General features: G+C 67.0%; 33 protein-coding genes and 8 pseudogenes. 20 read left to right on the top strand and 21 right to left on the bottom strand.

Translation table 11 applies throughout. The annotated features are described in order from the left end of the window. Positions 1 to 69 precede the first annotated feature (69 nt). Positions 70 to 528 (bottom strand): hypothetical protein, encoded by a 459-nt coding sequence (locus M1203_RS36650; protein ID WP_249954186.1) that lies wholly within the window; start codon positions 526 to 528, stop codon positions 70 to 72. A 579-nt stretch (positions 529 to 1,107) separates the two neighbouring features. Here M1203_RS36650 and M1203_RS36645 point away from each other — a divergent pair. Next, a complete protein-coding gene (locus tag M1203_RS36645) occupies positions 1,108 to 1,284 on the top strand; it encodes a hypothetical protein (RefSeq protein ID WP_249954185.1) in 177 nt (58 codons plus the stop codon). A gap of 108 nt (positions 1,285 to 1,392) precedes the next feature. Further along, positions 1,393 to 1,551 (top strand): annotated as a pseudogene (locus M1203_RS36640) (pentapeptide repeat-containing protein); the annotation flags it as partial. An 85-nt stretch (positions 1,552 to 1,636) separates the two neighbouring features. Here M1203_RS36640 and M1203_RS36635 read toward each other — a convergent pair. The 5 genes and pseudogenes from M1203_RS36635 to M1203_RS36615 all read right to left on the bottom strand — a co-directional run bounded on the left by M1203_RS36635 (position 1,637) and on the right by M1203_RS36615 (position 10,459). Beyond that, positions 1,637 to 2,134 carry a DUF1990 family protein gene (locus M1203_RS36635; RefSeq protein WP_249954184.1) on the bottom strand — a complete coding sequence of 166 codons (498 nt, stop codon included), beginning with the start codon at positions 2,132 to 2,134 and terminating at the stop codon, positions 1,637 to 1,639. Between the two features lie 121 nt (positions 2,135 to 2,255). Beyond that, a complete protein-coding gene (locus M1203_RS36630) occupies positions 2,256 to 2,609 on the bottom strand; it encodes a hypothetical protein (RefSeq protein ID WP_249954183.1) in 354 nt (117 codons plus the stop codon). A 9-nt stretch (positions 2,610 to 2,618) separates the two neighbouring features. Further along, a complete protein-coding gene (locus M1203_RS36625) occupies positions 2,619 to 8,648 on the bottom strand; it encodes a DNRLRE domain-containing protein (protein ID WP_249954182.1) in 6,030 nt (2,009 codons plus the stop codon). Between the two features lie 435 nt (positions 8,649 to 9,083). Further along, positions 9,084 to 9,709, bottom strand: a pseudogene (locus tag M1203_RS36620) (DUF4158 domain-containing protein). 195 nt (positions 9,710 to 9,904) lie between these two features. After that, entirely contained in the window at positions 9,905 to 10,459 is a 555-nt protein-coding gene (locus tag M1203_RS36615; protein WP_249954181.1) for a nucleotidyltransferase domain-containing protein, read from the bottom strand. A 223-nt stretch (positions 10,460 to 10,682) separates the two neighbouring features. On the opposite strand from M1203_RS36615, the gene M1203_RS36610 reads away from it, so the two are divergent. Further along, a complete protein-coding gene (locus tag M1203_RS36610; RefSeq protein ID WP_249954180.1) occupies positions 10,683 to 11,408 on the top strand; it encodes a leucine-rich repeat domain-containing protein in 726 nt (241 codons plus the stop codon). A 114-nt stretch (positions 11,409 to 11,522) separates the two neighbouring features. On the opposite strand, the pseudogene M1203_RS36605 reads toward M1203_RS36610, so the two are convergent. Next, positions 11,523 to 11,741: pseudogene (locus M1203_RS36605) on the bottom strand (Tn3 family transposase); the annotation flags it as partial. A 227-nt stretch (positions 11,742 to 11,968) separates the two neighbouring features. Between M1203_RS36605 and M1203_RS36600 the strand changes: the two are divergent. Continuing rightward, positions 11,969 to 13,051 carry a protein kinase family protein gene (locus tag M1203_RS36600; RefSeq protein ID WP_249954179.1) on the top strand — a complete coding sequence of 361 codons (1,083 nt, stop codon included), beginning with the start codon at positions 11,969 to 11,971 and terminating at the stop codon, positions 13,049 to 13,051. A 25-nt stretch (positions 13,052 to 13,076) separates the two neighbouring features. Here M1203_RS36600 and M1203_RS36595 read toward each other — a convergent pair whose 3' ends face one another. The 4 genes from M1203_RS36595 to M1203_RS36580 all read right to left on the bottom strand — a co-directional run bounded on the left by M1203_RS36595 (position 13,077) and on the right by M1203_RS36580 (position 15,823). After that, a complete protein-coding gene (locus M1203_RS36595) occupies positions 13,077 to 13,499 on the bottom strand; it encodes a DUF6262 family protein (RefSeq protein WP_249954178.1) in 423 nt (140 codons plus the stop codon). Between the two features lie 5 nt (positions 13,500 to 13,504). After that, on the bottom strand, positions 13,505 to 14,224 hold the full coding sequence (locus M1203_RS36590) for a tyrosine-type recombinase/integrase (RefSeq protein ID WP_249954177.1): 720 nt from the start codon (positions 14,222 to 14,224) through the stop codon (positions 13,505 to 13,507). Positions 14,225 to 14,720: 496 nt separating this feature from the next. Further along, a complete protein-coding gene (locus tag M1203_RS36585; RefSeq protein ID WP_249954176.1) occupies positions 14,721 to 15,551 on the bottom strand; it encodes a hypothetical protein in 831 nt (276 codons plus the stop codon). Beyond that, positions 15,551 to 15,823: a hypothetical protein gene (locus M1203_RS36580; RefSeq protein ID WP_249954175.1), complete on the bottom strand. Its 273-nt coding sequence runs from the start codon at positions 15,821 to 15,823 to the stop codon at positions 15,551 to 15,553. Before M1203_RS36580 ends, M1203_RS36585 begins: the two co-directional genes overlap by 1 nt. Positions 15,824 to 15,900: 77 nt before the next feature. On the opposite strand from M1203_RS36580, the pseudogene M1203_RS36575 reads away from it, so the two are divergent. Beyond that, positions 15,901 to 16,666 (top strand): annotated as a pseudogene (locus M1203_RS36575) (transposase). A 110-nt stretch (positions 16,667 to 16,776) separates the two neighbouring features. Here M1203_RS36575 and M1203_RS36570 read toward each other — a convergent pair. Further along, positions 16,777 to 17,175, bottom strand: coding sequence for a transposase family protein (locus M1203_RS36570; RefSeq protein WP_249954174.1), 399 nt, complete (start codon positions 17,173 to 17,175; stop codon positions 16,777 to 16,779). 25 nt (positions 17,176 to 17,200) lie between these two features. On the opposite strand from M1203_RS36570, the pseudogene M1203_RS36565 reads away from it, so the two are divergent. The 3 genes and pseudogenes from M1203_RS36565 to M1203_RS36555 all read left to right on the top strand — a co-directional run. Beyond that, a pseudogene (locus tag M1203_RS36565) lies at positions 17,201 to 17,766 on the top strand (IS5 family transposase); the annotation flags it as partial. 229 nt (positions 17,767 to 17,995) lie between these two features. After that, on the top strand, positions 17,996 to 18,487 hold the full coding sequence (locus tag M1203_RS36560) for a DUF4231 domain-containing protein (protein ID WP_249954173.1): 492 nt from the start codon (positions 17,996 to 17,998) through the stop codon (positions 18,485 to 18,487). A gap of 229 nt (positions 18,488 to 18,716) precedes the next feature. After that, positions 18,717 to 18,836: pseudogene (locus M1203_RS36555) on the top strand (transcriptional regulator); the annotation flags it as partial. Positions 18,837 to 18,911: 75 nt separating this feature from the next. Here M1203_RS36555 and M1203_RS36550 read toward each other — a convergent pair. Beyond that, entirely contained in the window at positions 18,912 to 19,658 is a 747-nt protein-coding gene (locus tag M1203_RS36550) for a DUF1986 domain-containing protein (protein ID WP_308404961.1), read from the bottom strand. Positions 19,659 to 20,048: 390 nt separating this feature from the next. On the opposite strand from M1203_RS36550, the gene M1203_RS36545 reads away from it, so the two are divergent. After that, the gene (locus M1203_RS36545) at positions 20,049 to 22,829 is read left to right on the top strand and encodes an AAA family ATPase (RefSeq protein WP_249954171.1); all 2,781 of its coding nucleotides are present in this window, start codon (positions 20,049 to 20,051) and stop codon (positions 22,827 to 22,829) included. A 139-nt stretch (positions 22,830 to 22,968) separates the two neighbouring features. Here M1203_RS36545 and M1203_RS36540 read toward each other — a convergent pair whose 3' ends face one another. Next, on the bottom strand, positions 22,969 to 23,430 hold the full coding sequence (locus tag M1203_RS36540; RefSeq protein ID WP_249954170.1) for an ATP-binding protein: 462 nt from the start codon (positions 23,428 to 23,430) through the stop codon (positions 22,969 to 22,971). A gap of 277 nt (positions 23,431 to 23,707) precedes the next feature. After that, positions 23,708 to 24,091 carry an SLOG family protein gene (locus M1203_RS36535; protein WP_249954169.1) on the bottom strand — a complete coding sequence of 128 codons (384 nt, stop codon included), beginning with the start codon at positions 24,089 to 24,091 and terminating at the stop codon, positions 23,708 to 23,710. 192 nt (positions 24,092 to 24,283) lie between these two features. Here M1203_RS36535 and M1203_RS36530 point away from each other — a divergent pair. From M1203_RS36530 to M1203_RS36515, 4 genes and pseudogenes are all read left to right on the top strand, one after another. Continuing rightward, positions 24,284 to 24,852, top strand: a pseudogene (locus M1203_RS36530) (zinc-binding dehydrogenase); the annotation flags it as partial. A gap of 440 nt (positions 24,853 to 25,292) precedes the next feature. Beyond that, on the top strand, positions 25,293 to 26,378 hold the full coding sequence (locus M1203_RS36525) for a PP2C family protein-serine/threonine phosphatase (protein ID WP_249954167.1): 1,086 nt from the start codon (positions 25,293 to 25,295) through the stop codon (positions 26,376 to 26,378). A gap of 167 nt (positions 26,379 to 26,545) precedes the next feature. Continuing rightward, complete coding sequence (locus M1203_RS36520; RefSeq protein WP_249954166.1) at positions 26,546 to 27,175, top strand: aldehyde dehydrogenase family protein; 630 nt, start codon at positions 26,546 to 26,548, stop codon at positions 27,173 to 27,175. Between the two features lie 19 nt (positions 27,176 to 27,194). After that, complete coding sequence (locus M1203_RS36515; protein WP_249954165.1) at positions 27,195 to 27,884, top strand: hypothetical protein; 690 nt, start codon at positions 27,195 to 27,197, stop codon at positions 27,882 to 27,884. A 143-nt stretch (positions 27,885 to 28,027) separates the two neighbouring features. Here the strand turns inward: M1203_RS36515 and M1203_RS36510 are convergent, their stop codons facing one another. Beyond that, the gene (locus M1203_RS36510) at positions 28,028 to 30,970 is read right to left on the bottom strand and encodes an FG-GAP-like repeat-containing protein (protein WP_249954164.1); all 2,943 of its coding nucleotides are present in this window, start codon (positions 30,968 to 30,970) and stop codon (positions 28,028 to 28,030) included. 604 nt (positions 30,971 to 31,574) lie between these two features. Between M1203_RS36510 and M1203_RS36505 the strand changes: the two genes are divergently transcribed. The 4 genes from M1203_RS36505 (at position 31,575) to M1203_RS36490 (ending at position 40,463) form a co-directional block, all read left to right on the top strand. Then, positions 31,575 to 34,517, top strand: coding sequence for a hypothetical protein (locus M1203_RS36505; protein WP_249954163.1), 2,943 nt, complete (start codon positions 31,575 to 31,577; stop codon positions 34,515 to 34,517). 196 nt (positions 34,518 to 34,713) lie between these two features. After that, positions 34,714 to 37,824: an RHS repeat domain-containing protein gene (locus tag M1203_RS39365; protein ID WP_374404787.1), complete on the top strand. Its 3,111-nt coding sequence runs from the start codon at positions 34,714 to 34,716 to the stop codon at positions 37,822 to 37,824. A gap of 1,162 nt (positions 37,825 to 38,986) precedes the next feature. Next, positions 38,987 to 39,319 carry an HAD family hydrolase gene (locus tag M1203_RS36495; RefSeq protein WP_249954162.1) on the top strand — a complete coding sequence of 111 codons (333 nt, stop codon included), beginning with the start codon at positions 38,987 to 38,989 and terminating at the stop codon, positions 39,317 to 39,319. A 208-nt stretch (positions 39,320 to 39,527) separates the two neighbouring features. Further along, positions 39,528 to 40,463, top strand: a complete 936-nt coding sequence (locus M1203_RS36490; protein WP_249954161.1) for a phosphotransferase — start codon at positions 39,528 to 39,530, stop codon at positions 40,461 to 40,463. A 256-nt stretch (positions 40,464 to 40,719) separates the two neighbouring features. Here the strand turns inward: M1203_RS36490 and M1203_RS36485 are convergent, their stop codons facing one another. Continuing rightward, on the bottom strand, positions 40,720 to 41,205 hold the full coding sequence (locus M1203_RS36485) for a hypothetical protein (RefSeq protein WP_249954189.1): 486 nt from the start codon (positions 41,203 to 41,205) through the stop codon (positions 40,720 to 40,722). A gap of 590 nt (positions 41,206 to 41,795) precedes the next feature. Here M1203_RS36485 and M1203_RS36480 point away from each other — a divergent pair. Next, positions 41,796 to 42,194, top strand: a complete 399-nt coding sequence (locus tag M1203_RS36480; RefSeq protein WP_249954160.1) for a hypothetical protein — start codon at positions 41,796 to 41,798, stop codon at positions 42,192 to 42,194. Between the two features lie 602 nt (positions 42,195 to 42,796). Continuing rightward, positions 42,797 to 43,219: a DUF4259 domain-containing protein gene (locus tag M1203_RS36475; protein ID WP_249954159.1), complete on the top strand. Its 423-nt coding sequence runs from the start codon at positions 42,797 to 42,799 to the stop codon at positions 43,217 to 43,219. A 723-nt stretch (positions 43,220 to 43,942) separates the two neighbouring features. Here the strand turns inward: M1203_RS36475 and M1203_RS39360 are convergent. Both M1203_RS39360 and M1203_RS39355 read right to left on the bottom strand, forming a co-directional pair. Further along, positions 43,943 to 44,299: a DUF6086 family protein gene (locus tag M1203_RS39360; protein ID WP_374404786.1), complete on the bottom strand. Its 357-nt coding sequence runs from the start codon at positions 44,297 to 44,299 to the stop codon at positions 43,943 to 43,945. 1,048 nt (positions 44,300 to 45,347) lie between these two features. Next, positions 45,348 to 48,608: a DNRLRE domain-containing protein gene (locus M1203_RS39355; protein ID WP_374404785.1), complete on the bottom strand. Its 3,261-nt coding sequence runs from the start codon at positions 48,606 to 48,608 to the stop codon at positions 45,348 to 45,350. Positions 48,609 to 49,393: 785 nt separating this feature from the next. On the opposite strand from M1203_RS39355, the gene M1203_RS36455 reads away from it, so the two are divergent. After that, positions 49,394 to 49,858: a CU044_2847 family protein gene (locus M1203_RS36455; protein ID WP_308404960.1), complete on the top strand. Its 465-nt coding sequence runs from the start codon at positions 49,394 to 49,396 to the stop codon at positions 49,856 to 49,858. A gap of 357 nt (positions 49,859 to 50,215) precedes the next feature. Here M1203_RS36455 and M1203_RS36445 read toward each other — a convergent pair. Further along, positions 50,216 to 51,092, bottom strand: a pseudogene (locus M1203_RS36445) (IS5 family transposase). A 139-nt stretch (positions 51,093 to 51,231) separates the two neighbouring features. Beyond that, positions 51,232 to 51,747: an AAA family ATPase gene (locus M1203_RS36440; protein WP_249954158.1), complete on the bottom strand. Its 516-nt coding sequence runs from the start codon at positions 51,745 to 51,747 to the stop codon at positions 51,232 to 51,234. Positions 51,748 to 51,953: the final 206 nt, after the last annotated feature.

Raw genomic sequence — 51,953 nt, 5'->3', positions numbered from 1 at the left:
GCGTAAACCCAACCGACTGACCAGAACTACCACCCAGTACAACTGAACAACAGCAGGTCACAATCAAGATCAATAAGCAAGCACGTCAGCCACGCCACACATGGTCGGCCCGGTCCCCACGCCGGGCGAATGGACCGTGCCCTCGATCTTGACGTCCGGCTTGTACACGTAGTTCATGTCGGCTGCGGACGCATCCCACGTGTACTTCGTGGTCAGTGACGCCGTGTGCGTGCCGCCGGGCCTCCAGGTCGGGGTAGCCGTCCAGTCCCCGCCCTGGGGCTCGATCGGAGTGCACGAGCCCTGGCAAATGTGACCGTTGAAGGCAGACAGGCTGATGCCGCCGCCGAAATCATCCGGGATGCTGACCCCCTCGATGGTGAGGGTTTCGGTGAAGCTGTCCGTACCGTCCAGGCGAAGCGTGCGGGTGAAGTTGAATTCAGCCTTCGCTATGGGGGCGTCGTCGGGCCCCAGGTAGTAGGTGACCGGTCGGGTGTCGCATTCCTTGAACCGGTCGGCGTAGGCCCCCATGGCGCCGTTCTCGCACCAGCCCGCGTCCCGGGTGGCCTTGGACTCGGCGGGCTTGTCCGGGATCGCGGACGCCGTGCGAGACCGTCGTCGCCCGTACGGAGATGGACTCGCTCAGCGACTTCATCTCCATGACCATGCCCGAACCGCTCGGCGCCCGCGTCCTGGGCTGCATCCTGCAGCTGAAGGACTCCGAAGAAGCCGCCCGCTTCTGGTGACAGTACGCCGCCGGAGCCGGAGACCCCGCCGCCTACTGCCTCTACCTCCACCACCGCGGCTCGGCGAACACGGCGAGGCCCGCTGGTGGCACAAGCAGACACGCCGAATCCAAGCCCGCCCGCCCACCGCCCGCAGCACCGGCGGATGGCCCGAGGAATGGACAGTCCACCCACTCCCGGACGCCGACGTGCCGACGGTCGTCACCGCCGTGTTGCGCCTGGCGTCGATGACTGACGCCAGTCTCCTTCCCACCACTCTGCGCATCCTGAACGGCTCAAGGCTGAGAGGGCCGAGGCTGGAAGGACTCTTGTACCCGCCGCGGTCGGTGCTGTGCTCGACTACGTTCCGGCAGCCGTTGGGTACGTGGACGACGACCTCGATCTGCCGCTGCCTGACCCCGACTTCACCGACCACATCCGTACCCTGACCGGCCTGACTGCCAAGACGCTGACAGGCGGCCACCACAGCACGCTGCCCGCGTGTTCCCGCCTCGCCCGCCCCCGGATTGCCGAGGCACACAGGCCGACACGGCCCTCGTGACCCGTGGAGAGGCTGGTGACGTCACCCTGGTAGCGCCCGGGGCGACGCAGTCACCGTCGCGGTTGAAGAAGTGGAGCATGACCAGGCGTCCCGTCGATCAGGCAGAAGGTGAAACCGTCCTTCGGCGTGGTCGCCGGGGCTGGTGTCCCGATGGTGGCCTACCGGCGCCAGCGGGCCTACGAGAATGGTGCTCTGCCAGACGCCACCCGTCTGCACACAGAGCGTTTCACCACCGCCGTCTCCCAGCTCGGTGAGGAATCCGCCGCCGGTACGCCGGCGGGTGCGTTTCCCCCTGGTTGACGGACCCGCTGGCCGGCTACGTTGTGGGCGGCTGCAGGCCGGGCATGCGACTTCACGTCGTTCGGGCCAGCCGCTGTAGGCTTTTGGCGTACCGGCGCGCCACGGCCTGCTGAAGCAAGCGTCCGCAGGGTCCCAGTGCCTTCGTGTACCAAACCGAGGGCCGGCTGATGGCGACGATGACGAAATCAGTGGAGTTGTCCGGCAGGCGTTCCAGAACGAACGCCTCTTCGCCGCACTCAGGGTGTCCCGTTAGTGTCCCGTACGCGAACCCGGTCCGATGCTTCTCGTTGACGGTCCACACGACCTGGCACGGCGCCCTAAGTGGTCCCGCCCGCAGCAGCACTTGTACGCCGGGCGCGGCGTACGGAGTGTCGTTCGAGACACGGATCAAGGGGGTGGCCCGGTGCATTCCCCACCCGAAGAGCGCCTCGGCCGCACGGTCGTACGCGCCGTGACCCAATGACGTACGGAGCTGTAGCACGTGGAAGCCCGGGGGTGTCGGTCCGCTTTTCGCGGTCATACCCACGTCGGAATAGGTCAGATTGCGCATGCACCCATCATGCCCCCTCTGCCACGTGGGAGCGTCATGGTAGACCCCATGCTGAACGCACAACGCGACCGAGGGCCGGGGAAGAACTCCCCGGCCCTCGGCAGCTGAATTAGTCGGCACATCAGACGCCGGCGGATACCGTAGCCATCGCGCAGGCGAACAGGCCGCAGCAGAGCACCACCCCAGCACAAATCCTTGCAGTCCTGAGGCCGGGCAGGCGTCTGGCCCGTCCGACCGCTAGGACCACCGGCGCCGCGACGAAGGGCAGCGCGGCCGCCCCCAGCATCGCGAGGCCCCAGCCGAGCGATGCGGTGGCGCCTTCTGGCATCTCGGCCCGGCCCAGGGCGCTGAGCGTGTGCTGCGCGCCATTGAACCCGAGCGGCAGCGCTGCCATGAGGCCCGGCAGGAACGCCAGGCCGATCGCTGTCACCGTGCCAACGGTGCGGTCCAGCGGACCCATTATTTTCGATTGCATGTCAGCCCCTCACCAACGCGGTGCGTACCAACGGATATTAGAGGCGAAGAGCCCCCACATCAGCTTCGCGAAGACGTTGTTCGCCTTGGCGCACGGCTTATTCCTGTTGCACCAGGTGTTGTTCGGTCCCCATGCCTTGACGTTGAGCTGCAGGAGACCGTACTTCTTGCCGAGCCAGAACTTGATGTTCTTGTCCTTGCCTTCGACGTGCCCCGCCAGCGACCTGAACTGCCAGTACGTCGTGCCCAGGTTGGTGACCCTGACCGGTCCCTTGCCGTAGGCGAGGTTGCAGCGCTCGCCCAGGCTGAGCGTGGCACCGCAGCCGGTCAACGGGAAGACCCAGAAGTGCGTGCGGATCCACTTGAAGACCGTCTTGGCGGAACTGTAGAAGAAGCCGAGGCCATACGAAGCCCCGTACGAGTATGCACCGCTCAGGTCGAGGCAGGAGACCGGGTTGCCGCGACAGTACTCGTAGCTGTTGTCGTTGCCGCCCTGAACCGGGTCGACGGAGAGAAAGCGCCCGCCGCTCGGGTCGTAGAGGCGGATCCCCATGAGGGTGATGCCACTCGGAGTACCGCTGTCCCGCTGGTAGGCGCCGAGCCATCCGTAGGTGGCCGCGGAGGTGCCGTCGAGTGGTTTTCCGTACTCGTCGTACCGCTGCACGGTAATCGGTACGGCTGGGTTCAGCGGGAGCCGGACCGCGATGTCCCCGTGCAGATTGGCGAGTTGGAGAACCGTGTCACCACTGCCCGAGGTGACGGCGGCCAGCTGGCCGTCCGGACCGGCGACGGACCGGGTGATGCTGCCCCCGGACGACTGGGTCCAGGAGGGGGTATCCTCCTCGCCGCCGAAGTGGCTGACGAAGCTCTCGGAAGCGACCCAGGTTCCGGTCCCGTCCTTGGTCTCCTCGGCCGACCGGGCGAGCCGGCCTGCGGCGTCCAGCGACCAGGTGGTGCGCTGCGAGCCGACGGTCTCGCTGCGGACGAGGTCGTTGACGTGGTATGTCAGCGCGTCGTCAGCGCGGGTGGTGGTGCGCCCGAAGGCGTCGTACGCGACACCTGTGCCAATCAGCCGGTCACCGCTGTCGTAGCTGGAGGAGACCGTCGTGCTGGTGGCGTCGGCGGTGCCGCTGTCGCAGTCGTCCGACGTCGTCGTCAGGCCGGTACGGTTGCTGTTCGCGTCGAAGGTGTAGGCGCGGGAGGTGCAGCCGCCAGCTGTGGTGTCGGTCGCCGTGGCCAGCCGCCCGGTGACGTCGTAGGTGAAGGCGGTCTCGGTGGTGGCGCCGTCGGTCTGGGTGTGCTGGACCTGCTCACCCAGTGCCGTGATACCCGCCCCGTCCGAGAGGACGGTGGTACCCGCCCCATCCGTATACTCCTTTCCGGTCTGGTTACCGGCCGTGTCGGTCATGACCTTGAGGGTGTAGCCGCCGGGCAGCGTCTCGGTCAGGATCCGACCGTCGGCGTCGTAGGCGGCGCCGAAGGTGCCAGCGACCGAGTCGTTCACGGTCTTGATCTGGCCGGCATTGTTATAGGTGTAGGTGGTGGCGGACGGAGCGGAGTCGGTGACCTGCACCGGCCGGTCGAGGAGGTCGTACGCGGTGGTCGTAGTGTTGCCTGCCCCGTCGTCGTAGGAGACCGGGCGCCCGAGGACGTCATATCCGTAGCGGATGGTCTGGCCGCCTGCGGACCGGGTGGCTGGCTGCCCGGTGGCCGGGTCGTAGGTGTACGTGGTGTCCGCGACTCCCTCGCCGAGGCCGCCGGTGACCGAGGTCCTGACAGTACGGCCCGCGTCGTCCGTGACGATGGTGGTGACACGGGTGCTGCCGTTGGCCGTCTCGGTCTTGGTCGCGAGCTGTCCCGCCCGGCCGTAGGTGAAGCCGGTGGTGATCAGCTCGGACGGGTTGCTTCCTCCCCCGGTGACGGAGGCAGCGGGGGAGGTGCGGCAGAGCATGCCCGCCCACTCCGGGCGACCGGCGCAGGCGCCGGTGCCGTCTGCGGTGTAGTACGTGTAGATCAGGGTGCCCGCGTCGGAACCGTTGGACCCGGCCGTCCGGGTGCTCGCTACCCGGCCCTTGGAGTCGTAGGTGGTACGGGCGACGGCCTCGGTTCCGCCGGTGCCGATTGCTCCCTCCTTGCCGGACAGGACCTGTCCTGTGGACCAGTCGTAGCTGACGGAGGCGGTCTGGATGTCCGCGTCCTTCAGGTATCCCTCGACGGTGGCGCCGGAGGCAGTGGTGGTCACCTGGCCCGACACCGCGGCGTCACTGGGACGGTTCTCGTCGTAGACGTAGCTGTTGTGGGACCGGGCCGGGACGACGGAACCGGCCGGAACCGTGGCATCGGGTGTCGCGCCGGTCAGTTCCCCGCCCAAAGTAACCAGGTGAAGCGGACCGTATTCGTCCAGCGTCCGCTGTCCGTCAGCCGAGTACACAGTCGTCGAGGAGAGTCGTTCGGCCCGCTCGGCGCTGGTTAGATCCGACAGACCGAGCGACATGGCCGTGGCGTCGTCGGCCCGGAGGGCGACGGCGCGGTTGCCTGCGGTGAGTTCGGTGACCGCGTTGCCGTAGGCGTCGTACTCGGTCGTGGTGATTGAGCCTCCAGGAGCTGCGGTGTTGGTCTCGTCGCCGTTGGCGTTGATGTAGGTGACGGTGGCCGCGCCGTAGGCGCTCCCGTCCAGGTCGCTGCCGGTGCTGGAGGCCGGGGCTGAGCCAGGCGGGAAGACAGCGGTGGCGTCGGTGGGCGCCTGGTCCTGGGCCCAGGTGGCGACCGTGGCCTTATCCATTTGGTAGGGCGCCTTGGCCCCGGAGAGAGGGATGTCGTAGACGACCGTGGTCGCCGCCGTGCCGGCTGTGGTGGTGGCTGAGCCCTCGGCGAGACCCGGGCGGGACGCCTTGAGCAGCATGCCCGCGCCCATCATAGGAGCAGATCCGGCCTTGCCATAGGTGAAGGTCCACGGCAGTGCGCCGCCCTCGGTGAGGGTGACGACCCTGCCGTCGGCGTCATAGGTGTAGGAGGTCTTCAGCGCGGTGCCGATCCTCGGGTCCCACACTTCGCGCAGCCGACCGGTGTTGTCGTAGGCGTAGCGGGAGATGATCTCCGGCGTGGCCTGCTCTGCTCGGGGCGCGGTGGCCCACAGGCGGACGGACTGAACCTGGCCCTGCTGGTCGCCCAGGGCCCCGACAGACGCCGTGGTCGTGCCAGCGTAGACGAACTCCACTACACGGCAGCCCTGTTGCGCGGGGTTGGCCTGGCATTGCGCGGCAGTGACGGCCTCGGTCGGCGAGATCACATACTTCGGGCGGACGAGCTTCTGGCTGCCGCTCGTGGTCGTCTCGGAGACGAACGTCACTAGCGTGTCGTCCACTGCGGAGGCGCTGGACGCCAGGGGCCACGTGGTCGTGCCTGCGGCCTTGGTGAACACTGCCACGTTGGACTGGCTGTCCTTCAGTGTGAACGACGTGCCGGTGAGCGACCCCGTGAGGGCGAGCGACTCATAGCCGGTCTGGGGAGCCCAGCCGCCTTGCGGGGCGGCGGTGAAGGCGATGGCCGCACCGTCAGCGTCCAGGATCTCCACCGAAGTGTCCGAGGTCTTGCGGAGCTGAGTGAACTCGCTGCTCTCCTCCCCGCTGACGGACGAGGTCCAGCCGGGTCCGAAGATCTCGGCCTGACCCTCGGTGTCCGTACCGTTGGTGCGCGAGGAGAAGGTGCGCTGCACCTGGACGGAGAAAGCCGAGGCATCCGGCTCCGTCAGGGTGAAGTCACCGGTGAGCAGGTTGACTTCACCGATGCCGACCGAACTAGCGGGCGCGGTGCCCGCGTCCCGGTCGAGCGTGACCTCGGTGGTCTGCGAGTGACCAGTGGTGGTGCCGTTGGTGAACGCGGCGCGCAGCTCGATGACTCCGTCTTCCACGAGGGTGGACTCCACGTTCCAAACTAGCCCGGTGGCGTTGCCGCCGGTGACCTTCACCGGCCAGCCGGTGACGGCGCTCCCTGCGGCCGTGACGTCGGCTGCCGGGACAGTGTGCCAGGTGTCCTCTTCGCCGCGACGGTATTCCCAGGTCACACCCGTGTATGAGGAAAGCCCCTTGGCGGCGAGAGTGAGCCGACGCGCGGTCTCCGTCCCGTCGGCGGGTGAGATGACGGCTGCTCCGTCCTCGCCCACGCCGAACGCGTACGCGGTGACCGCGGTTGAGAGGTTGCCTCCGGAGTCGACTGTCCTGGCGTACAGAGTGTGCCAGCCGTTGGCCGGGTCGATGTCGATGGCGGCCGCATCGCCGCCGGTGCCGTTGGTGGTGTCCAGTTGCCTGTGCGGGAGGGCCGGATCGTCCAGGCCCCACCAGTAGCCAGCGCCGTCGGAGGAGTTGGTGTCCAGCGTGCAGGTGACGGCGGAGTCGGCTTTGGCCGTCCAGCCGTTCTCCTCGTAGGTCTCGCAGGAGATGTTCGGTGCGAAGGGCTTGGCTGTGTTCACGATGAACGTGCTGTAGCCCGTCCACGCACCGTAGTCGGCACCGTCGTGGGCGCGGACCCGGTAGCGCAGGTGCGCGCCGGCCGGAAAGGGAGTGGTCGTCGGGACGGTGAGCTTCGCCGTCGAGCCAGAGGCCACCTCGGACGACGTTCCCGTATAGGTGTAGGCGGTGTCCGCGTAGGCGGGGTCTGGAGTAACTTCGAACTGTGCCTTGGTCTTTGACCCGTCCGGGTCCGTCGCCCCGGCAGCGAAGACCGGGGTGGGCGACGTGACGTACCGCTTGCCGTTGTAGCTGTTCAGCGCGGAGGGCGAGACGGACGCACCGGTCGGTGTGGCCGGGTACGAGTTGTACGTCACCGTGAGGTGCGGCTCGGCGGAGCCGTCGCCGGAAACGTAGTTGGCCGAGCGGAATCGCCGCCACGTATACGAGTCGGACTCGTCCGCTCCGGCGATCCGAAGTCCGTAGTTGGCAGAGCCGGCGGCCCACGCCTGCACGATCGTGTCAATATCGAAGTTGACGTTCCCAGCCGGGCAGTTGGCGTCATAGCCCAGCGCCGACTTGCTGGTCACCGCACCGTCGGCCGTGGTGGTCGGCTGGACGGCCCAGGTGATGTCGGAGGACACCCAGGCGGAGGTGACCCGTCGTACCTGCGTGCCCGCTCCTGTAGTGGCGCAGGTCGAGGAGTAGTACGAGTACAGCGACAGGTTGGTGTCGGTGATGTGCTTGCCCTTGAACGCGCTCACATCGAACTTCACGTACGAACGCGCCTTGGTGGTGCCCGCATCGTAGGTGCCCGACTTCAGCTCGGTTGACGAGACCTGCGAGTCGGGGTAGTTGGTGGCCACCCAGGTGTCCGCGCTCGCCGCGAGGGTCGAGGTCGGGTCCACGATCACGGGGTAAGTGAGATCCTGGCCGAAATAGTCGGCATCCGGGGTGAGCACGAGACTCTGCGACCCGTCGGCGGCGGTCTCGACCTCGGTGTCCACCTGCGCCAGATGCTTAGACTCGCCTGATACGGGGTTCCTCGAGGAGTCCCACATCATCGGTGCCGGGGCCTCGGCCACCAGCTTGCCGTCGGCACCCTTGAGCAGCAGACCTCCGGAGTCGTTCTTGGTGAGCTTCAGTCCGCTCAGCTTGACGGGTATTCGATACTCGAGTGGACCGGACGGAGCCGCGTCCAAGACCACGTTCTGAGAAAAGCCCTGCGAGAGGGCCGTCACAGTGAGCGTCTGACCGTCGCCCAGGGCGTATGCTGCGGTGTCGCCCTTCACCTTGGGGGCAGGAAGCGTCTCCTGCCACCCGATGCTGAAGGACCGGTCACCGCGGGCAACTGACGCCAGAGCCTTGTCGCCACCGTCCGACACCGTGACGTCGGCGGCTGCGACCTTCGGCTCCAGTGAGGGGCCGGCGTCGGAGAGCGAGGTGTCGATGTCGTGCCAGGCACCGTCCACCTTCGCCCGGATCGGGCCGGCGTACAGCGACGTCTCCAGTTCGCCACTGGGCAGCGCATATGTCGTGGTAGTCTCCGTTCGCTCCGAAATCACCTCGATCCTGCGGTCCTGCAGCCGGGCCATGAGCAGAGCCTCGGCCACTGAATCCGCCGCCGAAGCCGTCGTCGCACTCGGCGACGATGCCACCGCTTCGTCGGACAGTTGACTGGCCCTCACGTAGACACCTACGGCGAATGCCGTACCCGACGCGAGCGACACTAGAGCTGTCTGGGCAGCCAAGACGGTCACCAGACCGACGGCGATCCGTCTGGTCCTCCCCCGCTCTGACAAGGCCCCCTTGAGAAGCGGTCTCTTCCGCTTCTCCCATCTGCTTGCCACTGTTGCTCCCAGCATTTAGATGTTCACAGAATAGATACAATCGGCACAGCTGGAGCATTAAATATGCGTTTCCCTCACTAGGAGAGACTCCTGTCCCAAGAGACGCGAGATCGTGACCGAGAGCCTGTGCGGAGTGTGTGCCATGCGAGGAGGGTGAACCCAACCTCATCGACTGGACGATCAAGATGTGGCGTAGGTGACGCCCCGTCGCTGGCAGCCAGCGCCTCCAACTGGTGTGTCTCGGCGACGGATTCTTCTCGCCGTCCCATGAGGCAGCCGTTTCTCCGCCCGCTCGCGGGTGCCGGAGACCAGCCGCTCCAGCACGGTCACCCCGGGCAGCACCACCTTCTTGTCCACCAGCCGCTTGGTGGCCAGGTCGAACAGCAGGGTCGGGCGCTCCGAGCCGATCCAGGACCGCTGGTACATCCAGCGGGCCAGCGCGAACCACTGGTCGAACTCGCACTTGGTGTAGCCGTACGCGGTGCGGATCTGTTCCTGGTGGTCCCAGTGATGTTCCATCGCGCCGTACCCAGCGAGGTCGCCAGCCTGAAGGCCCAGTTGCTCGGCGACGTAGTCCACGACGACGGCGGGGACCTCCTCGGGGTTGTCGAGGAGGTCCCCAGGTGGCGGACAGTGCCGAGCTGGAGTGCCCAGCCGAGTCGGTTTCTGGCGCCCTTGGCGGCCATCGCCCGGCGCCGCGCGCTCTGGTCCATCAGGAAGGACCCGGCGAGCTGCCCCTCATCGGGTTCCTCGGTGAAGCGACCGAAGCACTTACGCTGGTTCTCGGTCAGAAAGTTGGCGGGCACGCCCGCTCCCTCGATCCTCGGCAGTCGCGCGATGATCGCAGCCAGAACCAGCGGGCCACCGAGTATCGGCGATAACCCCACCCGCTCCTGAGGACCTGGTAGTGGCCCGATGTCGCACAGCAGCCGAACCCAAGGGGCAACGCGGCTCGTTGAGCAGGGTATGGGACGGGACAAGGTGAAGAAGCCGCGTCGCGTCTACGCCGGGCCGCTTGGGGATCGCTCATCAAGCGGTTCGAAGCCCTCAGGCACAGTGATCCCGAACCGCTGGCACAGCAAGGGCACGTCGTGGCGATCGACATCACGAGCCGGATAGCCGGTATGCCAGCGCACCGCCCACTCGGCCGACTCGCACCGAACCGCAGTCCCGGCAATCGAACCACGTCCGGCGAGTGCTTCAGCCGGAAAAGGACCGCCCTCCACCACGGATCCGTAGTGCAGTGATCCGTCCGCGAGCGGTTCGTAGAGGTGCAAGTCGACCCGCAACCGAACGCCGTCGTGCAAGACGAAGTTCCACGGCCTGTCACCAGGCCACGGGAAGATCCGATCGACACCAGCCTCAGCAAACGCGACGAACAACTGCTCAAGATGTGCGGCCGGCGCCCATACATCAAGGTCGGAATGTTCTCGCGTCTGCTCCCCGAGCAGCGCGTCCACGCCCCACCCGCCCCCAATACACGCATCTACGCCATGGGCATCGAGCCGCTCCACAAGCGCGACTACATCCTTGGCTGACATCGAATAATCGCTCACCGCATCAGGGTAGAGGCCAGCCCGATCCCACATCTGGCAATTACTGCGGGCTTCACTGGGCCTGGGATAACCGGTTCCCCTTGCCCAGGTCCAGACCACCCACGACGCGGACATCGGCACCCCTGTCCGCCATGCCTGTCGTCATTCGATCGTTTGACGACAGCCAGCCCTCCGATACCAGCCGTCGACGAGAATCGGAGCCCGGACTGCCAACGAAGGGGAGATGGCCGTGAGGCACACGCTGAACTTGTGGCGTCAGGAGCTGGGAGAGGTACCAGAGTCCGTCTGGCGACAGACCGATCTCGATGTGCTGATCCTCGCGGACAACGGACTTACGGCCCTCCCGCCGGACATCGGGAAGCTCCGCCGGCTGAGAACCCTGGACCTCGGCCACAACGCGCTGACGTCAGTGCCCGAAGAGCTTGGTCAGCTGACCGAGCTCAGCGACTGCCTCTACCTGCACGACAACCAGCTGGTCCAGCTCCCCGACTCTCTGGGAAACCTGACCCGTTTGAGCTACCTCAACGTCGGCGAGAACCCCCTCACCGTCCTGCCGGAGACCATCGGTGGGATGAGTGGTCTCATCGAGTTCAGGGCCCAGCACGACCAGCTCACCACCCTGCCCGACACCATCGGGCAGCTCCGCAGCCTGCGTGAGCTGTGGCTTCGAGGGAACGCGATCGAACACTTGCCGTCGTCAGCAGCCAACCTGCACGACCTGCGCCACCTGGACCTACGGGAGAACTCCCTGACTGAGGTGCCCGAGCCACTTGCCAGCCTCCCTCGACTGCGTCAGATCGACCTGCGGAGCAACAACCTCAGCCAGCTGCCCGACTGGATCGCCCTGATGCCGTCGCTGGAGAAGCTGGACCTGCGCTGGAACAAGGTCGATCCCTCCGTGCCGCTCCTCAAGAAGCTGGAGCGGCGGGGGTGCATCGTCCTGACCTGACAGCGACGACCCCTCGCATCAGCCATTGCGTGCCCTTCTCCTCTCGGCCCCGGGCAGCCGCGCGGGGCCTCGGCTTCCACAACGAACGACCCGACAGGTCGAGCGCGCCGCCCGTCACCCCTCGTCTTCGTCGTCCTCAACGGCGTCCGGGTCCCGCAGCGGGCGCAGGCCCTGGCCGGGGCCGCTTGCCTTGATGTTGAACAGGTAGCAACCCAAGAAGTTGATGTGCCGGTCCTTGAGCGGGGAGAGGCGTGCGACGTCCTCGTCCTTGATGTCGTGGCCCTCGGCGCGGAGCTGGGCGACGGCGGCGTCCAGGAACCGGGTGTTCCACAGCGTATCCGGGGAAAACGGGCGAACGGGTGCCATTTGTGCAGGTAGAACGCTTGCAGTCGCGTCTGTGAGAGATCGGTGTCGGGGGTGCATCACCTTCTGAGGCGGTGTCCGGGGGCCAGCGTTCCGAGCGACTTCGCGTATCTGCTCCTTCGGCAGGCGTGACGGATAGGGTCGATCACGTTCGCGAGATCACCGACGCCTCGGTTCGGGGCACCGAGGAGTCCACGTTGCAGCACCTAGACCCGCGGTATGCCGCGCGGCTCGCCGCTTATGGGACCGTGGCCACCCGCCTGTCCCTGCTGAGTGACCGTCGGCTCGGTGAGGTCGTGGCCGCCGCCGACCCGCTCGGGTCCGGCATCGGCGGCAGGTCGGCGGAGCTGAACATCGACGGCACGAGGGTGTTCGTCAAGCGGGTCCCCCTCACGGACACCGAGTTGCGGCCGGAGAACGTGCGGTCGACGGCGAACCTCTTCGGACTGCCGATGTTCTACCAGTACGGGGTGGGCTCAGCGGGGTTCGGGGCCTGGCGAGAGCTGGCCGTGCATGTCATGACCACCAACTGGGTCCTCGGGAACGAGTACGAGGGCTTTCCGCTGATGTACCACTGGCGCATCCTGCCCGACTCCCCTCCCGAGGGTTTTGCCGACGAGTTCGGGGGCATCGACGGGGCGGTCGCGCATTGGGAGGGCTCATCGACCGTGCGTGAGCGGCTGGAGGCCATCGGCCGTTCCTCGTTCAGCCTGGTGCTCTTCTTGGAACACGTTCCGCAGACCCTCGCCGACTGGCTGCACGGCCATCGGATCGCGGCGCCGGAGGTCAGCGAGGGCTCGCCGTACCCACGGGTGGAGGAGGCCCTGGCGCGCGGGAGTGACTTTATGAGCTCGCACGGACTCGTCCACTTCGATGCCCACTTTGCCAATGTCCTGACCGACGGCCGGCTGCTCTACTTCGCGGACTTCGGACTCGCCCTGAGTTCCGCCTTCGAACTATCGGCGGCCGAGGCGGAGTTCCTCTCCGACCATCTCACGTATGACCGTTGCCACACCGCGAGTCATTTGCTTCGCCACCACCTGCCCGATGGCCTGCGCGGCGGTATGGAACACGAGGCGTTCCTGCGTGAGTGGATCGCTGGCCACCGGCCCGATGGCGTCCCGCGCGAGATCGCCGCGATTATTGACCGGCATTCCCGAGCTGCCGTGGTCTTCGGCGAATTCGCCCGTCGTCTGCTCACAGAGAGCAAGCGGACGCCGTTTCCGGCCGCCGAGATCGAGGGGGCCCGGCCCACCACTGCGGTCGCGGTGCCCCACTGAGCCGGGCTTCGGTAGAAGATCGCCGTCAGGACGTCTCGGGACGGATGGTGTGCTGGGGGCCGAGGCGGCGCCGCAGTTCGAGGTTCTCGCTCTGGGCGGCTTCGAGGGCCTGCCGCAGGGCCTGGACCTCGTCGCGGTGCTGCCGCTTGAGTTCGGTGAGATGGGCGGTGAGGGTGCGCACGACGCTGCTGGGCGAGTCGCCGGGCGGCTGTGTTGTCGGCCGCGGCGGGTGGCTTCGCTGCTGGGCCCTCAGCTGTTCGACGCGCCGGCGGAGTTCAGTGCAGCGGTAGAGGAAGTCGAGCGAGACGTCGGCGGTCTGGGCGAGGCCGCGGAAGGTGATGGGCTGTCCTCGGCGGATAAGCTCGCGCAGGCCCTGTTCGGCGCGGGCTGGGGCGGCGGCGCTCTTGCGGGCGGCGGCCTGGCGGAGGTTGTCGGGGTTGCCGCGCATGTCGGTCAGCTTCCGTCCTGGCTGCGGGTGATCGCGTCGGTGCGGGCGTCGACGCCGGCCCCACGGACGGCCTGGGGTGGCCCGTCGGCGAGGCGGGTCTGTTCCAGTTTGAGGATGATGCGTCCGAGGGCGTCCTGCTCTTGGCGGCGTGCGGCGAGCCAGACGTTGTCCTCGCCCATCGGCTGCCCGGTCCGGGGCGTGAACGCGTTCTGCCGTTCCTCGATGAGCTGGCCGGTGCGTTCTCGCTGGACGGTGAGTTCGGGCAGGAAGGTGGCGTCTGTGGCGAACTTATCGCAGGTCAGGCAAGCATTGCCCTTCGCGCATGCCTGGCGGGGCGGCAGCAGACACAGTCCGTTGGGAAGGATCCGGTCGGTGCGCTTGTCCAGCTCCAGCATGTCGTAGAGGTCGCACGGGTCGGTGGCCAGTTCCCGGGCGTCGGCGGTGATCTTCCGGTAGCGCAGGAACTCCCGCTCGTGGGTGGCGGCGAGAGTCTGCGCGTAGTGCATCAGCATGGCTGGCGACAGGTGGCCGAAGTAGCGCTGGACGACGTGCAGCGGACCCCTGGCGTTGAGGAGGCTGGTGGCCTTGGTGTGCCGGAATCGGTGGGTTCGGTTGAAGTCGACCAGGCGCCCGGCACTGTCGCGGATGTCCAGGCGTCGAGCGAACTCGAAAAGTGTCTGGTGGATGCGCTCGACGGGGTAGTGCTTGTCGGCGTTCCGGTTCATCTTGTGGGCCAGAAAGAATGGTGTCCGACGCCTGTTCGATCTTCGTCTGCTGGTAGCGCAGTCTGGCGACGAAGGCGCCGTCGGTGGCGTCTTGCTCGTCGGGCCGGGTGAGCTGGTTCAGCGCGGACAGCGGGTCGCGGTCGCGCATCCGGATCTCGCTGATCCGCCGGCCGAGGCGGGCCTGGAGCATCATGATCCACATGACCTGCTCGTCTCCAGATCCGCCTTCCTCGACCGGGGTGCCGAGCAGGTGGAGGTTGGCCATGATCTGGGAGAACGCGGTGTCGTCGATGACTTCCCAGCGCTCCGGCTGGACTGTGGGCCTGCCCTTCTCCCCATGGCGCCAGAGGATGGCATGGTAGGGGTCAGCCGCAGCCAGACCGGTTCCTCCAGTACCTGGGCTCCCGCCTCGCGGTAGTCGGTCATGTGCGCGTAGAATTTCTGGACGTCGGTGGTGACGTCGTTCACGCGCAGCGCCGAGAGCGGCTTGCCCCGGTTAGGCCCTGACCTGGCCGTCTGGACGCGGACATGGCTGAGGACATGGCTGAGGTAGTCCAGCATGAACGCCCTCACCTCGGGGGCATCGCGCAGCCAGGTGGGAGGGGCGGGGTGCTGGCCGGTGATCCAGTCGCCGAAGACCTGGATCCCGGACCGCCGAGACCGGGCGGTTGTCCAGGTCAGGTCCCCGGTCTCTAGGCAGACCTTGAGGTACCACTGGAAGCCGTGCCGCAGCCACAGAGGCTGGAGGGACTGGAAGTACAGGCTGTGGTCGCCCAACGGTTCGTGGTCCCGCAGCGGGATCCTGGTCCAGCACGGGATCCCAGACCTCGCGTTGCCACCAGAGGCGCTGATCGTAGGCCGCCCACAGCATCTGGTAGTAACGCCGCAGCACGGTCCCGGTGTTCAGACTCCAGCCCTTGCCGGGCAGGCGGCCGTAGTGCCGGGCGTAGGCCGCGGCCAGGGATCGCTCCCACTCGCGTGGTGTGCGTCGCATCAGCGAACCGAGCAGCTCCGGGTGGTCCTCCATTGCTCCGGCCAGCGAGTTGATCAGTGAGTGCAAAGATCCGACCGGGACCCGGCCGCCGAGTTCGACGAGGCGCCAGCAGCACCAGGCCATCTCGCGGTCCATCGGCGCGGGCAGCCGGAAGAAGCGGAGCCGGAAGCTGTGCTGGTGCTTGCCCAGCGTGAAGGCGCCGAGGTCTGTGGGCTCCAGGGGATCCGAGGCCAGATCGACCGTGCGGAACCGCTCCGGGACGGCGGTCAAGGCGCTGTCCAGCACGTCTTGCTGGAAGTCCCGCATGTTCTCCAGCAGCAGCTTGGCGCTCATCAGTGTTCGGTGATCGCCTCCAGCCGGGGCAAGATCGAGGCGCACTCTGCAGGCGAGAGTTCGCCGCCACCGTCATCTGGGCGATTCAGGAGTGGCGCGAGTGTGGTGGAGAGGTCGCGCCACGCTCGCTCGCCGCCGAACCCCCACATCTCGGAGAGAGTGAACCCTTCGGCCTGCGCCAGCCGTCGCCGGAATGCAGCAAAGCTGCTGTAGGAGCAGTCGACGTCTGGACTGCTCGTATCTCCGTCTCCCGGGAACAGAATCAGCCCCACGTCGCCCTCCCTTTGTTCGTCGAGTGGGCCAAGGATCAGTCGGAACCCGTGAGGTCTGCAACTGAGATGATCCCGCGGTGACTGGTGTGATCACGGCGTCGGAGTCGTCCTGGACAGCTCCATTCAGCGGACTGAGCCCGCGTCTGTTCGGAAAGCTAGTGACTGAGCTGCGGTGAGACGGCGCGGACGCCGCCGGCAAGGGCCGACCGTGGGGTCTACCGCTGGAAGTTCGGGTGCTGCTGGTAGTGGTCTACTGGGAACGAACCTGACGTTGCGCCAGCTCGCGCCGCTGTTCGGCGTCTCGAAGTCCGCCGCGGGCCGCATTATCGACCGGCTCGGGCCGATGCTCACGCTCCGGCCCCGCAAGCGGTTCCGGAAGGACACCGTTCTCATCGTGGACGGCACCCTCGTGCCCACTCGTGACCACAGCATCGCCGAGCGGTCGAAGAACTACCGGTACTCCACCAACCACGAGGTCGTCATCGATGCCGACACCCGGCTCGTCGTCCTGGTCGGCCGGCCGCTGGCAGGCAACCGCAACGACTGCAAGGCATGGGCGGAATCCAGCGCGAGGGACACCATAGGTACGGCCACGACGATCGCGGGCGGCGGCTATCCCGGGACCGGCCTGGTGATGCCGCACCGCCGCCGCAAAGCGAGGATCTCCCCGCCTGGAAGGAGGCGCACAACAAGTCCCACAAGCAGGTCCGGGCTCGCGTCGAGCACCCCTTCGCCCGCCCGAAGTGCTGGAAGATCCTTCGGGATTGCCGCCTCAGAGGCGACGGCGTCCACCACGCCATGCTCGGCATCGCCCGCCTGCACAACCTCACTCTCGCCGGGTGACGAAAGAACGAGCGCGTCATCCAGCATGTCAGAGATCATTTACGGGACAGCCCGTACGAGCTCGTGCATGGTTGGCGGTGAGACGTCGAGGACTTCGGTGGGCCCGGCGTTCACATCTGCTGAGCCGATGCCAGGTCCGCGGTCTGCTGATGGGACAGCAGGCCGCCGATGGCCTGCACCGTGTCGCTCATATGCTCGCGGCGGCCGAGGTGGCGGGCCAGCGCCCGCCAGTTCTTGAGATGCGCGATGCCGTGCTCGACCCGGATACGGCGTGAGGAATGCGCCTTGCGCTGACGCTCGTACATCTCCTCGTACCAGTCCGGGGCGTTCTTCTTGAACTTGCGGTGCGGTGGCGTCACCACGCGTCCGCCGGTCTGCGCGCCGAGCCCCTGGTAGCCGGCATCGGCGAGGATCTCGACCGCAGGCCCACAGGCCAGGAGCCCCACCAGCCCCAACTGGCGTGCTTGGGTGATGTCCGCGCAACTCCCAGGCTTTAGAAGCCATCTCATTTGGGCTGTTCGATAGGATCCAGGTGTGGGGATCGTTGAGCGGCTGGCGCCGGATGAGTTGTGGGAGTTGTTCCAGCGGGTGGTGCCGGAGGCGCCGAGCCGTCCGCAAGGAGGTGGCCGGCGTCGGTACGGGACCCGCGAAGTGCTGGCCGCGATCGTGTTCGTGGCCATGTCGGGCTGCACGTGGCAGCAGCTGCCGTCCGCCTCGTTCGGGCCCTCCGGGGCCACGGCCCACCGGCGTTTCACCGAGTGGTCGAAGGCCCGGGTGTGGGCCGGACTCCACCGCCTGGTCCTGGACGAGCTCGGCTCGCGCGGTGAGCTGGACTGGTCCCGGTGTGCGATCGACTCGGTGAACATGCGGGCCCTGAAAAGGGGGACCTGACAGATCCGAATCCGCTGGACCGGGGCAAGTACGGCTCGAAGATCCACTTGATCACCGAACGGACCGGTCTGCCCCTGTCCGTTGGTATCCCCGCCGCGAACCTGCACGACAGCCAAGCCCTGATCGCACTGGTGCGGGGCAAACCGCCGATCCGCTCCCGGCGCGGACCGCGTCGGCGAAGGCCGGCCACGCTGCATGGCGACAAGGGCTAGGACTACAACCACCTGCGCCAATGGTTACGAGGCCGCGGCATCACCCACCGCATCGCCTGCACCCTCATCTGCTACCGCATACTCACCAAATGAGATGACTTCTAAGTGTGCTACCTCACGACGTTGGTTCAACAGGTCCGGCTGATCACTGCCCCGTCTCACGCTGCCTGACAGGTTGTGCGCACGCCCCGGACGGTGCGGGACACCATGCCGTAGGGTCGCGCGCATGACAGGCGGCGCAGGTGAAGCGAGCTTCTGGTGGACGGAGTTGCGGGGGTCGGACGGGGCTGAACTCCCGCCCAACGTACGGGAACGCATGACGTGGTACGAGCGGCATAAGCGGCGGCAGCGGCTCGGCCACTACCTTTCGGAGGCCGTGCTGCTGCTGTTGTCCGCGTCCATACCGGCGTGTGCGGCGGCCGGTGCCTCCGTCACGGTGACAGGGGTTCTCGGCGCGTTGGTGGTGGTCTCGGCGGGACTCCGGCAACTGTTCCGGTGGGGTGAGAACTGGGTACGGACGAGTTCCGTGCTGATGGCGCTCCACGGCGAGCTCATCAACTGGAGCTGTGGGTCGGCCCCGTACGACGGCGCGGACTCCTTGGCCGTGCTGGCATCGAGAACCGAGGAGCTGGTGCGGTCCGAGGCCGGCGAATGGGCGGTGACACGGCCCTCGGCGCCCCAGTTCCCCGTCCCTGGACCTCCGGCATCGGGCGGGTGAGCACAACGCCGGCACGCCGTTGGGGAGTCTCTCAGAGCGAAAGGCGCGCCGCCGCTCCGGTGAGCAGGATGGGCGTAAGTCCCGCCGCTGAGACGGCATCAGCATCATGAGATAGCACAACTACTGAGTCTTTCGTCGGTTCTGCGGGTGTGGTGAGTCTTTGGCGGGAGTCTGTTGGCGTGTCATACCAACCCACGTCGACCGTCTCCGAGTCCGGTGTTCCCTCGCGGAACAGTATCTGTGCGTGTACCACGCGGAGCCGGGCTCCGCGTCGGCCGAGGCTCTGCGCCTCCTGGCGAGCTGGGGCACGGACACGGTCCGGGCGGGCAGCCGGACGCCGCACCACTGAAGCCCGGCGGCAACGACGGGGATTGCCCGTAGCCACCGCCGGGCGGAGTGCGTCCGTCCCTGCGTCTCGGTGGGGCTACCTGGTGTGTGTGACGACCTTGTCGATCCAGTCCCGGTAGCCGGCCACGTCGACGAAGTTGCTGAGCGCGTGGTCCTCACGCATTCCGTTGGTCGAGGTTACGCCGGCGAGCCGCCATTTCCCCTTCTTCTTGACCACGAGCGGACCTCCGGAATCTCCCGGGCCCACCCCCCGGAACGCGCGGTCCTTGAGAACGAGCAGATTGTCCTTCTTCTTGCTCACCGGAAGGGTGATCTCCTGGAGATGTTCCGGCATACACGTAGCGTCCCGGCATGTGTTTCCCCAGACCAGGGCGCGCACGGCGGTACCGGTCCGCGGGCTGACGGTGTTCAGGCGAACAAGCTTGTGACGGACCGGCCGGTCGAGACTGAGCAGCACCAGATCGGGCCCGGAGAACAGTCCATCGGTGAACGAGGCATCCGGGTGCTTGACCATCTCCTTGACCTTGGCAAGGGTCCCGCCCTCACTGGTACCGCGGCTGCCGATCCGTATCCGCAGGTCCTTGATATCCCTCTTGCCGCTCCCCACGCAGTGGAAGGCCGTCAGGACCCACTTTCTGTCGATCAGGGTGCCGCCGCAGAACGCCGAGCCGTCCACCTGCACGGATGCCGTCCAGGACTCGGCGGTGGGCGCGGGCTTCCGCCGATAACAGCGTGCCCCGGAGTCGCTGTTGCGACGATTCCCGCCAGCGCCGCGAAACTTCCGACCACTGCTCTCCGGCGGATGCGGAAACCGCGGGCCGATGGCGCGATGAATGGCGTGAATGCCTCCTGTGGCTGTTCCATGGAGACTCGCGCGGTCACTGTGGCACCAGCCGGTGTTTCACTTCTGTTACAGCCCTCGACCCCTCCCATTCGTTGAGTTCGCGGCCTCACGGGCCGGGGCCCGCGCCGGGCGCGGGCGCGGGCGCGGGCGAGGCCGACGGGGCTAAAGTTGTGGTCGAGAGAGAACGATGGCGCCGCCGGTCGTAGCATGAGGGGGTTGTCGCCTTGACGCCGCAAGCCCCCCGAAGGATTGTCGCTCTGCTCCGCGACGCCGGGCTCGTCAGGTGGTGGTCTCCGGAATGAAGCTAGCGGTCACGGCCCGTGTCCCTGCCGCTTACGTCTGTCATCCTCCCGGCCGGGGATGCGTCCGATGACAGTCGCCGCTGGCGACGCCGCGTTCGTGGGACGCACCGCTGAGCTGGACCGCATGGATCAGTGTCTGCGGACAGCACGGTCCGGCAAGGCGTCGAGTGTGCTTGTCCAAGGGGCCGCGGGTATCGGGAAAAGCGCACTGATCCGCCGCTGGCTGGCAGGGCTCTCGTCCGAGAACCTCCCCGTGCTCCGAGCCGCCTGCGACACATCCGAGGAGGACCTGGCATTCGGTGTGATCCGGCAGCTGACCTCCCGCGTACCGGCGGCTCTCCTCGACCGGTTTCCGCTGCTCGCGGGGGCGGTACCGACGGCGGAACCCTTCCAGGTGGGTACCGAACTGCTTGAACTGCTCGGCGAGTTGCAGAGCGACGGGCCGGTGCTGATCGTCGTCGACGACGTCCAGTGGGCCGATCGGCCCTCGGCGCAGGTTCTGGGCTTCGTACTGCGCCGGTTGGAGGCCGATGCGGTCCTCACCGTCCTGCTCTCCCGCAGCGGCACGGAGCCCGGCGAGGCCGGAGGGCTGGACCTGCATCGTCTGGTGGCGGGCATGCCGCACAGCTGCGAGCTGACCCTGACCGGGCTGGGGGTCACCGAAGTGGGCGAACTGGCCACGCTGGTATACGGCCGTCCCGTCGGCCGCGGAACGGCCGAGCGGCTCAGGAACCACACCGACGGCCACGCCCTGTACCTCCGGACGCTGCTCGCAGAGGTCGCGTGGGATTCAGTGGCTCACGGGCGGGACGCCCTGCCGGTGCCGACGTCTCTGGTGCAGGCCCTACGGCGCCAGCTGGACGATCTGCCCGGTCCGGCGCGGAGCCTGGTCGAGGGCATCGCCGTACTGGGTGGCCCGGCGCCCCTTACCACGGCTGCTCGCGTCGCCTCCGTAACAGAGTCCGACGCGGCGCTCGAACCCCTGCTGGCGCAAGGAATCGTGCAGTGGTGGCCCCAGCAGCCGTCCACCCCGGTCGCGATAGCCCACGAGCTCCAGCGTGAGGCCATCGTGACCGCCACCTCGCCCCGCCGGCTGCGGGCACTGCACGCCGCCGCGGCCACCCTCGTCGACCGCGCCGCCTCCTGGTCGCACAGGGTCGCGGCCACGCAGGGCACGGATACCCAGCTCGCCCGGGAACTCGAACTGGCCGCCGACGGGTACCACGCGACCGGAGCGCCCGTACGGGCCGCCACCCTTCTGCTGTGGGCATCGGAGGTGGCGCACCCGCGCAGCGAGCGGGAACGCCTGCTGCTCACGGCGGCCGCACGCCTTCTGTGGGCTCAGCAGTACGTGCGCGTGGAGCCGCTCCTGGCCAGGATAGAAACCGCCGAACCGTGCCCGCTGCGAAGCCTGGTACTGGGCGGCTACGGAACGCCCCGAGGCGCTCCTGAGGCCACGGACCTGCTCACCGAGGCGCTGGAGGACGGCCGGGCCGAGGCCGGAGCGCGGTTCGTGCCGGCCATGGCCGGCACCTGGCTCGGTATCCAGCACATCGTGGGCGGCCACAGCGCGAAGGCCGTACCACTGCTCCGGGACGTGCTGGCGACCGACGATCTGGAGCCACAGCTCGCGCCATGGGCGGTCGGCAGCCTGGGGCTGGCCCGCAGTTACTGCGCCGGCGCACGCGCGGCCTTGCGCGAGTACGACACCCTTGCCCCCGCCGGCAGTCCGCGCTCTGTCGCGGAGCAGGCCATCCAGCGTGCCTACCGCGGGATGCTCCAGATGTGGGCCGGGGATCTCACCGACGCGGAGAACGAACTCGCCGTCGCCCTGGACACGGCCCGCACCAACGGCTGCGCCGTGACCGCGGAGTTCACCTACGCCAACCTCGCGGCCTCGCAGTACTTCCTGGGCCGCTGGGACGAGGCCGCGATCAGCGCCGACCACGCTCTGGTCATCGCCGAGGCCGAGGAGAAGCCCTGGGCGTTCTCATACGCCTGTTCCATCGCGTCATGGGTGCGGGCGGGCCGCGGACAGTGGCAGCGAGCCCAGGACCTGGTCCAGCAGTCCTATCAATGGTCCGGGGCGATCTCGCCGGCCCACGGCCTGCCGCCCGCTGCCGTCGGGGCGGCGGTGCTGGCACAGGCTCGGGGCGACTATCCCGCCATGCTCGGCGCGCTGCGGACCATCCTTCGGGCCCGCCCCGACTCGGGACCACTGGCCCTCCAGACGTGGTGGCGTCCCCTGTACGTCGAAGCCTTGATCGCCGAGGGTGACCTGGACGGCGCCGAGACGGCCTTGGCGCACCTGACGGCGCTGAGGGAGGACGCTCCCTTTCTCCGCATGGCCGTGATGTGGCTGTCGGGTCGGCTGTCGCAGGCACGCGGAGAGGGCAAGCAAGCCCGTGACCTGTTCGAAGAGGGCCTCAGCCTTCCCGCCTCCGCCGACGATCCGCCTCTGCACCTGGCGATGCTCGCGCACAGCCACGGCAGGCTGCTAGCCCAGGCAGGAGAGCACCACCGGGCGGCCGCACACTTCACCCGGGCCCGCGACCTCTTCGCGGCGCTGGGGGCCCAGGCGTTCCTCACGCGCTACCGCGACGACTTCGCGGACCGGCCCTCCGGCTGTGCAGCCGGGCCGCCCCTCTCGGAGCTGACCGACCGCGAGCGCGACATATCCCTGCTCATCGGCCGCGGACTCACGAACCGGGAGATCGCCGCAAGGCTGTTCATCAGCAGCAAGACGGTCGAGTACCACCTCAGCCATGTCTACCAGAAGCTGTCGCTCTCCGGGCGCCGCCAGCTCCGGAACATGGTGCAGCAGGACAGCCCGCTGAGCAGCACCTGAGCGTCGAGGTACGGCACGGGTCCGGCCGGCCGTCCTCGAACCCAGCCGTCCTAACCCGGCCGTCCGGCTCCGGCGCCGGCGGCCAGGACGGCAGCGCGGACGCCGGAGCCGGGGCCGCCTGCCCCCCGCCGCCCACATATCACCGCCCCATCGGAAGCGTCACCCGTATCGTCTTGCCCCGCGCGCTGGTCACCACTGCCCAGTCGTCGATCAGTTCCGCGACGAGGCCGAGCCCGAACCCGCCGGCGGCCCCTCGATGCTCGGGCGGCACCAGGTGCGGAACCCGCCTGCTCCCGTCCCTTACTTCGAGCAGAAGACATCCGCCTTTGAGGGCCATCCCCAGAGAACGAGGGCCCGCCGTGTACCGGCAGGCGTTGGTCACCAGCTCGGAGACCACCAGCAGGGCGTCCTCCGCCTGCTCGCACGGTTGACCGTCCAGTCCCTTCAGGAGCCCTCGGTGGCCGAGGAACTGTGTCAGGACACGGCGGGCGCAGCGGGCAGCCTGGCGGCGGCCGGCCAGAGAGATGGTGCGGCCGGTGACCGTACGGACAGATTCCACTGTCGTGCGATTCGCCATCATTGCCTTGACTCGCTTCCTCATGCAGCGGTTGGTGGCCGATCAATCCTCGGAGGAGCGCTCGCTTTCCACAGTGGCAGGATGCGGTCAGATGGTCTTCAGGGAATCTCCCTATGATGAACCCCAAACCCTCCCATTACGGCACGAAATCAAGCCGCAACTCTGCGCGGCAACCCCGCGCGAAACCGCCACACAGCCCCCTGTGCGACGGGGCTGGCATGCTGCGTGTCATGGGGTGGTCAGGCGTCAATCACGACGACTGCGGCGATGCCGAGCCGGGCGAGAACCAGCACGACGGTGATCACGCGGTCCACCGCCTCGTCGGGATCCCCGCGCCCTCGGCAAGGTCGGCGCAAACAGCCGCGCTCCGGGAGCTGTTGCGGATGAACGCCAGGCACATGTCGGCGCCGAGCTGGACCATCAGCTGATTGCGCATCGGTCCTGCCGCGCGGCCGTGGGTCTTCCAGTCGGCCGGATGCTGCTCCTCGGTGGCCAGGCCTATCTGCGCGACGGCGACGTCGTCGACCCAGCCGCCGGCGATCCAGTCGGCGCCGGTCGGGCGCGCGCCGTGGACAACGACGAACGGTCGGTTGACGAGCAGCCAGATGCGGGTGATCTGGTGGCGGATCAGTTCTTCGTCTTCCCAGTTGCGGGAGCCGGTGACGAGGACGCGGTAGGGGTTCACGGTGGGGGGACTCTTCCCGTTCGGTGGGGCGGGTGATCGTTAGGCGTGCTGGGCGGCTTTGTGGTTCCGCTGAATTTGGCGGGGTGGCGGTGGCCGTCCTGCGAGAGCACGACGACAACGCGGAGGGCCGGCCGTGGCGGTTCGCCCCGGCGCAAGCAACTTGTACTGATGACTTCCGAGTGTGACGAGTGTGACGAGGTCGGCAACGGGGTTTCCGGTGTGCGGCCGGGCGACGCGGTCTTCGGCGTCGTCGATCTCGCGAAGCTCGGCGGTGGGAACGCCGAGTACGCCGTCCTGGCGTCCTGGCGACCTGGCGACCTGGCGACCTGGGCACTGAAGCCGAACGCGCTGAGCTGGGAGCAGGCCGGCGGCGCGGCCGTGAACACCGAGACCGCCACACGCACCCTCGACCGACTGAAGGTCGACACCGGCAAGACCCTGCTGATCGAGGGCGCGGCCGACGGGGTCGGCACGCTCGCCATCCAACTCGCGGCGGCACGCGGCGCGACCGTCATCGGTACAGCCGGCGCCCACATCCATGAGTTCGTCGCGGGCTGGGCGCGATACCGACCACCTACGGCCCCGGGTTGGGCGAGCGGGTCACCGCCCTGGCACCGTGCGGAGTCGACGTCGTCCTGGACTACGCCGGATCCGAGTCGCTGCCCGATCTGGTGAGCCTCGCCGGAAGCCCGGACCGGGTGGTGACCATCGCCGATCTGGGGGCGGCTAAGTACGGGGGCCATCTGTCACAATCGGCCGGCCCGGAGCGGACCCAGCGGCGTCACTGGCTAGCGCCGCCTCGGGGAACCTCTGCCGTGTGGTGACGTGACGCGCCGCTCGGATGCCGGTCCGGGCAGCGCGGTGCCGTCAGGCGGGCCGGGTGGGCCGCAGGGCTCGCGGATCCGGCGGTTCACCAGGCGAGGGCGACCAGGGCAGGTAGCTCGGGCCGGACAATCGGGGCTGGACGTAATGAGCAGACCGACCAGGGATAACCCCTAGGGACAAATCCGGTCACATCTGGAAGTTTAAGGGCGAGGATTCCTCAGCACCGTCAGGGAGACCACCAATGGCCCAGGGCCGCGTAGCGCAGCAGTCCCGGCCGTCGCGCTCTCTCCTCCGGCACCGCATCCTCCTGGGCCGCACCCGGCGCCCCTGGCTGGAACGGGCGAGTGAGGGAGGGAAGGCCCGAGGAGCGATCCGTGTGCTGCCCGCGCTGCTGATCGTCTTCGGGCTGGCCGTCGACCTGGCGATGCCGCCCGGCTATAGCGCGGCCCCCCTCTTCGCGGCCGCCGCGCTGGTCGCCGCACCCCTGTCCTCACTGCGCGTGACCATCTGGACGGGTGTGGCCGCCTGCCTGGCCATGCTCCCGGTCCAAGTGCTCCAGGGCTCCGGTGGCCCGCTGGAGGCTGCCACCGAGAAGGCCACGGTACTGACCGTCGCCGGGCTGGCGGTGCTGATCAACCGGGTCGTCATGCTCGGGGACCGGCGGCTCGCGTCGGCACGCGGCATCGCGGAGGCCGCCCAGCGGGCGGTGCTGCCCTTCCCGGCGCCACGGGCCGGCAGGCTCGGGGTCGCGGCACGGTACATGGCGGCGCAGGCCGATGCCCGCATCGGCGGGGACCTCTTCGCCGTTCAGAACACCCCTTACGGTGTGCGGTTGGTGATCGGTGACGTACGTGGCAAGGGGACGGATGCCATCGATTCGGTCGTGGTGGTCCTCGGGGCGTTCCGGGAGGCCGCCGAGAAGGAACCTGATCTCGAAGGCGTCGCGCGGCGGCTCGACCACGCGCTGTCGAGGGAGGGGGCGCGGCGCGGCATCGACGCCGTCGAGGGGTTCGCCACGGCCGTGCTCGCCGAGATGTCCGACGGAGGAGAGAAGCTGCGGCTGGTCAACCGGGGCCATCCGGATCCCCTGTTGCTGTGCCCCGGTCAGTCGCCGCGCCTGCTGGAGCCCGGCGGGCGCGCTCTGCCCTTGGGGCTGATCCGGCTGCATCCCAGGGATTCCGGGGATTCCGGGGATTCCGGGGATTCCGGGCCAGCGGACGAGTCGGGCCGGTCCTACGCGGCGGAGTTCCCGCCCGGGGCGACGCTCCTCTTCTACACGGACGGTCTGTCGGAAGCCCGCGACGCGTACGGAGTCTTCCTCGACCCGGTGGAGCAGCTGCGCGACCGTCCGTTCACAGGCCCCGACGATCTCCTGGACCTCGTGATCGACACCATCGGCCGGCACACGGGGAGCGAGACGGCGGACGACACCGCGCTCCTGGCGGTCACCAGGCCTGTGTGACCCCAGGCGGGCCTGTGTGAACCCCGGGCGCCCGTCACAGCGGACAGACGTCGGGACACCTTCGGTTCCGGGCCGCTGGTCTGCCAAGACGGTCGCCCGGCGACGCGAACGGTCAGATATTGATTCAAGAGTCAGCAATACGGGGGGCTCTATTGACTCTCGAATCAGTGGCAACCTACCGTTCGAAACCAGCCAAGCGTGCCTGCCCCGGCGGCCCCGCCACGCTGTCGTCCACCGAATCCCCAGTCGCCCTTGAGGAGCACGACCATGGGGGTCATCCGGTCACCCACATCACCAGGAGCCGCCTCGACACGGAACGCTCGCACTTCCGAGTGGGCGGCGCGTGGCAGGCCCCCTTCGGCGGGCCCGGCGGGCCGCACACCGTCGTGACCGATCCCACCGTCCGCGGTGCGGTCGGCCAGGTGCCGACGGGGACGCGCGAGGATGTGTGCCTCGCGGTGGCCGCGGCCCGCGCCGCGTTCCCCGCCCGGGCCGCGGCGGACATCGCCACCCGCCGGGTGCTGCTTGCGGCGGTCTCCGCCGGAATCCTGGTACGCGAGGCGGACTTCGCCGAGGTGATCAGCGCGGAGATGAGCGCCCCGCTCGACAACGCCCTTCATACGCAGACACGGCTCGCGGCCGAGGTGTTCCGCTTCTACGCCGACATCCTGGGCCGGCCACGAATGGGAGGAGCGCGTCGGGTCCTCCCAGATAGTCCAGGAGCCGGTGGGCGTCGTCGTCGCCATCACACCATGGAACTAGGACTCGGACGACCTCCTGCGGAACGTCGCGATTGATCAGCATGGTGGCGAAGGTGTGCCGCCACTGGTGCGGGGTGAGGTGGACCGGCTGCCCGTTCTCGTCGCGGACGTCGCACCGGGCGAGCCAGCGTCCGAGCGGATCCGCGTGCAGGAGATGCTCAGCTACCTGGCCGCCTCCCTGCCGGCCGCCAGCGCGCGGGCGCGTCTCCTGGCCTTGCAGTGTTCCCTGCGCGCCGGGAGGTCGGGCCGTGTCCGGCTTCCGGCCGGCCTGCTGCGCGGCATGCGCCTGGCCCACGACTACACGCTGTGGCAGGACCTGGAGGATGCCCGCTGGCTGAGGTTGCCATTGATCGACGCATCCGGGTACCGCAGCGTCTCGCCACAGATCATGGATGACTTCAGTGTCGCGGCGCCGCGCCATGAACGTACGCGCGCCGCCGGATGGGCCCTTCGCATAACCGGCGACCGACGGCTGCGGCGGCTCAGCCCGGCCGCGCGTGTGACCGCGCTTGCTCTCAGCGCCCATACCCCTGTTGGCGTTGAGGGCAGTTGGGATGCGGCACAGTTGCTCCGGGTCTGCGGCTTGCCCGCGCAGTCCCGACTTCGTCCGGTCCTTGCCGGCCTCACAGACGCGGGGGTCCTCTCGTCCTGGACAACCGATAACGACAGAGACATCCACTGGCGACTACCGGGCCACGTCCTTGAGCAGTCGGCTGAGATATCCGTGATCCCGCCGGGGAGCTGAGGGTCCGGCCGGCCGGTAGCAGCGAGCTTCAGCGCCGGGCGGTCCGTTTTCCGGCCCGTTCGCCGTTGCCGTGCGAACAATAACCGTGGTGCCGCGCCGCAGGGAGCGGCGCGGCACCACGGTGTGTGCCTATGTTCCGGGCTTCAGCTGATGGTCTGGTAGCCGGTCCAGTCTCCTGCGACGGGCACCTTCGTCTTGTGGTCGGTGCCGAGGTCGAGGTAGGCGATCAGGCTGGATACGCCGTCGGTTTTCCGGGTGTACCAGATGTCGAAGGCTCCGCTGTGGTCGGCGTCGCCGGGTGAGGTGATGAGCGGGTTGGCGGCTACGGTGAACTGGCTGCCCGCCTGGATTTTGGTGCTCTGGTCCGCGAGGCCGTCCCCGTCGTCCCCGCTTCCCCGGTAGATGAAGATGTCGCCGGTGGTGCGGTCGCGGGCGCCCAGGTCGACGCGGCCGTCCGCGTTGGTGTCGCCGGGGGCGAACAGGTCCATGTCCTTCCAGCCATCGGCGCCGATCAGGATGGGTTCGCGGTCGGTGTCGAGGCGGTAGTCCGCGGCTCCGTAGTAGAGCCAGAGCAGGTCACCGTTGCGGACCAGCAGGTCGGGGTAGCCGGGAACGTCGGGGGTTCCGTCGTTGTCGATATCGAGGGGGCCGTCGACGTCGCCGATGGCGAGGATTTCGTCGGCGTCGCTCCAGTGGTTGTTGGCCGGGTCGTAGACGGTCAGCTCCTGGCGGTCGGTGGTGTCGCCCTCGCAGTCGGTGCAGGCGAAGCCGAAGCCGTTGTTGGGATGGATCGACAGGCTCTTGACGCCTGTGGTGCCGGGGCGCAGGGCGATGAGGTCTTCGTAGCCGTCGTCGGTCCAGTCGCCGCGGTGGGTGATCTTTGCTCCGGTCCAGTTGAAGTCGGAGGCGGTCTTGGTGTTCTCGGTGAGGGTTCCGTCGCCTGCCCCGTAGTAGCGGCGCAGGGTGCCGTCCTTGTCCACGGCCCACAGGTCGGGGTTGCCGTCGCCGTTGATGTCGCCCGGTGTGTCGGGCTTTTTCAGGCCGTTGGCGTAGAAGAGGTAGTCGGCGCTGTCGGACTTGTTGCCGGCTTTGTCGAGGCTGCGTGCGTAGAGGTGGTTGGAACCGGCTGTCGTGGGAGTGAGCTTGACGCTGACGCTTCCTCCGGTGCCGGAAGGGGTCGCGGTGCGGACGGTCTGGTCGGTGTCGGTCCAGTACTCGTACTTGGTGACGTCCGTGACGCCGCCGCTGGAGAGAGTGAAGGTCCCCTCGCTGCGAACGGATCCGGTGGTGGAAGGCCATCCGTCGCTGCCGTCGGGGAACTGGCTTGAGGTGATGGCGGGCGGGGTGCTGGGCCGGTTGGGGTCGAAGATGAACCGGCAGGCGGCGGGGGTGGGATAGAACCCGGTACTGGTTCTGGCGTCCTGAGCCTGGACCTTCCAGGCGAAGTCGCCGTTGGAGAGGCTGAGGTATTTACTGAGCGTGGCCTTGGGGATCTTGAGTTTGGCCACGGTGCCGGAGGTGACGGACAGAGTCTGGTCGACAACGAGGAGACCGTCGGGGCGGTCGCTGGGATGGTAGCCGGCTGCCCAGAGGTTGAAGTGGGCCTTGACGGTGCCGCCGTCCTTGTCACTGACCTTGGCGGTCAAGTAGATGTCGGTGTTGCCGATGAGTCCGTAGGGCGTGGTGTTGCATCCGGAAGTGTTCTTGGTGCTGGGGACGGTGTCCATGCCGGTGGGGGCGTTGGGGGACGTGTTGTACTCGGTGGACATGACCGCGGTCTTGGCGTCGAACTTCTTCCACCCGAAGACGTCGGTTTCGTCGCCAGCTATGAGGCCGAGGGTGATGGTCGGCCACTTTCCGGCTACGGCGTCCTTGGCTGCGGCGGTGGTGTTGAAAGCGAGGTTGCCGGCGGGGCAGTCGCTCCCCCAGCCCTTGGCATCGGTGACAGTGGCGAGCTGTTCCCGTTTGGCGGGCTGGTTGTTCCAGGTCGTGGAGGAGTTGATGGCGGCGGTGCCCCACAGCTCGACCGGCGTCTCGGTACAGGACCAGGACCAGGTGTTCTTGATCCGGAAGGTGGAGGAGATGACCTGCTTGTTCGTGCTCCACAGGCTTTTGGAGTTCATCTGGAAGTAGGAGCGGGCCAGGCCGTTGGTCTCGTCCTCGTACCCGACGCGGGCGGTGGAGGTTGAGGAACCGGAGCCGCCCCATCCCGCACCGTTGTAGAACTTGCCGTCGGGGTGCTTCTTGTAAGCGATGGTCCAGGAGTGGCGGGAGCCCTCGACGTAGGGATCGATGTAGACCGGATACTGAGTGTCTTTGCCGGTCATCACCTCTTGGTCCGGGGTCAGTTCGAGGGCACCGTCCTTGACCTCGACCGGCATGGTCGCCTGCTTGGCCCCGCGCTGGGGTTCGAACTCATCTTCCGTCGGAGGGCCGCCCGCTGCTTCGCCTGACGCCCTGGCAGCTGTCAGGGGGGCGACGGGGTCGCTCGTGGTGCTGTCCCACATGCGCGGGGTGGGGGCGGTGAAGAGCTCCTGCCCTCCTGGGTTGACCGCGCTGAGGTTGCCGTACTGGTCAGTGGTGACATCCACACCGTCGCTGGACATGTCGTAAGCGATGGTCTTGAGTTCCGGGTTGGCCGCGGCCTGCGGGGTCTTGACCACCAGGAGCTGGGCGAATCCGGAGGCACCGGCCCGGAGCTTCAGGTCGACGTCCGCCAGCACATCGGGGTAGGTGACGGTGTCGTCCGAGATCACGGGCTCGGGCAGGGGGGCGGGCCAGGACAGGGAGATGCTGCGTCCGTCGCGCCTGATGGTGGCCAGTGGCCCTCCGCCACCACCGGAGAACTCCAAGCCCACCGCGGTGGCGTTCGGGGTGATCTTCCCGTCCGCGCCGCGCCTCAGAGTGGTGTCGATGTCCACCAGCTTGTTGCCCTGGCGTACCCACTGCGCGGTGGCGAACCGCTCCTGCGTGAACGTGCCGGAAGGGTTGGCGAAAACCTGTGATGCCTCGGTGCGCTGCGAGAGGACCTCGACCGGTTCGCCCGACTCCGCCGCTTGGGACAGGGCTTCGGCCTCAGGCGTCACTGCCGCGCCGGAGGCTCCTGATGCTTCGTCAATTGCGTTTGCGGGCACCGCCGTTATGAGGGAAGCGACTATCGCGAGGGCGGCAGCCGCAACAAGATGGAGGCGGTGTGGTGCCGCACGGTTGGGTCTCTTCCGGTGTGACCTCATCACGCTTCCTTTTCGGTTCAGACACAGCATTCCGCGCACTTTATAGCCTGGGAGATCCACACAGATCCGAGGCCATGAGTAAGGATCGGCACGCCCTTTCATCCAAATGGGATGAATCAATACCTAAGCATCTTTGTGCCTGTTTTCCCTTCGAGTCAGCCTGCGCCCTCCTCGACATAGCTCCAGCTCACAGCCATCCAAGCGGCGGCAGGGTGGGAACTTTTCCGGGCTTACGCTTTTCAACGAACGCCAGCTGTTAACTTGGAAGTCGCCTTACGGTCAGCAGGGTTTAACCCCGCAACTCAAGGGCTATTAAGCCCCATTGCACCCTGCTAAGGTCCTCTCGATCTTCATCTTTGTGAACTTCCCGTGGGGGGAATTGGTGACCGGTTTGCGGGCGAAGGTGCTTCGCCGTTCCACGCGCACGATCAACAGACGGGTCCGGGCGGTGCGATGGGTGGCACTGTCCCTCGTGGCCTATCTGGTGGCCGGATTGCTGGGCGCCCCCGTCGCCGCGGCAGCCGAACTGGAGCTGCTGAAGCTCAAGAAGCCCGACCCCGTTCCCACTTCCACGGTCGAGGAACACGCGATCTCCCGGCCGGACCAGACGAAGCGGAACGCCCCGAAAGGCGCGCAGACATCGGCCTGGCCGACGGCAGGCACCACGCAGATGGACGTTCCGCGCACCGGCGCGGCCAAGGGCCGTGCGGGCTCCCTCCCGGTCAAGCTGAGCCGGACGAGTGCAAAGGACACCGCGTCGGCGGGCCCCGCGCGGGCACAGGTCCAGGTGCTGGACCAGAAGACGGCCGCGACACTGGGTGTTGACGGTGTCCTTCTGGCCGTCAGGCCTCTGGAGGGCGAGCAGGGTTCGCTCGACGTGGAGGTCGGCTACAACAGTTTCCGGCAGTCCTTCGGCGGCGACTGGGCCTCGCGCCTGACGGTGCAGCAGCTTCCGGGCTGCGCGCTGACCACGCCGGAAGCCAAGGGGTGCGGTACCGGCAAGGTTCTCGGGACGGTCAATGACACCGAGCGTGGCACCGTGTCCGCTGCGGTGACGCTGGCGGCCGCCGCTCCCGCTGAGACGGGGAAGGCTGCCCCCGTCACCCGGTCCCTTACTCCGGCGCGTTCGGTCACGGGCCTGACCGCCGGTCAGGGATCGGTACTCCTGGCTGTGACCGCGGCAGCGGCTGGTGCGTCAGGTGACTTCAAGGCCACCCCGCTTGCTCCGTCCGGATCCTGGTCGGCCGGCGGCAGTAACGGCGGGTTCTCCTGGACGTACGACATCACCGCCCCTGAGGTGCCGGGCGGGGCGCGGCCGGATATTTCGCTGGGGTACTCCTCGCAGTCGGTGGACGGCCGTACGGCGGCCACCAACAACCAGGCCAACTGGATCGGCGACGGCTGGTCCATGGAGCCCGGATTCATCGAGCGCCGCTACATCCCCTGCACGGACGACACGAAGGACAGCAACGCCACCGGCAAGGTCGGCGACCAGTGCTGGAAGAAGGACAACGCCGTCCTGAACCTGGGCGGAAAGACCACCGTCCTGGTCAAGGACGACTCCGTCAAGGACGATCCGGAGGGCGAATGGAGCCTGGAGGGTGATGACGGCACCAAGGCCGTCAAGCTCACCAGTTCCAACCGGGGCAACGGGGACGACAACGGCGAGTACTGGCGTGTGACGACTCCCGACGGCACCCGCTACTACTTCGGCTACAACCGGCTGCCCGGCTGGGTGGAGGGCAAGCCGGAGACCAACTCCACCTGGACCGTGCCGGTTTTCGGCAACCAGGCCGGGGAACCCTGCCACGCCGCCGCGTTCAAGGACTCCTGGTGCCAGCAGGCCTGGCGCTGGAACCTCGACTATGTCGTGGACCCTCACTCCGACGCCATGGCCTACTACTGGGAGAAGGAAACCAACTCCTACGGCCGCAACGTCAACGACACCACCGGTGAGGCCACGGCCACCGAGTACATCCGGGGCGGCTACCTCAAGCGCATCGAGTACGGCCTGCGTTCCAACACCATGTACGGCAAACAGGCCGCCGGGAAAATCGACTTCACCGTCTCCGAGCGCTGCCTGAGCAGTTGCGGCACTTTCGACAAGGCCAACGCCGGCAACTGGCCCGATGTGCCCTTCGACCAGTACTGCGCCGCCGGCACCGAGTGCAAGGACAATTACTCGCCGTCCTACTGGACCCGCAAGCGGCTCACCCAGATCGACACCTCGGTCCTGACCGGCGGCGCCTACCAGCCGGTCGACACCTGGAAGCTCGACCACGACTTCCCTGCCACCGGTGACGGTACCGACCCCGCGCTGTGGCTGAAGTCGGTCACCCACACCGGCCACACCGGAACCGGCGACGTCACGATGCCCGCGGTCACCTTCAAGGGACAGCAACTGGCCAACCGCGTCGAAGGCGCCACCACCCGCGACGGCAGCGCCGACCCGGTACCCCCGCTGGTGCGCTACCGCGTCTACGGCATCGACACCGAGACCGGCGGCACCATCGGCGTCACCTACTCGGACCCCGACTGCAAAGCCGGCGACGTCCCCTCCCCCGCTTCGAACATCCGCCGCTGCTACCCCGTCATGTGGTCACCGCCGGACGCACCGGCAGCCGGCTACGAGCCCCACCTCGACTGGTTCCACTCCTACGTGGTCACCCGGGTTCTGGAGTCCGACAACACCGGCGGAGCACCGGTCAAGCAGACCGACTACACCTACCTCGACGGACTGGCCTGGGCCAAGTCCAGGGACGATGAGTTCACCAAGGCCAAGCACCTCACCTACGACGACCGCAAGGGCTACGGGCGCCTCCAGGTGCGCACCGGCGCGGGCGCCGACAAGCAGACGCTGAAGGAGTACCGGCCGCGGCATCGACGGCGCCCAGGTCAAGGACCAGGAGGGTGTCGCCGTCACCGACCGTGCGCCGTTCGCCGGGATGACCCGGGAAGAGGCGACGTTCGACGGGGACGGCGGCAAGCTGATCACCGCGACAAGCTACGAACCGTGGATGTCCGCGGCCACCGCGACCGAGTCCCGGCCCGAGGGACTGCCCGCGGTGAAGGCCTACGCCACCGCAATCGCCTCGGAGAAGACCCGTACCGCGGTGGACGCCGGCTGGCGGACCACGAAGACGGACCGCACCTTCGACACCGACGGCCAGGTCCTCACCGAGTCCCGGCTCGGCGACACCGCCAAGGCCGGCGACGAGGAATGCACCACCACCAGCTACGCGCAGAACACCGAGAAGAACCTCCTGACGCTGCCGTCCGAGATCAAGACCGTCGCGAAAGCCTGCGGCACCACACCGTCCCTGCCCGCCGACCTGATCTCGCTGGCCCGGTACTACTACGACGGCGCCACCAGCCACACCACCCCTCCCGCCAAGGGTGACGAGACACGTCTCGAAGAGCAGGACGCGGCGGGCACCGGCTACCTGACCACCGCCACCACCACATACGACCAGCACGGGCGGGAACTCACCACCGCCGACGCCGACGGCAACACGACCACCACCGCCTACACCCCGGCCACCATCGAGCCCCCGGCGTCGAAGACCGAGACCAACGCCCTCGGTCACACGCTGACGGTGGAGTACGACCCCGCGCGGGGGGTCGCCACCGCCAACGTGGACGCCAACGGCAAACGGACCGACGCCGTCCACGACGGCCTCGGCCGGGTACTGAAGGTGTGGAACCCCGGCTGGCCCAAGGCCGACCACGCCACCCAGCCGTCCGCCGAGTTCGCCTACACGATCTCCAAGACCGCCGCCAACTCCGTAGCGACCAAGACCCTGGAGTACGACGGCTCCTACGCCACGTCCTACACGCTCTACGACGGACTTCTGCGCGAGAGGGAAACCCAGTCTCCGGCCATCGGCACCAAGGACCGCGTCATCACCGAGACGCTGTACGACACTCGCGGCTTCACCTGGAAGACCTACTCCCCCTACTACGCCACCGGCGCACCCTCGAAAACCCTGGTGACCGGCGCGGACAACAAGGTCCCCGCCGCCACCGAAAGCCTCTACGACGGTGCCGGCCGCATCACCGCCGCGCTCTCCCGCACCTTCGGTGACGAGAAGTGGCGCACCAGCAGCGTCTACGAAGGCGACCGGACCACGGTGATACCGCCCAAGGGCGGCACCGCGACCACGGTCATCACCGACGCCCGCGGCCGTACCACCGAACGCCTCGAATACACCAACACGCAGCGCACCGCGTTCCAGAAGACCAGCTACACCTACGGCAAGTACAACGAGCCGACCGCGGTCACCGACCCGGCCGGCAACACCTGGGCCTACACCTTCGACAGCCGCGGCCAGCAGACCAAGACCGACGACCCCGACAAGGGCGCCACGACCACGGTCTACGACAAGCTCGGGCAGGCCGTCTCGACCACCGACGCCCGTGGCATCACCCTGACCACCGGTTACGACCCGCTGGGCCGCCAGGTGGACGTCAAGCAGGGCAGCACGGTTCTGGCGAAGTGGACCTACGACACCGTCGCCAAGGGCCAGCCGGCCACCAGCAGCCGATTCATCGCCGGCAAGGAGTACCGCACGGCCGCGGACTCCTACAACGACAGCTACGAGCCCCTCTCCAGCACCGTCACCGTCCCCGCCGAAGCCGGAACGCTCGCAGGGACCTACACGTGGACCTTCGGCTACAACACCTACACCGGCCAGCAGGAGTGGATCAAGCACCCGGCCGTGGGTGACCTGCCGAGCGAACGCCAGACCACCATCTACAGCGAGGGCAACCTCCCCCAGAAGACCACCGCCGGATCCATCACGCTGGTCAACTCCACAGCCCACGACGTGTTCTCACGCCCCGTACGCACCGAATACGGAACACTCGGCAAGAAGGTCTACAAGTCCCAGGTCTACGACGAGCACACCGGACTCATGACCCGGCAGACCACCGACCGTGACCTCGCCCCGCAGCGCATCGACGACACCGCGTACGCCTACGACCCCGCCGGCAACATCACCGGCATCACCACCGCCAGCGGCCAGGACACCGCCAGGACCGTCGACAACCAGTGCTTCACCACCGACCTCCTGGGCCGACTCGGCGAAGCATGGACCACCAAGACCAACTGCGACACGGCCCCCACGACGACCACCGTCGGCGGACCCGACGCCTACTGGCAGACCTACAGCTACGACACCCTCGGCAACCGCACCAAGCTCGTCGAACACGCCACCAGCGCGCAGACCGGCACGGACGCCACCACCACGTACACGCATCCCGCGGCCAAGGCCGGGCTCCCGCACGCCGTACAGCAGGCCAGCGTCCAGGGCGGCGCCAACAACGGACAGACGAGCACCTTCACCTACGACAAGGCCGGCAACACCACCCAACGCGCCATCGGAACCCGGACCCAGAACCTGACCTGGGACCCCGAAGGCCACCTCGCCACCCTCACCGAAGCCGGCAAGACCACCAGCTACCTCTACGACGCCGACGGCAACCGCATGATCACCAAAGACGCCGACGGCAGCCAGACCCTCACCCTCCCCGGCGGCAACGAACTCAAAGCCACCAGCACGGGCACCAAACAGGCCGTCCGCTACTACACCCACGGCAACGAAACCGTCGCCATACGCACCGGCAACGGCTTCTCCTTCCTCCTCCCCGACCACCAGGGCACCGCCATGGCGGTAGTCGGCATGACCACCCTCGCCGTCACCCGCCGCAAACAACTCCCCTTCGGCCAGACCCGCACCGAAGAAAGCAACCAGATCCCAGGCACCCGCGGCTTCGTCGGCGGCACCAACGACCCCACCGGCCTCACCCACCTCGGAGCCCGCGAATACGACCCCACCCTCGGCCGCTTCCTCTCCGTCGACCCCGTCATCGATATCAACACCCCCGCCCAGATGAACGCCTACAGCTACGCCCACAACAACCCCATCACCCAGTCCGACCCCACCGGCCTGTGCCCCGCCGACCTCTGCGGCAACGGCTACCCCATCGGCGGCACCGGACAAGTCAAAGGCGACCCCGCCCGCTACGTCAAAAACGCCTCAACCGGCAACCGCTACGAAATCGGCTCCTACATCGGAACCAACGGCAAAGCCATCAGCACACCAGGCAAGAAATCCCCACAAGTAGCCCAAGCCCAAGCCAGAGCCCGAGCAGCCGAACAAGCACAAGCCAAGGACGACAAAGACAAAGCCGACGCAGAACGCCGCAGACAAGACGGGATCTGGGGCAACATCATCAGGGGGAAGTTCGACGCCGCGTGGGAAAACACCCGGGAGAGGTTGGACAATACCTTCGGCAGTAGTGACTGGCGGAATCACTGGCTCGTGGACAAGGGCATAGGATTTGCCGCAATGGCAGGAACTGCAGCCTGCATAGCATCCGTGGCTTGCGGTGCCGGACTGTTTGCCGTCGGTGCGGCAGCGATATTCGCAGCGGGATTGGGAGCTCATTTGTCCGTCTCCTCTGAAGAAGAACGCAGAGAAGGTGCCGGTAAGTTCATGTTGCGAACTGCCGAAGCAGAGGTAAAAGGAATGGCAATGGGCACCCTCTTCGGCAGAGGTATGCTAGGGGCCATACAGAAGGGGGGGAGCTTGTCCATGACGCGATGGGCAGTTAAGGGCGGACACGCCCGGGTGAACAGCATCGTTACCGGTCCAAGACAGGGCGGGCTGCCACTGCTGTGGCGAAACCGCGGCCTCCTCAAGTAATAAGCCCAGTCGAGCTGTCGTGGGAAGAAGTTTTCCACTTCTTCCCACGACAGCTCGGCCGCACAGGTATACGGAGAAGCGTGAACAGAGAATACTGTGCAACTCGCAACCACATCGAAGTAGGAAACAGCAGACTGGGCCCCGCCAGACCGGAACAAGTGGGGGTCTTCTTTGTTCTGCGCGGCTGTCGCTTTGCGCTGACAATATGGCTGACGTTCACACTGCTCATGCAACTCACCGTCGGATGGCAAGGAAGTGCATCCGTGGCCGCATTCTTCCTGATTCTATGCGCCACAATATTCACTTTCAGGGCAATCAAAGGGCACACCATCAAGTGCAGCTCCCTTGGGGCACTCTCGGGCACACTGCGCGTAACGGATCTGATCTCTTAACGGTGGCTCATCCGCGGCAAGCATGTTTTAATCCGAGGATGATAGAGCTAGCCCTGCTGGGGGTCATCGCCTTCGCCACAACGCGGTACATCCACCGAAAGCGGCAAAAATATACCGGTTCCGCAGCACCGGGAGTCGTGAGATTTTCGTGCATGCTGAAGGTTACGGCCAGGACTCCTCAGTGGCTTCGCGGACATCTTTTCATCGATTCCGCTTCGCAAGAACTTTCCTGGCGTCCCTCATCCAAACAGCAGGACGGGTTTTCGCTTCCGACAGGATTGAAAAGAACGGGAGTGAGACGCCCATCAATGCGAGAAGCAATGAGAATTAATCCACTTGCCCGCATTGTCGAATTCCGATCAGACGAGGGTAACGTTCTCCTTGCCATTCTCCCAGATGACCTTGAATCCTTGAATAGGATACTGGACAGTAATTAGGGCCGGGATCGACCATAATTATTCAACGGTTTCCGGATTCACTGGGACGTGGGGTCGGAAATGCACAGCGCACCCCTCGCGGCACATTCGGGTACAGCACCGCATTGCCCATCTGAAGAATTGGCGAACTCCGGCCCGCCAACACGGCCACCGCGAGCACACCGGCGCCGTCGAGGCAATCACGAAACTGTTCTCCCACCAGGAAAGCGTCACCCGAGTGATCCGCCAACGCGAACACCGGCCAATATCGAGGCCTGGGCACCGGCGCGGCCGGAGCCGGTGCCGGTGGGGGTGGGGGTGATGAGGACGGCTTTGGTGCGGACGCGGGCCCGGGTGCCAGCGGCAATGGTGCGGCGGGTGATGTGGGCGGCCTGCCATGGCGGCGAGTTCGGGCGGGACGCACCGCCCAAACCGACCCCGGACGGGCTCACCGCTGCGCTGAAGCGGGTGCACGTCGAACCGGAGTACGTCCTGTTCGTCGGGGACAGCCCCGGCGACATGACCGCGGCCCGCGCCGCCGGAGTCCTCGCCCTCGGCGCCGTCTGGGGCTGGCACCCACCCGCCGCCCTGCGCGCGGCCGGGGCTGATCACCTCCTGCCCGGGCCTACCAGCATCGGGCCGTCCCTGATGGACCACCTGCCCCAATCAACAGCGCGTGCCCCATAACCCCACTACAGTGGAGGGGCGCCCCAGCGGCGCCCCTCTTTCCTTCTGCACCCAGAGGACAAGGCGAATGCGCGTGATGCGGCGCCGAGCACCCGGCGCCGAGCTGGAGAACTGAGGACCCCGCCCCTCAGCCCCTGACTCGCGGCCCAGCTCGGCGCGCACCCCCATCAACCTGCCACCCGTTTCCCGAACCTCTGAGAGCTGCCCCGTGCCTGTCCCGCCCATCAGCGGCCGTCTGCGCTGGACCGACGTCCCCCTGCCGTTGCGTACCCGCCTCGAAGAGGCCCTCGGCGCACCCGTCACCGACGCGGTCACCCCCGCCGGCGGCTTCGGCCACCAGCTCGCCGCCGCCCTCCGCCTGGCCGACGGCCGCCGGGTCTTCGTCAAAGCGGCGCCCGACGACGACCCGCTGACCGCCGCCAACCTCCACGAAGCCACCGTCCTCGACGCACTGCCGACCGGCGCCCCGGCCCCCGACCTGCTGGGCGTCCACCGCGCCGACAGCTGGACCGCCGTCGTCATCGCCCACCTCGACGGCCCCCACCCCGACCTCTCCCCGGCCTCCTCCGACACCGGGCAGACCTGGGCCCTCCTGGATAAACTCACCTCCAGCCCAGCCCCGGCCGCGTACACCACGGCGGTGAGCACCACACCCTCTACGGCGGCGGCCCTCCACGGCTGGGCCGACCTCACCGCCGATCCGCCGCCCGACCTCGCCCCCGACACCCGCGCCCACCTGCCGCAGCTCGCCGAACTGGAAGCCGCCTGGCCGGCCCTCGTCCACGGCGACCGCATCGTCCACGGCGACCTGCGGGCCGACAACATGGTCCGCGACCGGTCCCGCGGCGTCACCTTCGTCGACTGGGCCCACGCCACCACCGGCCCCGCCTGCATCGACGCCGCCTCCCTCGCCGCCCAGCTGGTCCTCGCCGGACACTCGCCCGCAGACATCGCCCGCCTGCTCCGCGACCACCCCGCCACCGCCACCAGCCCCGACACCACCACGTCGTTCCTCGCCGCACTCACCGGCCACTGGCACCGCAACGCCCGCAAACCCGCACCCCCCGGTACCCCCGGACTACGCGCCTACCAGCACCGCGCAGCCGCCGCCGGCCTCGCACTCCTCGGCTACCGGCTGAGCTGAAACACAGCACTGCCTGCCCGCGCCTGACCAGCAAGTTATCGGCGAAGCACATCTTCGCCCCGGTGGTCAGGCCGCCCGAAAGTGAGAAGTGAGAGGGTACTCGCCGTCCGGGGCATCGTCCTTCTGCCTGAACTTGTCCTGCCTTCCAAGCGTGGGTCTGAGGCGGTCATTCGTAAGATCGTCGGGCCCAGGGGTTCCGGGTATGGCTGTGAGCTTGTTTAACGTCCGGCGTCGAACGGCGCTTCCTGCGTGGAGGTCAGTCCCACGCGTTGAAGAGGACTCCGCCCAGCGTGGTGATGCCGTAGAAGCGGACCTCACGCCACTCGCCCTGTGTGAGCACTGCGGTGTCCACCTCGGAGAGCGGTGTGGCGAGTCGTTCGCTGCTCAGGACTGTGAAGCCCGCGTTGGCGAAGGCGTGAGCCCACGGCGGCGGCGCGAGGAAGTCCTCTCCGTACCAGTCCCGCCGTTCCTTGGCGAAGGCGACCCAGGGGTGGTGAGCATGGCACAGGACAACGTTCTCACCTCCGCGTCCGACGACCGTTGCGGTGTGGAAGGTCCGGGGGTACTCCCGTTCCTCCACCTCACCTACTTCGCCACCGGCGACGCGGGCAGCGGCATACAAAGCGGCGCGAAACGCCCGCAGTTCAGTCTCCGGGAGCGGGCTGTCCTTGGGCCGGAAGAAACCTGTCGCCCCCAGCGGCAGCGTGAAGCCACTGTTTCTCCCGTTGGCCACGCCACTCATTCTGCCCGGCGCGAGGCGCATCAGTGGTCATAGGTGTTGAGCGGCCGGTCCATGCTGTGCGTCGCGGTTCGGTGCCCACCTTGTGGTGGGCGGGGCGGGCATACGCCTCGCCGGTGGCGAGGACTCTACCGGTCATGGCGGGTGGCGGGGCGACAGTTCTTCGAGCTGGGCGGCCTGCCTGGTCCGGGGCGGGACGGTTTCGGTGCACCGGCCAGGGAACCGGTCTTCGCACGAAGTCTGGCTGTGGTGGTCCAAGACCGCGGCCGCCCACCCTGGATCGGGCAGCCCGGACCTGCGCCCGCGTCCGTACGCAGAGCGCCGCCACATCCTCTTGGACGTGCTCGCGGACCTCGGCCCGCCAATCGAGCCGGTGTGGTCGACCACCAACCGCAGCGAAGCCCTGCTCTGATACGAGGGGCTGGAAGATACAGGCGTGGGAGGGATCTTGCAGCCAGGGATTGGTATGACCGATTGACCACTATGTCACCAGTCTGCAGCTCTACCTGTCACGACCACCTCTGTCCCAGAGCCCTACGCACGTCACGCCGAATCCCGTAGCAACGCCTGCGTTCGGTCCCTACAGTCGCCGCATGGCCACCAAGGAACAGAGCCCAAGTCAGCCCGACATCACCGTGATGCTCAAAGAGCAAACCAATGCCTGCAAGACAGCACGCGACGCCATCGCCGCCGGCGGCGAGGTCATGCTCTACGACGGACAGCCGCCGCAGTGGATGGTCCTCGGCATCGCTGCGACAAGGCTGAAACGGTCGTTGAAGATCGGCCTGACGACCCTCGGCCTCGACGAGACCGTTGAGATCCTCCGCGCTCGGCACCGCGACGAGCAACTGCGTACCGGCAACATCGTCGCAGCAAACCGATCTTGGTTCTTCACCCTGTACTTCGACTCCACCAGGACCGAGCTCCTGGCGTGCATCGGCGTCAAAAACGAGCGTCACTCGCGGAGGGACGGTCAAAAGCTCCAGCTGTAGAGGCCGCCACCCGTATTCACCGCAGACGCTGCGAGGCGGGCAACACCTTGCAGGACTGCCAGCAGGTCATCGTCGGTCATGTCGTCTCCGTCCTCCGGATCGGAGGCGCGTGGTCCAGCGGCCTGCGAGTTCTTCGAGTTCGGCGGAGCTCGCGTCGGCCAGCGCTCGGGTCAGACGCTTCGGCAGAGCGAACACCTCAACGCCATCGTTCAAGGGGGCCGTGACCCACTCCGGCCACGCCCACCCAAGGAGCTGCTCAACCGGCGGGGCCCCGGCCGAAGGCTCCTGGAAGTACATGTCCCACTCGGCGATGGCACTATCCGGCTCAATGAAACGGCAGGTCACAGACTCAAAGGCTGCACCAGGTCCCCGCAGGCGCGCCGCAGCTGCAGCTTCGCCGTCGGAGGCAAGGAAGAACACTATGTCGTGGGCCACCCGAGCATGATGACAGCCCGCCTTACTGACATGGGTGGCTGACATCGCGGTCCCGTGACCTCTATCTCGACCAGTCACAGGCGGCTGAAATCCCGCTCTGGACTGCACGGCTCCTGTCAGTGGCCTCTGCCAGGATGCCCTGATCAATAACATGATCGGGAGAGGGCATGGGCACTTGGGACGTCGGCCCCTTCGGCAACGACACCGCAGCCGACTTTGGTGGCAATCTCGATGAGGCCGCCGCAGGCGAACATGAGGGCATCGTCCGCAGTGCTCTCATACGCGTGATCGACACCGCCGCTTACCTCGAAGCACCCGAATCTGAGGAAGCCATTACCGCGGCCGCGCTCGTCGCCGCGCAGTGTCCCGGAGGTGAGCCGACCGATCCCGTATATGGGCCGGAAGAACCGCTTCCTGATCTCACTGGCCTGCGCGATCTCGCCCTCCAGTCCCTCGACCGCGTCCTGACCGACCCGTCCGAGCTGATGGATCTGTGGGCCGACGGATGGCGGACCCTGGCGTGCGGGCATCCACCGCCTGCAGGACGCGCTCTGCCACACCCATCGGGAGAACAGCTCAGCCTGAGCTGACCCGCCCCGCACCCGTCCTACCAAAGGTCAATATGAGCTGGGACGTCCATCTCATGCGTCTACCCGCGTACTCGAACACCGGCGAGACGAGGAACGGTATGCCTGCCTCCAGGGCCGCCTCGCGCAGCCACAACCGTGTCCGCCTGGCCCTCTATCTCAGGGACGGGCGAGAACGAACAATGCGCCACCAGGCGTGAGGAACGCGTCCGCCCGCCCCTCATGCCCCGCTCGGCATCGCCTCTCCCGGGCCGACCCCCCGCTCCCGGCCCGGCCTTCTCGGCACCCCGACCGTGCACGCTGCTCAGCGGAGCGGTGAGACGGCGCTGCAATTTGTGCTGTGTCGGGAGTGTCTAATCAGCAGGCGCCACCACCGCGTTCCGATCTCCCTCTGCCGTGCGGCGAGCTGCCTGCTCAGATACCGCAAGGTACGGCTGGGCAGGTCGATCGACGCGGGGTGGACAAGTACACGAAGTTTCTGGCGGCATGGGTGATCTTGGTCGAGAACTCGCCTGCCAGGAGCTTCGTCGTTCCGCACAGGCCGTTGCTTGCCCCAACGTCCCAGCTCCGCCGCCAGGTTGGAAAGGGCTCACGACATCCGGGGGACGAGACGGTGCCATCCCCGCGCTGCGTGACCTTCCCGGGCACGATGCGCTCGGCCATACCAGCTCGGGGCTACTCCGCTGGAACGGAATCCGGCGGAGCAGTCCTTGTTTTGGCTGGGCGTTACCCCATGAGCCTTGCTCGGGCGGGCTTCTCCTCCAAGAAAGCTGCTGCGTGCCGTTGAGTCAGGGTAATCTCACCTCCCGCCCGCTCCAGCAGTACGAGGGAGGTGAGGAGTAGATCGTGGGCGAGTCCGTGGAGCACCTGATTTTGGGTTGAGGAGTACATGCCGTCCAAGGCTTCGACGAAGACCTGGAACGACTCCACTTCCACGTCACAGCCCCCTTGGTCGTTCGGGGTCAGGCCGGACGGTAGCTCCAGGAACTCGGCCGCCCCACGAGTGAGGGCGGCGTATAGCTGTCCAGTGCGAAAGCCTGCGTCCCAGAGCATTTCGCCGCCCACTTCAAAGTGGTAACTCAATCTGCTATCTCCAGTCTGAGGTCGAGCTCAGGATTGTCCCGCCCAAGCTGATCGAAACGTGTCTCGGTTGCCGCCCGGAAACGTGGATCCATGCCGGGTGCATCGCTGTGCGGCCGCACAGCGCGGGCCACTTCGGGGCATCGTAGGTCGTGTCCTTGTACAGATGTTCACGGGGGCCGTCGCCCTTGGCCACCACCGTTTGCACGCACTCCAGGCCCGCGTAGTCAATGTTCTGGGCTGCGTTCAGACCGCCGTAGCCGTAGGGAAGGAAGCCGGTATCGCGCTCGACCGCTCATGGGATCGGGGCCGACACAGCGTTGAGGGAAGAAGGGAATGTGGCAATAGGTCTGACGGCGAAGGCGAAGAGGCAGCCGCCTGACCTCACTGACGAGCCCGTCACCACCTCATCCTGAAATGATCAGTAGGGCACAATGGGCACCGTTACCGTCTGTCGGTGAGAGAGGTGCCAATTGAGTAGGTTGCTGGACGCTTGCGAGACGACAGTCTCCCCGAGTTATCGCCTGTTTGGGCTGGTGGACACAACTGTCGACACATTCACTCCGGATGCAGATCGCTCCAACTGGCTGCTCCCCGCCCCCGGCATGGTGTACCTGCAGGTGCCCTCCGAGGTGATCAACACGTTCATACGTCTGGAATCCTGGTCCACCGCACCTCCGGTTCCTCCTGCCCGGTGGTCTGGTCGCGAAGAGGCAGAGGTGGTACTCCCCGAGGGCGAACTAGGTGTTGCGACGATCGATAACGGGGTGGAGGAAACCGATCTGGTACTGCCTTCACCGGGTACCTACAAAATGCGATGGCAGTGGGTATTCAATCCCGAACGTGGCCCTTTCACCTCTCCTTTGGTAGGCCCTCGAGATCCCTTGACGACACCTGCCGGCCACGAAGCCGAGCTGAATGGAAAGGATCAGTTCTGCCTGGTACAAATCTGGAGAGTCGGCACCGGAGTTGAGATGGCGTAACCGGGCTGCGGGGCCGCCCCTGATGGGACGGCCCCGCATTTTATTCACCTGGACACGAAAAGAATCACTCAGTCTCCAATGGTGACCGTGAAGGCTTCCCAGTTCAGGATCCGGTCGCTGTGGTACCAGGCACCGAGCCGACTGCCCGCTTCCTGGTTCTCCTTCGAGTCGATGTACCGGACCGAGAAGTCATCGCGGTACTCGTCGCCCTCGTACTTGTATCGCGCGGCCCCCTCGGCGGTGGACGCGAAGGGATATTCGTCGCAGTCCTTCCCCTCTGCTGGCCCACCGGGCACCGCAGGGCTGTTGCAGGTGGTAGAGACTGTACTGCGGTTGGCCTCGTAGCGTTCCGCGTACGTAGCCCCCGCTGAACTCGTGATGCGGTGCAACGGCTGCAACGACTCCCCGCCGGGCAGCTTCTTGCCGTTTTTCGTCGGCACGGTGCTGCCCGGGTCCTTGCGCGCCTCGTCGATGTGCCGGGCCACTGCCTCGACTCCGGTGTATGCCACCGGCGGCCCGGCGTGGCTCGTGTCGCTTTTGTCGTAGCGGAAAGAAGGCGTTGCGTCGGGGAAGACGGAACCGACCTTGGCCCAGGGGTTGTAGGCGGCGCTGTCGAAACGGATCTCTCCCTCTTCGCCCTCTGTCGGAATGAACTGGCCATAGCCAGGGAGGGTGAACTCGAAGGTAGGTGTGAACTTACCTACAGCTACCTGCTCACCGCCCTCCACGCTGGGCAAGTGTGGCGTTGATGACCACAAGTCGAATTGCGTGTCACCGTTGATTTGCCACTGAGTGGGAGAGTCTTCACGCTCTTCATGAAGTCCGGAATAGCATGCTTCAGCCTCTTTGGCATCCGCATTCCCGGCATTCCATGACCCTTCGCACGGCAAGGTCGCCTTCAGCTTGGCACCGGGCTTCGCGAACTCCCCGCCCAACCAGTGGACGTCGATGTTCAGATCAAAGTCGGCGTGGCGAGTGTATTCACTGCCGTCCAGACCGCCGATCTTCCCCCTGCCGATCAGGGTGTTCGTCGCGATGAACTCTCCCTGCAGATAGCACCCCGGCGGCCACAGGCCGCACTTGATGGCCGGCATGAGCGTCAGGGTCTCCTGGCAGTAGGAGAACCGGTTCTTGATGTAGCCGACGGCGTTGTCCGAGTCATCGGCGTTGGAGCATTCGTCGACGTCGGCGATGTATTCATACTGATCCGCAGGCTTCCTGCCTCCGGCGAATTTCGTACTGGGCGTGGTGTAACTGCGCTCCCAGACAGCCCTGGTGTTCTTGGCCGCCGGGGCGGAGGGGCCGCGGGTCGGCTTCAGGCCGAGGGCTTCGAGGTTGCCGTCCCTGGCGAAGGTCTCCTGCACCTTGGCCGGGTCGGCAATGATCTTACGATCAGTGATCGTGTAGGAATCGCCCGGCTGGAGCGAGGTGGGCTGCCCGGCGGCAGCCGTTTCGACGACGAACTGCGTCCAGGGTGACCAGTTGAGGTTGTAGTGGGTGCCGTCGTAGGCATTGGTACGGAACTTGTACGTCCTGCCGTCCTTGAGCTGGCCTGCGGGGACGGTGACGGAGGCGGGCTTGCCCTGGTCGACGGTGCCCGACACGAGCAGGCCTTCACCCGCCGGGGTGGTGATGGGGGTGTCGGTGGCGGCGTCGTAGACCTGGAAGGTGCCGCTGACCTTGTCGCCATCTGCGTCGGTGAAGGTGTCCCGCAGCGTGGGGGTCAGTGTGTTGACCCCCCACACGCCCGCGTACGACTTGAACGGCGCGCCGGCCTGGCGGTCCGTGCCGTCCGAGGGACGGTAGTTGTAGGTGACGGACAGCTTGGGCTGATTGGCCGTGTTGTTCCCGGAGTTGACGCGCTTCCACGCCCTGATGTCGTCGGTGGTGGCGCGCAGGCCCATATGGCCGCGGGTGGCCTTCGCGGACGCCCAGGACTGGACGAGGGCGTCGACGTCGGCGTTGATCCAGCCGTCGGGCTGGGCGGCGCAGTCCGGGGAGCCCTTGGTTTCGGTGGAGGAGTGGTACTCCTGGTTCCAGGTGGGCTGGTTTGTCCACCGGGACGAGGTGGATGGAGCGCTGGTGTCCCAGACGGTCCACTTCTGGGCGGTGCAGTCGGTGTTGCCGGAGTGGAAGTTCCACAGCGACAGGTTGGTGTCGACGATCAGCGCGTCCTGGATCGGGGTGGTGTTCCAGGTGATGAAGGAGCGTGCGCTGCGCGGGGTGCCGTCGGGGTTCTTGGTGCCGGGGTTGCCGAGGTCGAGTTCGGTGTCGCTCGACCAGTCGACACTCTCGCCCTGCTGCACGTAGGTGTCGAAGGTGTTCGCCAGCGCGGAGGTCGAGGGGTCGACGGTGACCGGGTACTGGGTGTCCGGGTCGGCGAGGAACGTCGCCGAGGGAGTGACGACCAGGTCGATCTCGCCGGCTCCCTTCTCGATGACCTTCATGCCGACGCGGGCGCGGTTGGTGTGCTCGCCGGAGCGCTTGTCGACGGCGGAGTCCCACATGACGGGGGCGGGCATGGTGGCGCGCCGGGCGCCGGTCCTGGCGTCGGTGAAGGTGACCGAGCCGTCCTTGTTCGCCTTCGCCTTGAGCCCCTTGGCCTTGACCGGGAGCGTGTAGGTGTAGGCGCCGGCGGGCCGCTCGTTGATCTCCACGAACTGCTCGAAGCCGGTACGGGTGGCCTCGACAATCACGTCGGCGCCTGGCACAGCGTTCTTGTAGCGGGCACGGGTGCCGTCCAGTTCGGGCTTCGGCAGGCCTCCCTTCCACTGAAGGGTCACCGCGCTGTCGCCACTGCCCAGGGTGACCAGATCACGGGCGGTGTCCTCCTGCCCGGCGCGCAGCGACTTCGGCAGGGTGCCGCTCCTGCCGCCCAGGCGCAGGCCGCCCGGGTGCGCCCGGGAGACGACGCTTCCGTCGGCGGCTTCGGTGAGAGTGGCGTCGGCCTTCTTCCACACGCCGTTCTTCCAGACGCGCTCCGGGCCGGCGGTGAGCTCGGTGGTGAGGGTGCCGTCCGGATTGGCGACGGTGTACGTGGTGGGAGTCGTCTCGTCCGTTACGACGATCTTCTTCCCGGTCGCCTTCGCCCGGGTGATGGCCCAGGCAATCGAGCCCTTCGTGTGCTCTGCCGCCCAGGCCAGGTCCGACTCCCAGATCTCCTGCCCGGAGGGACCAACTGCCTCGGCCCGCTCGGTCCGCGGCCCGGAAATCGGCGCGGCCGATGCGCTGCCGCCCGCGACAAGCGCGGCCTCGGCCACCAAGAGCAGCGCCGCCCCAGCCGCGAAGCGCGCCCTGCGACGTGACGTCTGTTGTCTGTGTGAAGACACGAAGCGTGTGTCCTTCCCTGTAGAGAAATGCGACACGCGTACGAAATACGAGTCACGAGCGCAGGACACTACGCAGAAGCAACAGACAGGTACAGGTAGTTATCGGCCGTGGCTCACAACCGCTTGAGCGGGCCCGCGAGTTGAAGCGGAACCCTGCGGTCAAACGCGTAAATGATCACATCAGCCGTCCCACACGCTCAGGCGGAACGCCGCACCGCAGGACCATGGAGTCTGCTGACGCCAGACACCGGGAGGCGGTGGCTTCCGGCACGGCCGCAGCGAGTACACGTTGCGCCGCGACTCCGTTTCCACCGCCTCCCGGCGCGCGATCAGCGCCATGACGATGCAGTCCTTCCCCGGCCCCGCCGCCTCACGCAGTTGCTGCGCCCGGCGGAACCCGGAAGATCGTCCTGCGCGACCGGCTCCAACAGCGCATCGGCCGCACTGCACAGTCAGGCCGTCACTGGCCGGACTGCGACAGGCCGTCCACGAGCCGGTTCAGGATGTCCAGGCCCCTCAGACTGAACGGGTCAGAACGAGCGTCAGCGTGATCATTCTGCTCGCCGGACCGGGCCGGCTCCGCAGTCGCAAGGTCACTGCGGGGACATCGCCCGCCGCGGACCATGGATACGGATCTGCCCGGAGCGGTGAGGGCGGCGCCGGGAGCACCTTTGTCACTTTCGCCACTTGCCCGTCCCGCAGCAGTTGGTACATCGGCTGTGGCTGGATGCCCACAACTCCGCTGAGCACAGCGGCTATTGACTTCGCTACAGTTCTTCCCCCGGGTGCTGGAGGTTGCAGTGAGCGAACGCCCTGTCCACACGGTCGAGGTGCCGTTGAGGGACGGCAGTGACGAAGCGATCCGTGTTCAGATCCGTGAGGTGGACGAAACCCTCGTCCGAGTCGGGCGCGGAGGGCGCTCCGTAGCCCGGGCGGAGCGGTCGTTCGGACAGATGCTGGACACCGTACGGCCGGTGGCGGAGAGTTTCGTGGGCAGGTTCCGGGGGATGGCCAACGCGCCGGGTGGGGCAGCAGGCGTGGAAGACCGCCTACTCATGCACGAACGTCGCTATTGGGAACAGAGCGCTGCCAGCCGCGGCCTGAGCCCGGCCCTGACCACCGAGACTCTCGACGACGCTTTGGCCGCCGCCAGCCGATCCGGGTGCAGGCCGCCCCATGGGCTTGATCCAGTCGGTGGATACAGGGCGGCAATCCAGGCGCGGACGGCATTGCGGCGATCACGCGGCTGATCGGCCAACAGCACGGCCGTGCCGCGCCGGGCAACGACGTGAGCCGCCCAGCCATCAGACCTTTTGCCGCCCTCGAAATCTCAACGCGCTAACTTGACATGGAATGAGAACGCCCAGGTGGCCGCCGCCTGGAATCGGATCCGCAGCTCGCGCGCCGTCTCGTGCCAGCGCAACACCGCCGAACGCTGCTTCCAGAAGATCAAGACCTGGCGCGGCCCTGGCCACCCGCTACGACAAAGCTCCCGACAGCTACAAGGCCGGACTCCACCTCCGCGGATCGATCATGTGGCTGAAGCTCCTCACTTCAACCACATGATCTGAACCTCGAACAGCCCCTAAGGCGTGTTTGAGATGTAGTCACAGCGTTTGCCGTATCAGGACGAGTTGGATGGTGGCCTCGTAGCGGACGGCAAGCTTGTCGTACCGGGTTGCGACGCCTCTGGCCTGCTTCAGCAAGGCGATCCGGTTCTCGATCTTGTGCCTGCGCTCGTACTTTTCGCGGTTGAAGCCCGGTGGGCGCCCGCCTGCCGATCCTCGGCGCCGGCGGTGGCCTGCCTGGTCACGCTTCTCCGGGATGGTGTGCGGAATCTGCCGTCGACGCAGGTAATCGCGGATCTCGCGGGAGGAGTACGCGCGGTCCGCGAGCACATGAATGGGCCGGGTGCGCGGGCGGCGCCCGCCGATACGCGGACTCGGATGCGATCCATCACCTCGGTGAACAGCGGAGCGTCACCCCGCTGGCCAGCGGTGACAGCCGTAGCCAGTACGTGGAAGGAGGAGTCGACCGCGAGATGGATCTTTGTCGTCAGGCCGCCCCGCGAGCGGCCAATCGCATGGTCGTCCGGCTCGGCGGACAGGCCGTTCTGGTCCGTCCGGCCCGGATCGTGGTCCCCCTTTTCCGGGCTCCGGCGGCGTGCTGGTGGGCCCGACAAACAGTGGAGTCGACGGAGACCTCCCACTCGATGTGTCCGGCGGCATCGGTCTTGGCCTGAAGCTTCTCCAGAATGCGGGCCCAGGTCCCGTTGATCTGCCAGCGCCGGAACACCGAGTACGCCGTCTCCCACGGGCTATATCGTGAGGGAAGATCCCGCCAGGGAGAGCCGGTCCTTGCCCGCCACCAGATTCCATTGAAGATCTGCCGCCGGTCCCGAGGCTTGCGCCCCATTACCGGTGACGGAGGCAGCACCGCCTCCAGTCGCGCCCACTGTTCGTCTGTCAGATCTCCACGAGCCACCCGAAGATCGTTCCACAACGAAGTTCAACGCCCCGAACACGTCTTGGGGTCAGGAGCCTCCGACCGGGAGGCGAACGCGGTCAGTGCGGCTGCGTGTTGGCAGGTGAGGCTGATCCGCTCGTCGGTCCCGCCAGCCGACCTACAGACTTTCCATGATGATCTCCGCGACGTCGGATGGAACGACATCGGTGGTGTCGATTACCTGGGCTTCCCGACGGAGCCAGGACAGGGCGCGCTGATACTCGCCCAGGTGATCAAGGCGCCATTGACGAGCACTGATGCTCTCAGGCTTGATGTCGGTCTCGATACGCCTCACCAGCGTGTCCTGGTCCGTGTCCAGCAAGAAGTGGTGCACGGGAACTCCGGCTTCCATCAAACCACCACGAATCTCCTGCCAGTACTGCTCGACCAGTACTGTCTGGGTGACCACCAGGGTGCCGCCCACGTAGTCGAGAACCTGCCGTGCGGTTTCCACCACCAGCCCTCGCCACGGCGGGAAATCCTGGAAGTCACGTTCGGGGACTCCGAGCACGTGCCAGGGCATCTCCCCGACCTTCTCGGCATCGAAGAGCCTGGAGTCAGGAATGCGGGAGGTCAGTTCCTTGGCGGTCGTGGTCTTGCCCGCACCGAAGGTGCCATTCAGCCAGATGATCATGCATCCAACCCTACGCGGATAGCCCCGCCCAGCAGGTGGATTCCTGTTATCCCTTCACGCAGCCCAGTACCGAACCCGTGCTACCGCCGGCTCATTTTAAACACGCCCTAGTGCCGCATCAACCAACGTTCGCCCTGTTGTCAGCTGGAGGCGACAGCTCGTGTTGAGTGACGCGGTTACTCGGCGTCGAGCTGGTGGTCGGCCCA

It is taken from the genome of Streptomyces sp. 35G-GA-8, from assembly GCF_023534745.1.
Classification (GTDB): Bacteria; Actinomycetota; Actinomycetes; order Streptomycetales; family Streptomycetaceae; genus Streptomyces.
Note: the sequence above shows the minus strand (reverse complement) of the source record. Positions and strands in the feature narration are given on the sequence as shown.

Bases quoted from the DNA above. Each gene is read 5' to 3' on its own strand.
- M1203_RS36480 (WP_249954160.1), top strand. From the start codon at position 41,796: ATGGCCACCAAGGAACAGAGCCCAAGTCAGCCCGACATCACCGTGATG.
- M1203_RS36630 (WP_249954183.1), bottom strand. From the start codon at position 2,609: ATGCAATCGAAAATAATGGGTCCGCTGGACCGCACCGTTGGCACGGTG.
- M1203_RS36440 (WP_249954158.1), bottom strand. From the start codon at position 51,747: ATGATCATCTGGCTGAATGGCACCTTCGGTGCGGGCAAGACCACGACC.
- M1203_RS36475 (WP_249954159.1), top strand. From the start codon at position 42,797: ATGGGCACTTGGGACGTCGGCCCCTTCGGCAACGACACCGCAGCCGAC.
- M1203_RS36610 (WP_249954180.1), top strand. From the start codon at position 10,683: ATGGCCGTGAGGCACACGCTGAACTTGTGGCGTCAGGAGCTGGGAGAG.
- M1203_RS36545 (WP_249954171.1), top strand. From the start codon at position 20,049: ATGACAGTCGCCGCTGGCGACGCCGCGTTCGTGGGACGCACCGCTGAG.
- M1203_RS36570 (WP_249954174.1), bottom strand. From the start codon at position 17,175: ATGAGATGGCTTCTAAAGCCTGGGAGTTGCGCGGACATCACCCAAGCA.
- M1203_RS36650 (WP_249954186.1), bottom strand. From the start codon at position 528: ATGGGGGCCTACGCCGACCGGTTCAAGGAATGCGACACCCGACCGGTC.
- M1203_RS36540 (WP_249954170.1), bottom strand. From the start codon at position 23,430: ATGAGGAAGCGAGTCAAGGCAATGATGGCGAATCGCACGACAGTGGAA.
- M1203_RS36585 (WP_249954176.1), bottom strand. From the start codon at position 15,551: ATGAGCGCCAAGCTGCTGCTGGAGAACATGCGGGACTTCCAGCAAGAC.
- M1203_RS36560 (WP_249954173.1), top strand. From the start codon at position 17,996: ATGACAGGCGGCGCAGGTGAAGCGAGCTTCTGGTGGACGGAGTTGCGG.
- M1203_RS36485 (WP_249954189.1), bottom strand. From the start codon at position 41,205: ATGAGTGGCGTGGCCAACGGGAGAAACAGTGGCTTCACGCTGCCGCTG.
- M1203_RS36595 (WP_249954178.1), bottom strand. From the start codon at position 13,499: ATGCGCGGCAACCCCGACAACCTCCGCCAGGCCGCCGCCCGCAAGAGC.
- M1203_RS36635 (WP_249954184.1), bottom strand. From the start codon at position 2,134: ATGCGCAATCTGACCTATTCCGACGTGGGTATGACCGCGAAAAGCGGA.
- M1203_RS36590 (WP_249954177.1), bottom strand. From the start codon at position 14,224: ATGAACCGGAACGCCGACAAGCACTACCCCGTCGAGCGCATCCACCAG.
- M1203_RS36625 (WP_249954182.1), bottom strand. From the start codon at position 8,648: ATGGCCCGGCTGCAGGACCGCAGGATCGAGGTGATTTCGGAGCGAACG.